The following is a 57,671-nucleotide window of genomic DNA, read 5'->3' on the forward strand; positions in this document are numbered from 1 at the left end:
TCAACATCCTGCTGACCGGCGCCACAGGCAGCGGCAAGAGCTGGCTCGCGTGCGCGATCGTCAAACAGGCATGCCGGAACTCCTACCGATCCCTGTACACGCGCATGCCCGACCTCGCCGAACAGCTCGACACCGCCACAGGCAAACCAGCCGGCGTGCGCAAACTCGTGCGCAAATACAGCACGTACACGCTGCTCGTATTGGACGAATGGCTCCTCGACAAACCCGACGAACGCATGCGCTCCTTCCTTCTGGAAATCATGGAACACCGCTACGACACCGTCAGCACCGTGTTCGTCACCCAGTACCCCGTCAAGGACTGGCACGAACGACTCGGCGGAGACGTGACCGCCGACGCGATCATGGACCGCATCGTCCACAACGGCATCACCATCAACACCGGCGAATACAACATGCGCCGACACCACGCACACCCAACCACAACCAACTAACCAACAACAATCAAAACCAGCCGGTGGCCCCCAACCAAACGGCCGCCGGCCCTCAACCCCAATACCCCTGGCCTCCACCGACAATAACCAATGGCCCCCACGCCAACAAATACTCAACTGTCACGATTCACCAATCTGAGTGGTCCGAGCAAAGAAACCTAAAACCTGATAATGGCCTGATTCCAATGATTTCGAGGTGAACCAAGATGACTGGCCCGAACCAGGAACCCCCGAATCCCAATAGGATGTCGCAGATTCAAATCCTGTCAGCCCGACAGAAACGGTGTAATTCCAATGTTTTTGAGACCGTGGGATTTCGTCTTCGCCGTTATCGGGTACATTGTTGGCCCGTCGTTCTGTTCAACGGTCGTAGTATTCGCGGTATCCATTGTTCCGGGTTGCGGTAGGGGTATCGTCATGACCGTTGGTCCTGTGCCGGATACAAGGTTTGGTGCGGGAGGGAGAAAGGAAGGATCGGCATATGGTCACGTCGCATCGCAGTCGGGTGGTGATCGCCGGCACGGGAAGCGTCGGCGCCGCGACCGCCGGTGCCATCGTGCTGCAGGGATTGTGCGACGAACTGGTGCTCATCAACCACAATCCCGACAAGGCGTCCGGACTGGCCATGGACCTCATGGACGGCTCCGACTACACGGGCCGGTTCGTTTCCATTCGCCGCGGCGACTGGGCCGACTGCCGCGACGCCGACATCGTGATCGTCACGGCCGGGCCGAAGCCAAAACCCGGCGAGACGCGGTTCCAGGAGCTCGGCGCGGCCATCGACATCGTTGATCCGATTCTGTGCGCCATCCGCGACTCCGGATTCGACGGCATCCTCATCATGGTCTCCAATCCGGTCGATGTGCTCAGCTGGTTCGCATGGAAGCGCACCGGACTGCCACGCGCGCAGGTCATCGGCTCCGGCACGGCGCTCGACACGTCCCGCATGAAGGCGATCATCGGTGACATCACCAGACTCGACCCGCGCATGGTGTCCGGCTATGTGATCGGCGAACACGGCGACTCCCAGTTCGTGCCATGGTCGACGGTGTCGTTCGTCGGCAAAAGCTTCACCCAATATCTGCAAGACAACCAGTCTCGTTATGCGGATATCACGCTGGACGGCATCGAGGAGTGGACGCGGCGGCGCGGCCTACTCATCAAGTCGCTGCGCGGCGGCACCAGTCAGGGCATCGCTGCTACCGTGGCCGGACTGGCGCGCACGATTCTGTGGGACGAGCGGCGCGTGGTTCCCGTTTCCACGCTGATCGACGGCGAATACGAATACGACGAGCACGACGTGTTCCTGAGCCTGCCGGTCGCGTTGAACGCCGACGGCGTGGGTGATTTCGTCGACCTGCATCTTGATGAGAGCGAGCTGTCCAAGTTCCATCGGTCCGCGCGTATCGTGCGGGAGCATTGCGCGATGATCGCCGACCGTCTGTAGGAGGCCGCTTGGCTGGGATGATGCTTGTGCGCATCCGCGCATACCGATCGGAGGACGCCGCCGCGACGATGGATGTATTCCGTCGCGCCGTCACCGGTACCGCATCGCATGATTACGACGACGAACAGATACGTGTGTGGGCCGGCCATACCGGCACGCCGGCGCAGTGGGATGCACGACGGTCGGCCGTGCATACATGGGTCGCGGAGACGGCGAATGACGGTCTGCCGGTCGTCGGCTTCATCGACGTCGACAACATCGGATACATCGACATGCTGTTCGTCGACCCGGCGGCCGCGCGTCGCGGCGTCGCCTCGCGGCTGCTCGATCATGCGGAACGGTACGCGGCGGCTAACGATATCGCGGAACTCTCCGTCCACGCCAGCATCACCGCACGGCCGTTCTTCCTACGTCACGGTTTTGACGAGATCGCCGTCCGGCATCCGCATATCGGCGACGTTTCATTCGTCAACTACCTCATGGCGAAGGATGTCCGGTTCCTGGGATTGCGCTCGGAAAATCCCGGGAACCAGACCATGTTCATATGAACATGCATATGCGCGCCATACTGCGGCTGACCCGTCGCCGTAATGTTCGCTGTTGTGTGGTTTGCCGGTTCCCTGGATGAAGCGGCCCAATCCCGGGAACCGGGCCCATACAGAAATCCTGTATTGCAGATTGCCATGACGCGGCATGCGGCAAACAATTGAGGTATTGCATCCGATGCGGGAAAGGAACGAACCATATCATGGGGTGGAAGGCTGATGATCATGAACGACGTCGACATGACGGCCGTGGCCGGCTGTCGCCGGTGATCATGACGATACTCGCCGTCGCGGTGCCGATACTGTTCATCGCCGGCGGACTGGGATTAGGCTACTGGTACACGCACCGTGCGGCCGACATGTCGCACATCGTCTATGAATATTCGCGGTCCGCGAAATTCAGCAAGGCACAGCTCGACGCGGCCGGCCGCAAGACCGCCGAGGTGTTCTCCGATTTCGGCGGCTGCACGATCGAACGCATCGCCTACGACGAGACACAAGCCGATAGGTTGCTTGATCTGGAGGATGAGTCCAAGGCCGAGTCGCCGTCCTACTGGTCGGCGATCTATGATGCCTATCACCGGTACGGACGCAGCCGCATCTTCATCGCCACCGTCGACCTCACCTGCGACGGCAGTGACGCGTCGCTCGTCTCCGGCGAACAGTCGATGACCGACTATCTGTATCTCAACGACGACGGCAGGACGTGGACTGAAATCGACCATGGCAACGGGTGACGGATCGACGTTCGTCTGGCGATTGACCGGCGGCACGGCATAATGGATGGCGGAAACCATCACGTCGTCGAGGAGGAACCATGGCCATTGAGAATGCCAAGGCGCTGATTATTGTGAACAACTGGGGCATCGAGGAGACGGAGCTGACCCGTCCGCTGCGCGATCTCAAGGCCGCGGGCGCCAAGGTGACGCTCGCGGCGACCGAACTGGAGCCGTGCGAGACCGTGCAGCACGACCGCTATGAGGGCGAGACGCTCACGCCGGACGCGAAGCTGTCCGACGTGCAGGCCGCCGACTATGACCTGCTCGTCGTGCCGGGCGGCACCTGCAACGTCGACCGTCTGCGCGTGAACGAGGACGCGATCACGCTCGCGCAGGAGTTCGCGCACGAAGGCAAGCCGATCGCCGCGATCTGCCACGGTGCATGGCTGCTCGTCAACGCCGGTCTGATGGACGGCAAGACCGCGTCCCCGTGCCGCTACATCGCCGCCGACATCGAAAACGCGGGCGGCCACTACGTCAACGAGGAAGTGACCGTCGACGACGCAAACGGCTGGCGGTTCATCACCTCGCGCACGCCCGCCGACCTCGACGCGTTCGTCGGCGCGATCAAGGACACGCTCGCCTGAGAGAATCCGATATCCCGTCAGGCAACGAAGCGCAGGTAGGTGCGGTCGTCGAAGGATTCCTGACCGGGAACGAAGCCTTTGGTGGTGCGGTAGTCGCGGATGAGCCGCGGGTCGTCGCGACGCAGACGGTTCAGTTCCCGCTCTGATTCGGCCATCGTCGGGCGCAGCAGGGGATAGCCGTCCGAGGCAAGCACCACCTCATCACCGGGATTGACGGGAACCATGCGAATCAGATACGTCGGATCGGTGAACCCGTCGAACACGAAATATCCATACTCGCCGCGACGGTTCGCGAACCGTGACTGCAAGCGCAGGAACGGCAGGATCATCTCGCGTGCGGGGTCGATGATGGCTGGCGGCAGATCCAACGACTTGACGTCACCGGTTTCGCTGGTCGTTGCGCTCGTGTCGGCTATCGATGTCGGGCCAGCCGTTGCGGTTGGAACAGGTGAGGTATGCGAAACGGCGTCATTCTCACTGTCATCCAACGCCAACGCCTGCGCGGCGAACGAGCGCAGTTCACCCAGCAGCTTGTCCACACGTTTCACGGTCGGCGTCTGCACGCCGTTGACCATGATCTGGCAGTCGCCGAACAGCCACGCCTCATGCCGGCGCGCACTGTAGATCACCGCATTCGCCTGTAACCGTTCCCACGGTTCACGTTCGAACAACGCCGTGTCGACAACGTCGTCGGCACAACCGCAGCGCGCATACTCCGCCCGCAACCGGCCATCCAACGACGACTGCACCTGCCGCATCGTCGCATCCGCAGGCAACGCGGCGATCGCCTCCAACAGCAGATCCTTCGCGACGACCCCGCCGCTTGGACGCCACGATCGCCGCACGCTCTTGCTCGTCACACCGTCCACCACGGCCGCAAAATCGTCCGTGACGACCAGACCGTCCTCATTCAACGACTGATCGGCTTTCTTACCCCGGCAGCACCGTTCGATCACACGCATGCCTCCACCATAGCGCGCGAAAGCGGACGTGCGGTCGCTGACTTTCGCTCGAACCGATACGATAAGCCCTATGACTGCAACGACATATCTCGATCCCTGGCCCGCGCCGACGGCGAGCGGGCCGCTCAACGCCACCGTCACCATTCCCGGCAGCAAATCGCTGTCCAACCGCTACCTCATTCTCGCTGCGCTCGGTTCCAAGCCGGTTACACTGGTCGGCCTGCTGCGTTCGCGCGACACCGAACTCATGATGGGCGCGCTCGCCGCGCTTGGCGTGCGCTGCGACGTCGACCCGGACGTCGAGACCACTGTCACCGTCACGCCGCCGGCTTCCGGCCGATTCCACGGTAACGTCGACGTGTACTGCGGACTGGCCGGCACAGTCATGCGTTTCGTGCCTGGACTCGCGCTGTTCGCCGACGGTCCGGTGCGGTTCGACGGCGACGAGCAGGCCTACGCGCGTCCGATGAAACCCGTGCTCGACGGACTCGAACAGCTCGGCGCGACGGTCGACTACCACGGCGAGGTCGGCTACCTGCCGTTCACTATCACGCCACCGGCCGCATCGCCGATCGTGCCGCTCGCCGGTGCCGACGCCGAAGCCGAAGTCGAAGTCGAACCTGCACATGTCGCGATCGACTCGTCCGGCTCGTCGCAGTTCATCTCCGGACTGCTGCTCATCGGCTCGCGTCTGCCCGGAGGCCTCACGCTCACGCACACCGGCGAGAAGACGCCAAGCCTGCCGCATATCCGCATGACCGTCGCCGACGTGAACGGGGCCGGCGGACACGCGCTCGCCGACGAGGACGCGCGCGTGTGGACGGTCAAACCGGGCGCGCTGCAGCTGCCCGAACGCGTGGTCGTCGAACCGGATCTGTCGAACGCCGCGCCGTTCCTCGGCGCCGCGCTGATCGCCGGCGGTACGGTGCGCGTGCCGCATTGGCCGGCCGAGACGACCCAGCCGGGCGGACTGCTGCCGGGATATCTTGAGCGCATGGGCGCGACGGTCACGTTCCCGGAACGTGACGGCATCCGCTATTGCGAGGTGACGGCGACCGCCGGTGCGATTCGAGGTCTGGGCGACTTTGATCTGACCGCGGCGGGGGAGATCGCACCGTCGCTGGCGGCGATCCTCGTGTTCGCCGACGCGCCGACGCGCATGATCGGCATCGGGCATTTGCGCGGGCATGAGACGAATCGTCTCGAGGCGTTGGTGCGTGAGATCCGACGCGTCGGGGGAGAGGCCCGTGAACTGCCGGACGGCATCGAGATCACGCCGGTGTCGCGAGCCGACCTGCACGGCGCGGTGATGGAATCGTACGCCGATCACCGCATGGCCACGTTCGCCGCGATGATCGGACTCGCGGTGTCGGGCGTGTCGGTCGTGAACGTCGCGACCACGCGCAAGACGCTGCCCGACTTCGTCGGCATGTGGACGGGCATGCTGGCATAGCGTAACGATACGTGAATATGAGAAAGCCCCAACGGCCAAACCGTTGGGGCTTTCCTCTATGTCAGCTGATCAGCAGATCGAACTGACGATGCTCACTTGGCGAACTTGTTGCCGTAGGTGTCCTCGCCGGCTTCCGCGATGGCGGCGGACTTGCGGGCGATGGCCAGCTCCTCGTTGGTCGGGATCACGGCGATGACTACGGACGAATCCGGGGTGGAGATGACGCGCGGCTCCTTGGAACGCTTCGCGTTCTTCTCCTCGTCGAGCTTGACGCCGAACGGGGCGAGCTTCTCGCACACCATCTTGCGCACGATGTCGTCGTTCTCGCCGACGCCGGCGGTGAAGGTGATCACGTCCACGCCGCCCATCTGCGCGGTGTAGTTGCCGATGTAGCCGACGATGCGGTGCACGTACACATCGAGCGCCAGCTTGGCGTCCTCGTTGCCCTCGGCCACCAGACGGTGCACCTCGCGCAGATCGCCGAAGCCGGTCATGCCCATCATGCCGGAACGCTTGTTGAACAGGGCGTCCAGCTCGTCCACGTTCATGTGGGCGTTGCGGATGAGGTGGAAGACGACGGCCGGGTCGATGTCGCCGGTGCGGCCGCCCATGACGAGGCCCTCGAGCGGGGTCAGGCCCATGGAGGTCTCGACCGGCTTGCCGGAGATCTCGGCGGAGGCGGAGGCGCCGTTGCCGATGTGCAGGACGATCTGCTTGAGGCCCTCGGCCGGCTTGCCGATAACGTCCGGCACCACGGAGGAGATGAACTCGTGGGAGGTGCCGTGGGCACCGTAGCGGCGGATGTGGTACTGGTCGGCGATCTCCTTGTTCAGCGCGTAGGTGCTGGACGCCTTCGGCAGCTGGAAGAAGAAGGAGGAATCGAACACGAAGATCTGCGGGACGTCCGGCAGCAGGGAGCGCATGACCTCGGCGCCCTTGGCCTCCGGGCCGTTGTGCAGCGGGGCGAGCACGGCGAGATCCTTGACCTGGTTGATGGTCTTGTCGTTGACCAGAGCCGGCTTCGGGAAGAGGGAGCCGCCCTGGACCACGCGGTGGCCGACGGCAACGATGCCCGCGTCGGCGAGCTTCGGGCCGTACTCCTCGAAGAAGCCGAGGACGCGCTTCAGGCCCTGCTCGTGATCGTGGATCGGCTCTTCGAGCTCGTGCTTTTCGCCGTTGTACTCGTGCTTGTAGTGGCCGTCGATCGGCTCGCCGATCTTCTCGACGAGGCCGGACGCAATGCCTTCGCCGGACTCGAGGTCAACCAGCTGGTACTTGATCGAGCTGGAACCGGAATTGATGACAAGGACGGTTTTCGCCATTGTGGGCATCCTCCATATTATTTGCCGTGCCGCGAGAACGCGGCTTTCCAAATCTTCAGATTACTCGCTGCTTGCTACAAACGACGCGATAGGCGCGATGACCGCGGTGGGCGAGATATCCGTGAACGACACGCTCCGGGCCGCTCGGCCAAGTCATACGGTCTTATAACGAATATCTCCGACCCACCGCTCGATTCGCTGTTGTGTTACGTTGCCGCAGCTACCGCATGGTGCTGCAGAACTGTTACTGCGCCTCGATGGCGGTCAGGGCGATCGTGTTGATGATGTCCTGCACGAGCGCGCCGCGAGACAGGTCGTTGACCGGCTTGTTCAGACCCTGCAGCACCGGGCCGATGGCCAGAGCGCCGGAGGAGCGCTGCACGGCCTTGTAGGCGATGTTGCCGGCGCACAAGTCGGGGAACACGAACACGTTCACATGGCCGGCCACGTCATTGCCCTTGGCCTTGGTGGCGGCCACGCTGGGCGACCATGCGGCGTCGAACTGGATGGAGCCGACGACCGGCAGGTCGGGGGCCTTCTCCTTGACGAGACGCGTCGCCTCCTCGACCACGTCCACGTCCGGGCCCTTGCCGGAGCCGAGCGTGGAGTAGGAGAGCATGCCGACCTTCGGTTCGATGCCAAACGCGCGCGCGGTGTCGGCGGACTGCAGCGCGATTTCGGCGAGCTGCTCGGCGTCCGGGTTGAGGTTGATGGCGCAGTCGGCGAACACGGCCACATGGTCCTTGAAGCACATGAGGAACGCGCCGGAGACGAGCTTCTGGCCGGGCTTGGTCTTGATGACCTGCAGGGCCGGGCGTACGGTGTTGGCGGTGGAGTTGATGGAACCGGAAACGAGGCCGTCGGCGTAGCCGAGCACGACGAGCATGGTGCCGAAGTAGCTGGCGTCGGTCAGCTGCTTGCGGGCCTGCTCCTCGGTCATGCCCTTCTTGGCGCGCAGCTCGCACAGCTTGGCGACCATGGGCTTGAGCACGTTCTCGTCGTCCTTGGCCTGGAAGCGCGCCCTGTCGAGATGCTTGAGCCCGAGCTCGGCGCCGCGGGCGAGGATCGCATCCTTGTCGCCGACGATGATGAGGTTCACGATCTCGCGTTCGAGCAGGTAGTCGGCCGCCTTGATGATGCGGTCCTCCTCGCCTTCGGGCAGCACGATCGTCTTCTTGTTGGCTTTCGCACGGCCGAGCAGGCTGTACTGGAACGCGTACGAAGTGACGGGGAATTCGACGTCCGTGTCGAGCGCGCGCAGCACCTCTTCGGTGGGCACGTTCGCCTGGAACGCGGCGAGTGCGGCGTCGGCCTGGGAGGCGTCCTCGAACGGGGTCTGGGGGATGGTCCACACGGGCAGACCGAAGTCGGCAAGCGTGTTCCTGACGGAGACGGAGTGGCGCGGCTCGCAGCCGGTCACGAAGATGCCGAGCACCTTGTTGCCGGCCTGCTCCATGCCTTCGATGGACAGCTGCACGGTTTCCTTGAGCTCGTCGGGCCAGCGGTCGATGGTGCACACGGCGAGGAACACGCCGGCCTGCAGGTCGGCGGCGATGTTCGCGTTGAATTCGTAGGTGGTGGGGTCGTTGACGTGCGACTTGTCGGTGCCGACGATGAGCGCCGCGTCGGCGCGGGACACGTTCATCGCGTCGTTGAACGCGGCCACGATGTCGCCGCGGGCCGCGGCCTTGTCGCGGCGGACCTGGTGGATGTCGAGGCCGGTGGACAGGGCCACGCCGAGGCCGGCGTTGGATGCGGCGAGCAGGACGGGCGTGAAGTGGTCGTGGTTGGAGACGGCGGGGCGGAACACGGCGGTCTTGTATTTGGTGGTCAGGGCCTTGAGCACGCCGTAGGCGACGACGTTGCGCCCGTTGGCTCCCTCGGGGCTGGCGATGTAGACGTTGGTAATGGTCACGATGTATCTCCTCGTTGATGGTTGCGTGTGACCGCTTTGTTCACACTCATCGCCCATTGTAGTGCGAGGATATTCGACCCAACCCGAGCTCGGTGATGTGACTTGCGTCACAGTGGTGCGCATGAGGCGGGTCGAACGGGATGCTGGCTTCCTGTCCGACCCGCCTCTCGGCTTGTGCTTGTTGCACGCTGCCGCCGTTTACGGCGTACTTGGGCTACTTGTGGTAGAGGCTTACGCGCTCGTATTTTGGCTCGCAGCACACGTTGATGCCGAGTTTGCGGTAGGTCGCCTCGTCGGTCGGGGAGACGATGACCGAGAAGAACGCGTCACAGCCGCGCAGTTGCTTGAGTCCGGCGATGACTTTTGCCGCGGTCGGGTCGGATGCGCTGGTGATCGACAGCGCGATCAGCGTTTCGTCCGAGTGCAGACGTCGGTTGGTGCTGTGCAGATGTTCGGTTTTGAGTGTGCAGATCGGTTCGATGTTCGCGTCGTCGATCACCGGCAGTTCCGCGTCCACGCCGGTCACGGCCTTGAGCGCGTTCATGAGCAGCGCGCTGGCGGCTCCCATGAGCACGCCGGTTTTGCCGGTGACCACCCGTCCGTCGGGCAGCACCATCGCGCCGGCCGGTGCTCTGGTGAGTTCCTCCTTGCGCAGCGCGGCCGCTCGTGCCGGCGACAGGTTCTCGTCCACGCCGGCACGCTGCATGATCGAACGCAGACGCTCGACCTGCTCCTCGCCGGTACTGGTGCGTTTAAGCTGTTCGGCGGCCGTGAAGTAGCGCCGTACGATCTCCATCTTCGCGGCGTCGCGGCATGCGTCGTCGTCCGAGATCGCGTAACCGGCCATATTCACGCCCATGTCGGTGGGGCTCTGATACGGGCTTTCGCCCATGATGCGTTCCATCATGGCCTTGAGCACGGGGAACGCCTCGACGTCGCGGTTGTAGTTGACGGTGGTTTCGCCGTGCGCTTCGAGATGGAACGGGTCGATGATGTTGGCGTCGTCGAGGTCGACGGTCGCTGCCTCGTACGCGATGTTGACCGGATGGTTGAGCGGCAGGTTCCAGATCGGGAACGTCTCGTATTTCGCGTAGCCGGCCTTGATGCCGCGCTGGTGCTCGTGATAGAGCTGCGACAGGCAGGTGGCGAGCTTGCCCGAGCCGGGGCCGGGCGCGGTGACGACGACGAGTGGACGGCTGGTTTCGACGTAGTCGTTGCGGCCGTATCCGTCGTCGGAGACGATGCGTTCGATGTCGTGCGGATAGCCGGGGATCGGATAGTGCAGATAGCAGGTGACGCCGAGCTGGGCGAGACGGCGGCGGTAGACGTCGGCGGCCGGCTGTCCCGCGTACTGCGTGAGCACGACGGAGCCGACGTGGAATCCGCGCGAGCGGAACACGTCGATCAGACGCAGCACGTCCTCATCGTACGTGATGCCGAGATCGCCGCGCATCTTCGCTTTTTCGATGTGGTTCGCGTTGATCGCGATGACGATTTCCACGTCCTGCCTCATGCTTTCGAGCATGCGGAACTTGGTGTCGGGCTGGAATCCGGGCAGTACGCGCGACGCATGATAGTCGTCGAACAACTTGCCGCCGAATTCGAGATACAGCTTGCCGCCGAACTGCGCGATGCGCTTCCTGATGTTGTCGGCCTGCAGCGCGATGTACTTGTCGTTGTCGAATCCCTGTCGCATGGGCGCCCATCCTTTTCGAACGTCGTCGTAAACGCAAGGATTATACCGGAAAACCAATCCCGCCGCGACATGCAAAAGCGGGTCGGAACCACGAGGATTCCGACCCGCTATATATTCCATCAGCCGATCCGACGATCAACTTCTGAAGAATTTCACTCCCATTCGATGGTTGCCGGGGGCTTGGAGGTGCAGTCGAGGACGACGCGGTTGATCTGGCGGCATTCGTTGGTGATGCGCGTGGAGATCGTGGCGAGCACGTCGTAGGGCAGACGCGACCAGTCGGCGGTCATGGCGTCTTCGGAGGAGACGGGGCGCAGGACGATGGGGGAGCCGTAGGTGCGCTCGTCGCCTTGGACGCCGACGGAGTGGACGTCGGCGAGGAGCACGACGGGGCACTGCCAGATGTCGCGGTCGAGGCCGGCCTTGGTAAGCTCCTCGCGGGCGATGGCGTCGGCTTCGCGCAGCAGGTCGAGGCGTTCCTTGGTGATTTCGCCGATGATGCGGATGCCGAGGCCCGGGCCGGGGAACGGCTGGCGCCAGACGATTTCGTCAGGCAGGCCGAGTTCGGTGCCGATGGCTCGCACTTCGTCCTTGAACAGGGTGCGCAGCGGTTCGACGAGCTGGAACTTGAGGTCCTTGGGCAGGCCGCCGACGTTGTGGTGGCTCTTGATGTTGGCCGCGCCGTCGCCGCCGCCGGATTCGACGACGTCCGGATACAGCGTGCCCTGCACGAGGAACTTGACTTCCTTGCCGCGCGCGCCGGCCTCTTCGAGGACCTGGCGCTGGGCCTTTTCGAAGGTGCGGATGAACTTTTCGCCGATGATCTTGCGCTTCTTCTCCGGCTCGGAGACGCCCTTGAGGGCGGTGAGGAAGTCGTCGGCTGCGTCGACGGTGATGAGGCGGATGCCGGTGGCGGCGACGAAGTCGTGCTTGACCTGCTCGACCTCGCCCTTGCGCAGCAGGCCGTGGTCGACGAACACGCAGGTGAGCTGGTCGCCGACGGCCTTGTGCACGAGGGCCGCGGCGACGGCGGAGTCGACGCCGCCGGACAGGCCGCAGATCACTTCGGCGTCGCCGACCTGTTCGCGGATTTTCTTGACCTGGTCCTCGATAATGCTGGAGGCGTCCCAGTCGTTGGGCAGGCCGGCACACTTATGGAGGAAGGTTTCGATGAGCTGCTGGCCCATCGGGGTGTGCTTGACCTCCGGATGCCACTGCACGCCGTAGAGCTTGCGGGATTCGTCCTGCATGGCGGCGACGGGCGCGCCTTCAGTGTGGGCGAGGACTTCGAAGCCGGCCGGCGCGGTCTTGACGGCGACGCCGTGGCTCATCCACGTGTTCTGCTCGGCCGGGGAGCCGGCGAGAATGCCGTACGCATGGTCGATGGTGGTTTCGGTCTTGCCGTATTCGCCAAGCGCGGCCTTGTCGACGTCCGCGCCGAGCGCGTAGGCCATGGCCTGGAAGCCGTAGCAGATGCCGAGCACGGGGACGCCGGCGTCGAACAGCTTGGTGTCGACGCGCGGGGCGCCGGGCTCGAAGACGGAGGCGGGGCCGCCGGACAGGATGATGGCCTTGGGATCCTTGGCGAGGATCTCGTCGGCCGGCATGGAGTGGGGCACGAGCTCGGAGTAGACTCCGGCCTCGCGCACGCGGCGCGCGATGAGCTGGGCGTACTGGGCTCCGAAATCAACGACAAGGACAGGACCTGTTGCCATGAATTCTCCCTTATATGCAATTGGGTGTTCCGGACGATTAACAGATCCATTGTGGCGGCGCAAGGCGACATTGGAGGCGTGTTGTCGTGCCGGGCCTCGGGCGGAGGAAAAGTAACATTCCGTTACGTTCGTTTTAACAACACGCCGCGTTCCTTTGACGGGAAACGAACGTGGCCTATATGCTTAAAACGTTGATTCGGCGCGGAAAATGGCCGTTTTCAGGTAACGTTTTGGTGAATTGCGTGTTCACAAAATCCCCATCGAAAGCAAACAAAACATTAGATTTTCATAACATTTTCGAACACACACGCAAAAAATCGGTCAAAAGTCGGGCATCAATCGTATGATGCCAAGTGATTGGGATTGAGCACGGCTGAATCGCAAGGCTCGGCACGGCCCATGACCTACCGATAATAACCAATCGCACAACACAGTGCAGGAGTACAGGAGTACATATGACGAGTCCTGTTATTGGCACCCCTTGGAAGAAGCTCAACGCTCCGGTTTCCGAGGAATCCCTCGAAGGCGTTGACAAGTACTGGCGTGCAGCCAACTACCTTTCCATCGGCCAGATCTATCTGCGTTCGAACCCGCTGATGAAGGCGCCGTTCACCCGCGAAGACGTCAAGCACCGTCTGGTCGGCCACTGGGGCACCACCCCGGGCCTGAACTTCCTCATCGGCCACATCAACCGCTTCATCGCTGATCACTCCCAGAACACCGTGATCATCATGGGCCCGGGCCATGGCGGCCCGGCCGGTACCTCCCAGTCCTACCTGGACGGCACCTACACCGAGACCTTCCCGAAGATCACCAAGGACGAAGCTGGCCTGCAGAAGTTCTTCCGTCAGTTCTCCTACCCGGGCGGCATCCCGTCCCACTTCGCTCCGGAGACCCCGGGCTCCATCCATGAGGGTGGCGAGCTGGGCTACGCCCTGTCCCACGCCTACGGCGCGATCATGAACAACCCGAGCCTGTTCGTCCCGGCCATCGTCGGCGACGGCGAGGCTGAGACCGGCCCGCTGGCCACCGGCTGGCAGTCCAACAAGCTCGTCAACCCGCGCACCGACGGTATCGTGCTGCCGATCCTGCACCTCAACGGCTACAAGATCGCCAACCCGACCATCCTGTCCCGCATCTCCGACGAAGAGCTCCACGAGTTCTTCCATGGCATGGGCTACGAGCCGTACGAGTTCGTCGCCGGCTTCGACGATGAGGACCACATGTCCATCCACCGTCGCTTCGCCGAGCTGTTCGAGAACGTCTGGGACGAGATCTGCGACATCAAGGCCGCCGCTCAGACCGACGACGTGCATCGTCCGTTCTACCCGATGATCATCTTCCGCACCCCGAAGGGCTGGACCTGCCCGAAGTTCATCGACGGCAAGAAGACCGAGGGCTCCTGGCGTTCGCACCAGGTTCCGCTGGCTTCCGCCCGCGACACCGAGGCCCACTTCGAGGTCCTCAAGAACTGGCTCGAGTCCTACAAGCCGGAGGAGCTGTTCGACGAGAAGGGCGCCATCCGTCCGGAAGTCACCGCCTTCATGCCGAAGGGCGAGCTGCGCATCGGCGCCAACCCGAACGCCAACGGCGGCCTGATCCGCGAGGACCTCAAGCTCCCGAAGCTCGAGGACTACGAGGTCAAGGAAGTCCAGGAGTACGGCCACGGCTGGGGCCAGCTCGAGGCCACCCGTCGTCTGGGCGTCTACACCCGCGACATCATCAAGCTGAACCCGGATTCGTTCCGTATCTTCGGACCGGACGAGACCGCGTCCAACCGTCTGCAGGCTGCGTACGACGTCACCAACAAGCAGTGGGACGCCGGCTACCTGTCCGAGCAGGTCGATGAGCACATGGCCGTCACCGGTCAGGTCACCGAGCAGCTCTCCGAGCACCAGATGGAAGGCTTCCTCGAGGCCTACCTGCTCACCGGCCGTCACGGCATCTGGAGCTCCTACGAGTCCTTCGTGCACGTGATCGACTCCATGCTCAACCAGCACGCGAAGTGGCTGGAGGCCACCGTCCGTGAGATCCCGTGGCGCAAGCCGATCTCCTCGATGAACCTCCTGGTCTCCTCGCACGTGTGGCGTCAGGATCACAACGGCTTCTCGCACCAGGATCCGGGCGTGACCTCCGTCCTGCTGAACAAGTGCTTCAACAACGACCACGTCATCGGCATCTACTTCCCGGTTGATTCCAACATGCTGCTGGCCGTCGCCGAGAAGTGCTACAAGTCCACCAACAAGATCAACGCGATCATCGCCGGCAAGCAGCCGGCCGCCACCTGGCTGACCCTCGACGAGGCCCGTGCCGAGCTCGAGAAGGGTGCCGCCGAGTGGAAGTGGGCTTCCAACGTCGAGTCCAACGACGAGGCCGACATCGTTCTGGCCGCCGCCGGTGACGTCCCGCAGCAGGAGCTCATGGCCGCCGCCGACAAGCTGGCCGCCCTGGGCATCAAGTTCAAGGTCGTCAACGTCGTGGATCTGCTCGCTCTGCAGTCCGCCAAGGAGAACGACGAGGCCCTGTCCGACGAGGAGTTCGCCGAGATCTTCACCGCCGACAAGCCGGTCCTCTTCGCGTACCACTCCTACGCCCGCGACGTGCGTGGCCTGATCTACGATCGCCCGAACCACGACAACTTCAACGTCCACGGCTACGAGGAGCAGGGCTCCACCACCACCCCGTACGACATGGTCCGCGTGAACAACATCGACCGCTATGAGCTGACCGCTGAGGCCCTGCGCATGGTTGACGCCGAGAAGTTCGCCGACAAGATCAACGAGCTCGAGGCCTTCCGTCAGGAAGCCTTCCAGTTCGCGGTCGACAACGGCTACGATCACCCGGACTACACCGACTGGGTGTACTCCGGCGTGAAGACCGACGTTCAGGGTGCCGTCACCGCCACCGCCGCCACCGCTGGCGACAACGAGTGACATTAGCCTGATCGCTAGGTCATAACGGCAGAAAATGCTCCCCGAGGAGAAATCCTCGGGGAGCATTTTGCATATCGGCGCATATGTCACGGGATGGAACGCCGCCGCGTTTGCGGCAGGGAGTAGAGCGCAACACGACACGGCATGAAAACTACGTAGCTACGTATCGTATACAATCGGAATGTTTGTAGTCTGCCCTCGAAGAAGAAGGAACTGATCCCCCGTGGATGTGTCCCTGTCCTATTTCATCCAACAGGTACTTTCCAATCCCGCATTACTCGTCACAACGTTGCTGACACTCGGCGTCATCTTCGTGAACGGATGGACCGACGCGCCCAACGCCATCGCCACCTGCGTGACCACGCGGTGCATGCGCGTGCGGTCGGCTGTCATCATGGCTGCGGTGCTCAATTTCCTCGGCGTGTTCATCATGACGCAGCTCAACGCGTCGGTCGCTTCCACCATCTCCAATATGGTCGACTTCGGCGGCGACACGCACGCGGCCCTCATTGCCCTGTGCGCGGCGTTGTTCTCCATCGTCATCTACAGTGTCGGCGCATCCATGCTCGGCATTCCCACGTCGGAAAGCCACAGCCTCATCGCCGGCCTGTCCGGTGCGGCTATCGCCATTCAGGGCGGCATGGGCGGCATCAACATGGGCGAATGGGTCAAAGTGCTCTACGGTCTCGTGGCCAGTTTGCTCATCGGATTCGGCATGGGCTGGATCGTGTGCAAGGCCGTCACGCTCATCTGCGCAAGCCTGGACCGCCGCCGCACCAACGGGTTCTTCACCTACGCGCAGATCGTCGGAGCCGCCGCCATGAGCTTCATGCACGGCGCGCAGGACGGGCAGAAATTCATCGGCGTGCTCTTCCTCGGCATGGCGTTTTGCAACGGACAGTCCAGCGTCGCGGGCGTCGTGATCCCCGTGTGGCTCATGATTCTGTGCAGCACCATCATGGGCGTCGGCACGTCCGTCGGCGGCGAGAAGATCATCAAATCCGTCGGACAGGATATGGTCCGACTCGAAAAATACCAAGGTTTCTCCGCCGACCTGTCGAGCGCGCTGTGTCTGCTGCTCATGACCGTGCTCGGCATTCCCGTCTCCACCACGCACACCAAAACCAGCGCCATCATGGGCGTCGGCGCTGTGCGGCGCCTCTCGGCCATCAATTTCGGCGTGGTGCGCGACATGATGCTCACCTGGGTGTTCACATTCCCCGGTTGCGGCATCATCAGCTTCATCATGGCCAAACTGTTCATGTTCGTGTTTTGACCGGACGCCGACCGGTACCGTTTGAGGAGGAAACCCCAATGGCAAGGAAAAACGATTCGTTCTATTTCGACGGCTTTAAGACCAGCGCCGCATGCGCCTGCAAGGCCGCGCACCTGCTGTCGGACGTGATGCACGACTATGATCCGGCGAAACTGCGCGAGCATATGGAAGCCATGCACGCGATCGAACAGTCGGCTGACGACGTGCGCCACCAGATGCTGGACGAGCTGGTGACCGCGTTCATCACCCCGTTCGACCGTGAGGACATCGCCGAGCTGAGCCACATTCTCGACAACGTCACCGACAGCATCGAAGGCGTGCTCGACCGCCTGTACTATGACAACGTGACCGTGATGCGCGAGGACGCGCTCGACATGGCCGACATGGTGGTGCGTGCTTGCGAGCGAATCGCGCAGCTCGTCGCCGAACTGCCGCAGTTCAAGCGGTCCAAGACGCTGCGCGAGCTGGTGTTCGACGTCAACACCATCGAAACCGACGCCGACCACGTGTTCATCGAGGCGATGCGCACACTGCACACCACGTGCGACGATCCGATGCAGGTGTTCGCATGGCACGACGTGTACCGTCACCTCGAGCAGTGCGCCGACGACTGCGAGCACGTCGCCGACACGGTCGACAGCATCGTCATGAAGAACAGCTGACGGGGGAGGCAAGCCGCCGCCCCGGCGTTACCGGACCGACACCACTCGATGAACAGTAGGCCAATTGCCTTCGGCTGAGCGGAGACGTCCCCTATCGTCGTAATCATGAAGTTGGGCAGGTTCGAACCGCCATCGGCGGCCCAGACGGTGCTGTGCCTCGTATGCGGTGTGGTCGTCGCGGGCGCGGACAACGCCGCGACCGTCGCGACACTCGGGCCGTTCGACGCCCGTTTCGTCGTCCGCGCGCTCGGCATTGGCCTGCTCCTCCTCGTCGTGTTCCTCATCGGCGAGCGCCTCATGAAGGCTCCGGGGAAGACACGCCGAGTCGACACCTTCCCCGTGTTAGAACGCTACCGGTCCCTGCCATTTGCCGGACGGCTCCTCGTTCCGTCCGCGGTCATGCTCGCATGCTGGACGCCAGTCATCGTCATCATGTACCCCGGAACCATCTGGTACGACACCGGCGACCAGATCGCCCAATGGTACGGCATCGAGGCGTACGGGCAGCCCGCCGGCTCGATCTCCTCCCATCACCCGCTGCTCGACACGATCGTGTTCGGCTCGCTCGCACGTCTCGGCGACGCGCTCGCCGGCGACTATCGGAGCGCATTGGCCGTCTACGCCGTCGTTCAGTGCGTCGTCATGTGCGTGGAACTGACCGGCGTGTGCCTGTATGTCGCGCGCGTCGGACGGGAAGGGGCCGCGCATATGGCCGCCGTCGCCCTGTTCGCCTTCTTCACGCTGTTCCCCGCCCTTGTGATCTTCATGATGTCGATCGTCAAGGATTCGCTGCATCTGCTGTTCCTCGTCCCGTGGCTGGTGTTGTTCGCCGAGACCGCCCGCACCCGTCTCGAGGCGCTGCATTCACCCCGTTTCGCCGTCGGATTCGTGGCCCTGTCCGTGCTAACCGCCCTGACGACGATGACCGGACTGTACGTGACGATCCTCTCCCTGTGCTGCCTGCCGCTGACACGGGCCGGCCGGGCGGATCGGCTGCGCGCACTCGCCGTCGCCTCCGTCACGGCGCTTATCACGATGATGGTCTTCCCGGCCGCCGTCCGTTCCGCTTTCGACGTGGAGTACGAGGATCAGAACCAGCTGCTGGTCGTGCCGATGCAGATGACCGCGCGGTACGCGCTCGATCATCCGGGCGACGTGACCGATACGGAGCGTGCTGCCATCGACCGGGTCAATCATGTGCCGTTCGAGGACATGGCTTTCCGTTACCACCCGTATCTGGCCGACCCGGTCATCCAGTACTCGCTGCGCGACCCTTCGGGCGTGGGGGAGTATCTCCGGGCGTGGGCCGTGATGGGCCTGCGCCATCCGGACTCGTATGCGAACGCGTTCGCCGCCCTCGAATCGGGATGGTTCTCGTTGCAGCGGACACCGATGAACGTCACTGACCGGGGAATCAGGCTTGATGAACTGCGCGGGATCGCAGGACAGGCGGCGGCCAACCGCATTCGGTTCCAGATCGCCGATGCGATCAGCCCTGCGTTCGCGCGCATGACCCGGTACCACGCGAACAACGCGAACAGCGCGAGCCGGTCGCGCGCCTACGCCCTGTGGGGGTTCTGGCAGTCGACGCCCGTGCTTCGGGTGCTCACGTTGACGGCCCTGTGGACATTCCTCCTGCCGGCGTTTCTTCTCTTCCGCCTGCTGCGGCCCCCATACGGTCGTATGCTTGCCCGCTGCGCGCTGCCGGCCGCGTATGCGGCGCCGCTTGTCTGGTCGCTGCTGTCGCTGCTTGCCAACGCGATCTCCGTCCCGCTCAAGCCCACGGCCAGCAGATACATGCTGTGGGCGCTCGTCGTTGTTCCGTTCATGCTCGCCCTGTGCGCGTCGGAACGGTCGGAAAGCACTTGCCAGATGAAAGGAAACAGCCGATGAACCGCGGACTTATCCTGAACCTCGTCAGCAACCTCGCGTTCTTCGTCAGCGGCTACGCGATCCACTACTTCCTCGGCGGGTTTGCCTCGCCTGCCGCCTACGGGGTGGTGGGCACCATCATCACCGTGCTCGACGTCGAATATCTGTTCGTATCCAACGGCGCGCGGCAGTCCCTGTCGCGCACCCTGTCATCCGGACGGTACGACCCGCGCGACGTGATTGTCAAGACCCTCGTCGTGCAGACGGCCATCGTCGCCGCGTTCGTGGCCGTCGACGTGCTCGGCGCCCCCGTGTTCGGTCAAGTGCTGAACGACCGGTCACTCGACCTGTACATGCGTCTGGCCGCGTTCCTCGTACCCGCCAACGGCCTGTACGTCGTGATGCTCGGCATCAACGACGGGCTGAAACGATTCGGCCACAGCGCGCTCCTGTCCACGCTGTACCCGCTCATCAAGCTCGGCACGATCCCGCTGATCATGATCATATTCCCCGACCGACCGGTCATCGGCGTGGAGGTCGGTTACTGCGCGGCGATGGTGCTTGTCATCCTTATCGGCGCGGCGATGCTCGCGCCGCATCTGATCGGCATGCGCCGGCGCGGAGGGGCTTCCAACGAGTCCCGATACCGCATCGGCTGGCGTGAGGCCGCGCACGGCACGATCTCGTTCTCCCTGTTCTTCATCATGGCTTCGCTCGTCTTGAGCGCCGACACGCTCGTCGTCAAAGCCAACCTGCCCGACGCGATGTCCGGTTTCTACACCGGGGCGATGAACTTCGGCAAAACCACGTACTACCTTCTGCAGGCGTTCGCCGTGATCATCCTGCCCGTCGTCTCCGGTCTCATCAGCGAGGGGCTGCGCGGGGAGGCGCTTGCCAAGGCCCGCGACCTCGTGCTGCTGGCCATCGTGTTCATCCTGCCGATGGCCGTGTCCATCTCGGCCACGAGCCCGAATCTCCTGTCGTCCTTCTACTCGCAGCCATTTTCCGTGGCCGCGCCGGCTTTGACGTGCCTTGCGCTTTCGAGCTTCTTTATGGGCGCCACGGTTGTGCTCAACATGGTGCTGAACGCCGAAAGGGACACGCGCTTCTCCGACATCCTCTCCTCCGTATCCCTGCCGGTTGTGGTCGTCGCGTTCGTCGTCGCCGCCCGTCTCGGGGGCATCACCGCCGTGGCCGCCACGAGCATGGGCGCGACGTTCCTGACGATGCTCGTCTCCTACCTTGAGGTGCGCCGCCGGTTCGGTGACGTCATGTCACGCGCTGCGTGGATCGTCGTCGGCGTCAACGTCGTCCTGTGGGCTGTGATGGCGGCGCTTGACTCGGTGCTTCCCGTCCGCAACTTCATCGTGCTCGTGCTCATTTATGCGTTCGCATACGCGGCCTATCTGGCGGTGCTCGCTGGGATGGGTGTGCTCTCTGCGGCGTGGGTCAAGGCGTTCGCCGCGGGATTGGGCCGCGGCGGTGCGACCGGCGGTCCCGCGGGAGTCGGCGCGCGGACGGCACCTGCCACCGCCGGCGTGAATGGGAGTGCCAGGTGATGCGGGGAATCCGGATGCCCCGGACGACAGGGACGAGTGCTGTGCCGGCCTTCATCGCAATCCTTGTGATCGCCCTCCTCGAATTGTTCGTCTTCAACCTGCCGTTCTGGCAGACGGTCGGATCCCGTCCCGAACAGGCTCACGACGACGGCGTCGGTTCGGGCCTCACCGTCGAATCGGACGGTTCCGCCGTCGTCACCGATCCTGACAACGCGTGGCGTGATCTGTCCGCCGACCAGTCGATCGAATACCTGTACATGGGCCACTCGGACACCGAACATCCGCGTCAGGACGACGCCGTACGCTGGCGGATCTCCACTGCGAAGAATACCGACGGCGGCTGGTACAACGCCAACGCTGACGTCGGCTACTCGCCCTCCTCCGAAGCCTCCCGCTACTCCCGCGTCGGCGGCCGCGCCACCCGCGTGCGCATACGCTACCAAATGGACAAGGGCGCGGTCATCCCGTACAACACGGTGACCGTGAACCCGCACGTGCCGATGCGGTTCAGCCCCTTGCGACTCGCGCTCGAAATCATCGTCGCCCTGCTCGTCATCCTGTTCAGGCCCTCATCGCGCCTCTACCGGATACGCTTGGCACGAACCCGAGCCTGTCTTGTCCCGCTCGCCCTGTGCGCCGCGTTCGCATGTCTCGTGCCGCTCGGCCTGTTCGCCATGGCCGCACCGCAGGACAACCCCGAACCGGTCTACTGGGACTTCTACGCCACATGGCAGGCCACCGATCAGTACCAGCGGCTCGCCGACGCGATCCTCCACGGCCGCGCATGGCTCGACTATCCGGTCAACGACGCGTTCGCGGCCATGGCCAACCCGTACGACACGCGCTCACGCACCCAGCTTGCCCTGAACCACCCCGACGTGCCCATCTATTTCGACGTCGCCTTCCATGGTGGACGCTACTACAGCTATTTCGGAGTGCTGCCGGCGCTCCTCCTGTTCGCCCCGTTTAAAGCCGTGACCGGTATGCCGTTGCCCACCAACGCCAGCATCGCCGTTGTCGCCCTGCTGGCCAGCGCCGCATGTACCCTGCTTGCCGTCCAGATCGCCCGGCTGATCGGTCGTCGCCGTCCCGTTTCGCTCGGCGCGACCATGCTCGCCATAATCGCGTTCATGCTCGGCAACGGCATCGCCATGCTCATCCAACTCGGCCTGTTCTACCAGATCCCGCAGGAGCTGGCGGTCGCGTGCGCGGCCGGCGGTCTTGCCGCATGGATTCAGGCGAAACTGCGCGGTCTTGATTCGGGCGATCCCGACAAGCGGTTCCTCGCCCTTGGCTCGCTGCTCATGGCATTGACGATCGCGAGCCGGCCGCATGTAGTCGTCGCCTCGCTGATCGCCATACCCCTGTTCGCCGACGAGATCCGCGGCCTATGGTGCGACGGGCTGGACGGCCGCCGCGGACTCCTGCGCGAGACGGCAGTCTGGGCGTGCGCGCTCATCCCGTATGCGATCGTGTTCCTGCCCCAGTTTGCGTACAACATGGCCCGCTTCGGCTCGCCCATGGACTTCGGCGCCACCTACAACCTCACCGGCTACGACATGACGCATTTCCACGCGCCGCTGACCCAATATCCGGCGTTCTTCTTCCACTACCTTCTCCAACCGCCGAACCTGACCGCCCACTTCCCGTTCGTCGGACAGGACGGGATACCGCTGACCACATGGCGATCCGAACATCCGCATTTCGGAGGATGGTTCATGACCGACGCGCCGTTCGCGTTCATCCTGTTCGCGCTCGCCGTCTGGCGTCCGCTCATGGCGCGAGCGAAGGCCACGGGGCTCGTAGCCGGGGCGCTCGTGTGCGCGGGGCTCGCTTTCCTTGTCGACGCGCGCATCACCGGCGTCGACTACCGCTATGAGATCGACTTCGCGTGGATGATCATGATCGCCGTGGTCGCGGTGCTGTATGCGCTCGACGCAGGGTTCGGCGCGGTCACCGTCAACGACGTCGCGGAGGAGAAAGAGACCGGTGCGTGCGCGAATATGACCGGGCACGCGCTCCCGTTCGACGCCCGTTCGGCGTTGCGGCGGCTCGTGTTCGGCTGGTTTACGACGGGGGTCGTCGCCGCGTTCCTGTTCTTGTTCTTCAAGCAGTTCGCGCCCGGCATGAACATGCCCGTGCGCATCTGGTGGGATGTCGCCTCCTGGTTCCTGTTCATGTGAGAAGACTCGCGCCTCACGTCGCATCGATGTGCGAGACAGGCGGCACCGAAGAGGGGCGTGAGCTTGGCGGATGTGTCGTGTCGTATCCGACCGTGGAACCGACGAGGATGCGCGCCGCGAACCGCATCTGCTGCTGATCGGCGGAAACCGCGTGAGCGGCACGGTTCTGACGGTTGGTCTACCGGTGTACGTTGATCCACAGGATCGCGAGCTGCGTGCGGTTCGTCAGTCCCATTTTGTCGAGGATGCCGCTGATGCGGTTGCGCACCGTGCCCTCGCTCAAGAACAGTTTGGCAGCGATGTCGCGATTGTCGAGTCCCTCGGCGACCAGCGCGGTGATGTCGCGGTCACGTTCCGGCAGCGCTTCGAGCGCGGCCCGGTCGGCGGCGTGATCCTGCCCTTGGGCGACTGCGGATGCGATACCGGATGCCGTACCGGTCCGATCGGCCGCATCGGTTGCGTTGGCCGACGGTCCGTCGCCCGACAGCTTGCCCAGCACCTCCGCGCCGAGCACGATCTGCCCGGCCATCACTGCCTGCAACGCCGGGCCGACCGACGCGACGTCCTGTTTGATGAGATATCCGCGCGCTCCGAGCGACACGGCCTGCGTGATATACGACCTGTCAGCGAACGTGGTCAGGAACAGGATCTTCGCGCCCGGATCCTTGGCGAGAATCTCGCGGGCCGCCGTCAGACCGTCCTTACCGGGCATCTGCACGTCGATGAGCAGCACGTCCGGCCGGCTTGACGGCGACCGGAAATACTCCGTCACCGCCGCGTTTCCGTCATTCGCCGTCCACAGCACGTCCGCCGTGCCCGTTGCCGTCAGAATCGTCGCCAACGACTGGCATACGATCGGATCGTCGTCTGCAATCGCCGTTCTCATCGTCGCTCCCTGTCTATCGGTTGACCGGCGGAACGGGTCCGTTGCCGGTCATGATCGTCCGCCACGATCATGGTATGTCCACTGGCGTTTGGGAATCGTGACGAACACGCGCCAGCCGCCGCCGTACGGGCCGCATGACGACGTGCCGCCGAGCGTGCGCACGCGGCGTTCGATGTCGGCCAATCCCATGCCGCGCAACGATTCGGCATCGGCGGAACCCGCCGCATGAGACGCGTCGGTCGCCGGCTTGGCTGGCCCCGGATCCTGCACGACCAGCTGCCAGAGCGCTGGGAAATCACGCAGCGTCACGCTTGCCGAGCGCGCGTCGCTGTGCCGGGCCACGTTCGACAATGATTCGCGGATCACCGTCGCGAAACAGCGTGTCACCGGCGCCGGCGCATCCTTGATTTCGTTCGACAGCGTCACCGTGAAGCCTGGCGACGCATCGCCGAACGTGTGCGCCGCGTCCTCGATCTGCGCGGCGAAATCTGTGCCGTCGTCCTCGAGATCATGCACGGATCGGCGCACCATCGTCATCGCCTCGTTCAGCGTGCCGTTCAACGCGTCGAACCCCTGCGCGGCGACCGGGTCATTCGTTGCGTCGGCCACGGCCTTGCCGGCCTGCGACTGCATGATCGCACGCGTGAGCAGGTGGCCGACATTGTCGTGGATGTCGCGGGCGATGCGTGTGCGCTCGTTGAGCGTGGCCGTGCGAATCGACTGCGTGCGCTCCTCGGCGACGTCGGCCATGCGTCGACAGTTGACGCGGCCGCTGTCGCGGGCCAGATCCTGCGTATGCCTCAGTGATCGGCGCAAACGCGTGACGGTTTCGCGTGACCGGCCGAGCATCATGCCGATGACGGCGAGCAATCCGGTGAGCATCATGATCGTACGGTCGGTTGCGACCGACGCCCGCACAAACGCGACGACGATCGGCACGAACGGCAGACAACGGACCAGCCGATCGGCACGAGCGTCGTGTAACATCGCCGGAAGACGCGGCGCATCATAGGCGACGGCCGGCAGAAAAGCGCACCAACGTGGCATCAGCAGGGCCGCCGCCAGGAACAGGCAGGACGGCACGGCGGCCAAAACCGGGGGAGTGCGCCGCGACATCAACCATTCAGACAGACAGGACAACGAGACCGCGACCAGCAAACCGATCAGCGACAGGGAATCAAAGCCGGACAGCACCGCCACGGCCGTTCCGCAGGCCACGAGCAGGGCTTTCTCCAGCAAGATGAGCATGCGGCTCATCGTAGCCGGTTCCCGGGATGCGGCGGCACAATCCCGGGAACCGGCAAGCGAACATATCCGAACGTTGTGCACACTGCAAATGGCGTCATTCCAACGATTGCGAGCACAACCGAACATGCGCCGGTTCCCGGGAAATTCCGCCGACAATCCCGGGAACCAGGACCACCGCAAATCCATGACAAATGTCACGGGCAACCGGCCAAGTCGTGACGGATGGCTGTGGCGCGGCCATGCCCCGACGCGAGAAGATGAAAACACCCCAAGGAAAGGAGCGGACATGACCGACAACAACCAGACACCGGCCGTCCACGTCAGCCAACTGGTCAAACGATACGGCGACATGGTCGCGCTCGACTACTTCGACCTCGATGTGAACCAAGGCGAGATCTTCGGCCTGCTCGGCCCCAACGGCTCCGGCAAGACCACCGCCATCAACTGCATCCTCGCGCTGCTCACCTACGACGCCGGCACGATCCGCGTGTTCGGCCAGCCGATGACGCCGACCAGCTACGCGCTCAAACGCCGCATCGGCATCGTGCCGCAGAACGTCGCCGTGTTCAACGAACTGACCGTCACCGAAAACATCGACTACTTCTGCTCGTTGTACGTGCCGAAGAAAGCCGACCGCGCCCCGCTCGTCGAAGAGGCGATCGACTTCGCCGGACTTCAGGACTTCCGCAAGTTCCGCCCCGGCAAACTCTCCGGCGGCCTCCTCAGACGACTCAACATCGCATGCGGCATCGCGCACAAGCCCGACCTGATCTTCTTCGACGAGCCGACTGTGGCCGTCGACCCGCAAAGCCGCAACGCCATCCTCGAAGGCATTCAGAAGCTCAACCAAGCCGGTGCGACCGTGATCTACACGAGTCACTACATGGAGGAGGTCGAACAGATCTGCGACCGCATCCTCATCATGGACCACGGCCGTCACCTCGCGCTCGGCACAGCCGACGAGCTGAAGTCCATGATCGACACGGGGGAGCGGATCACCATCGAGACGTTCGATCTGACCGACGACGCGCTCACGGCCGTACGCGCGCTCCCGTTCGTGATCGAAGCGACCTACGACGGGCACGAACTGGCCGTGCGATGCCGGCGCGGCGACCACAACCTCGTCGACCTGATCGGCGTGCTGCGCGGCGCGGGCGCGAACATCGGCCACCTGACCAGCCGGCCGCCAAGCCTCAACGACGTGTTCCTTGAACTGACCGGCAAGGCGCTGCGGGACTGACGGGAAGCAATCCCGCATCCTCCAACAAGGAAAGGAGAACGCCATGTGGAGCACCTTCATCGTCTCCCTGAAATCGAACCTGCGCAACAAGAGCGCCCTGTTCTGGCTCATCGTGTTCCCGATCGCACTGTCGACCATGTTCAACGGCGTGTTCGGCGGACTCGACAAGGCCATGAGCATCACGCCGGTGCCCGTCGCCGTGGTCCAAGACACGAACTGGACGAACGCGGTCGGCGCGGACACGCTCATCACCGCGCTGTCCGGCAGCCAGAACGACAGTGGTCAGGCCAGCGGCAGCAGCCAATCCGATAGCCAGAACGACGACAAGAGCGACAGCAACGCGGACACGGTCATCGGCGACATCAACATCGGCGTACGACTGCTGGACGTCACCAAGGTCGATTCCACCGCACAGGCCCGTGACCTGCTGACCCAAGGCAAGACGGACGGCATCATCGCCGCGGACGGCGACGGCCGCATCGCGCTCACGCTCGGCTCCGACACCGTCGCCACCGCCAACAACGGCACGCAGGACGTGGGACTCGACGTCTCCCTCGCCGCGCTCGACAACGTGATCGACCAATACAACCGCACCAGCGCGACCGTGAAAACCGCATTGAAGGACAATCCGACCGCCGCCCTCACACGCACGTTCTGGAACGGCATCGGCTCGGCCACGAACGGCACGAAGGAAATCACGCTCACCAACTTCAAGCCCGACGTGATGGCCAGGTACTATTACGCGCTCATGGGCATGGCCTGTCTGCTCGCCATGTCGTACATGATCCACACCGTCACCACCGCCCAGGCGAACCTCTCCGCACTCGGTATCCGCCGCACCGTCGCGCCGCTCGGCCGCGCCAAACAGCTCCTCGCCGGGTTCCTCGCCGGGTGGCTGTGCTCTTGCGTGTGCCTGCTCGTCGCGCTCGCCTACATCCGATACGTGTGCGGCATTAAGGTCGGCGGTCGTGAACCGTTGGCCGTGCTCGCCGTGCTCGTCGCCTCGTTCATGACCTGTTCGTTCGGCACGATGATCGGTGCGATCCCCAAGCTCACGGACGGCGTCAAGCAGAGCATATCCACCGCGATCGCCTGCGGACTGTCGCTGTTCAGCGGCCTGTACGGCGGGTTCGCGATGGAATTGAGCGACCTGATCTCGCGCAAGGCCCCGCTGCTCGCCGCCATCAACCCTACCCAACAGGTCACCAACCTGTTCTACTCGCTCATGTATTACGACAGCACCCAGCCGTTCATCCGCACCTGCGTCATCCTGCTCGCGATGAGCGCGGTGTTCCTCACGGCCGGCGTGATCATGCTCAGGAGGCAACGCTATGAACACCTGTAAGGCCACCGTGCGCGTCCTGCTCGCGCACCGCACGTACATCATCATCTATCTCGTGCTCATGGGCATCATGATGTTCACGCTCAGCTGGTCGCAGATCACCGCCGCCAACCGGCCGGTGGCCGACACGTACGAGCCGGCCAAGGTCAACGTCGCCGTCGTCGACCGGGACGACAACAGCGGCGGCATCGCCGGAGCCTTACGCGACTATCTGTCCGAATCCGCCACGCTGATCGATCTGAAGGACGACTCCGAATCGCTGCAGCAGGCCGTCGCCTCGAATTGGACCGATCTCATCGTCATCATCCCGGACGGCTATGCCGACCGGTTCCTTGCGGCCGCGCGTTCCGGCGGCGACATGCCGCAGGTCGAGACGGTCACGAGCTACACGTCGGGAGCCGGCACGATCGGTGGCATGAACGTGAACGGATTCCTCTCGCTCGTCCGCATCGCATTGATCGGCGGGCACGCGCACATCGACCAGGCCGCGTTGAAGGACTGGTACGTGAAGATGAGCGGGGGAGCCGCCGGCGCCGGGACATCCGCAGGTCCGAACACCGGGGCGGACGGTGACTGGTCGAAGATCGCGGTCGATCCGTCCGCGTTCGACATCGAGTCGCTGCCGGAAGGCACGATGACCGATCTGACGATGGACGATGTGAGGAATGCCGCCGACAGTGCCGCGAAGACGGCGCATGACGCGGACGTCAACCGTCCGGTCGCCGTGGAGAAGGCCACGTCGAAGGACAAGCGAGATGCCGGCACGGTGAATCCGGTCGCATCGGGATTCGGCGACACGATGAAAACCGCGGTGTATCCGCTGTTCCTGACATTGAGCGTGTGCGTGAGTCTCGTGTCGCGCGTATTCGGCGCGGGGGAGCTGCGGCGCAGGCTTGCGGCGTCCCCGGTGGCGGCGTCGATCGGATTGAAACGCATGGGTGTGCTCTGCGTCTTCGCGCTGTTGATCTGCGTGGCCTACCTCATCGCCGCATTGGGGCTGACGGCCGCGGCCGGAGCCGATCCGACCGTGTTGCCGACGACGGGTGTGGCGATGACGTTTGGTTCGGCCTGCATGTTCAGCCTCATGTGCGTGGCCTGCGGGTTCATGCTTGGCGAGTTCGGCGCCTCCGATACGGCCACCAACGGATTCGCCAACGTGTTCGGCCTGCTCATCATGTTCACCTCGGGCATCGCGTTCCCCGTGAGCATGATGCCCGACGCGATCGTTCCGCTCGTCACGCTGACGCCTAGCTGGTGGTACACGTCGTCGATCGACGCGGCGCTTGGCGTCGGCACGGGCGGGGCGGACGTCGCCGGCTGGCTGAGCGGGTCGGGCATCGTCGCGCTGTATGCGGTGACGTTCGTGTGCATCGGACTTGCGGTCGGACGGGTGCGCAGGATGCGTCCCACGGATGCGGCCGCCGCGACGACGCAGCTCGCGGAGGCGTGAATCCGCGGAACCGCCGGTCATGGGGTCATGAGTTGTGGCCGATGTTCAGCCGGTAGCGTTGGGCCGGATCCTCCTGGAATCGTACCGGGATGACCCGGCCTTCGCGCAGCAGCTCGCGTAGGCCGGCGGTGGCGGCGAGCGGCGTGAGCTGCAGTTCGCGCATGATCTCCTTGGCGCTCATCGCGGAATGACGTTCCAACACAGTGGTGATCGCCTTGGAAATATCGCCGGGCGAGCCGAGCCGCGCGGTGCGCTGCTTGGTGATCGTCATGGTGAACGTGTTGATCGTGTTCACCGTGGTCGCCGGCTCGATGCCGGCTTCGCGCAATGCGGCGGCGATGCGCTGGTAGCCGTCGCCTCCCTCCGGGTTCACGTATCCGCCGCCCGGATACGGGGTCGATTCGAGCAGCGTGAACAGGAACTGGTTGCGGGTCGATTGGAACGGCGTGCCGGACACCGGATGCGGGTCGGTGAGCACGTCGTGCGTGACGGTGCCGTACAGGCCGCCCGGATTGGCGATTTCGATACGGTCGGTGAACACGCTGACATGCACCTGCGTACCGCGCGCGTCAGGGGAGTAGTCGCGGTGGGTAAGCGCGTTCGCGATCGCCTCGCGCAGCACGACGGGCGGATAGTCCGGCTTTTTGGCGCCGATCCAGTGCATCAGCGATTCGACCGCGTCGTCGATCATCACCGGGATCGGCCCGACGATCGACTTGGAGGCGACCAGCCGTTCGTCGCCCCGGAACACGTCGTCCCTGCCGGTGCCGGGGAACACGGCGATCGACATGCCCAGACGCGGATAATACTTCTGCGGATAGCGTCCCAGCGCCAGCAGTCCGGCCAACGTCGGCCGCAGGACGCCGCCGACCGTCGCGGCGTCCGAATCGTCGTGCCGCAACACCTGCAGATCGATCAGCGTATCCGTGTCGGTGCGATCAGCGAACACATGCGGATGCTGTTCGCGTACGCGTGCCAGCAGACCGGATACCAACGCCGGGTCAAGATCGTCGATCGTGGCGTGCGCGACGATGTCCAGATCGTAGGTCGGCTGCAGATGCTCCTCGATGAGCCGGTCGACCTCGTACGAGTTCATATGCCGGTCGCCGTCGCCGGTGCGGATGTACGAGCCGTTGTACGGTCCCTGTTCGGTCAGGAAGCACGGCTTGTCTCGTGGCAGCATCTCGTCCACGCGGGCGAACACAAGGTTCGTGCCCTCGAACGGGCACGTCACGATCGTCGGCCGCACCACCGGCGTCATCTTCTCGCACGCCTGGCTGAGCGATTCCTGCATGGCGCGCGCGTTGAATCCCTCGACCGGCGTGAACCCGGCTTTTTCCGACAATCCCAGGATGATCCAGCCGCCCGAACCGTTCGAGAACGCGGACAATGTGTCGGTGATGGTCGACGAGATGCGGCGCTTGCACTCCTTGACTTCGCATTGCTGCGTGTCGTTGCCGATCAGACGCATCAGCTCGATCAGTTCGGTCATCTTCGCGGTGTAGTCGTCGGTCATGGCCAGCCTCCTTGACACCATTGTGCCGCAGCGCGGGCCGCCGTACCGCCGATTCATGGAGAATTCACGTATAGGAAAGGCTTCCCGCCGGGATTGGAGGGAAGCCTGTGAAATGTATGGATACGCGTGTGCTTCATCGGGCTTGATGTGATGAGTTTGACTACCCCTCAGTCACTGCGTGACAGCTCCCCTGACAAGGGGAGCCAAGAATTAAGACCGAGCACTGGGCATACGCGGCGTGCCATGCTTACTGTTCCTTTACTGTTCCTCGCCGCGAGCGGAGAGACCGTGCTGTTTATTCCTCGCTCTTCGCCGCGAGGAAGTGCTCCTCGCTCGGCAGGACGGCGTTGAGGATGACGGCGACGACGAAGGCGACGGCGATGCAGTTCGAGGCGAAGATCTGCTGGAACAGGGCCGGGAACTGGCTGAAGATGTCGCTCACCTGCGTGAAACCGATGCCGATCGTCAGGCTCAGCGCGGCGATGGTGATGTTGCGCTGCGAGAAGCCCGCCTCGGCGATCATCTGGAAACCGGAGAGGATGATGTTGCCGAACATCATGATCGTGCAGCCGCCGAGCACGGCCTGCGGCAGCGAGTTGAACACCTCGGCGATAGCCGGCACGAAGCTTGCCACCACCAGAATCAGGCCGCCGGAGAGGATCACCTTGCGGTTGACGACCTTGGTCATGGCCACCAGTCCGATGTTCTGCGCGAACGAGGTCAGCGGCAGGCAGCCGAACAGGCCGGACACGGAGGAGATCAGGCCATCGCCGGCGATCGCGCCGGCGGTCTCGCGCTCGGTGGGCTGACGGTTCAGACCGACCTTGGTCAGCGCGGCCGTGTCGCCCAGCACCTCGACCGAGGAGACGACGTACAGCAGGCCGAGCGAAATGATCGAACCCCAGTCGAACGTCGGCTTGAACGGCATGAACTGCGGCAGGGAGACGATGGCGAGGTTCTGGAAACCGGAGAAGTCGACCTTGCCCATGCAGATCGCGACCACATAGCCCACGACGAGGCCGAACAGCACGGACAGCTGCTTGGCGGTGCCCTTCATGAGCAGCTGGAACGCCAGGCAGGCCACGAGCGAAATCAGGCCGAGCGTCAGGTTCTGCCACGAACCGAAGTCCTTCGCGCCGGAGCCGCCGCCAAAGCTCGTCGCGCCCACGTTGAGCAGCGAGAAGCCGATCGACGTGACGACGATCGCGGAGACGATCGGCGGCACGAACCGGCGCCAATACTTGGCCGTCAGACCCAGCACGAGCTCGAGCAGACCGCCGACGATCACCGCGCCGACGACCGCGCCGTAACCCTTGTCCGCGGCGATCGCGCACGCGGCCGCCACATACGTGAACGAAATGCCGGTGACCATCGGGAGCCTCGAGCCGATCAGCCATGCGCCGTACAGCTGCAGGCAGGTGCCGAGGCCTGCGACCAGCAGGCCGGCCTGGATGATCGCCGCGGACTGGGCGGCGTCCATCTTCGCGGCGGAGGCGACGATGAAGATCGGGGCGAGGTTTGCCACGAACATGGCCATGACGTGCTGCAGGCCGAACGGGATGCCCTTCCAGAACGGGACAGGCGCGTCGAGGCTGCTCAGCGCCTCGAACGAGACGGCCTCGGATTGCTTCTTCTCAGACAATGGGTTTCCTCTCTTCTTGCTCTCTGGGAAATCAGTGACGGAATTCGATGTCGCCGGTGGTGGGATCCATCGATTCGACGATCGCGAGCGAATCCACGTCGTAGCCTTCCTCGCGCAGCTGGTCGCCGCCGCCCTGGAAGCCCTTCTCTACGGCGATGCCGATGCCCTCGACGGTCGCGCCCGCATGCTTGCAGATGTCGATCAGGCCGTGCAGCGCCTTGCCGTTCGCGAGGAAATCGTCGATGAGCAGCACATGGTCTTCGGGGCCGAGGTACTTGCGGGAGACGATCACCGGGAATTCGCGCTGCTTGGTGAACGAGTATACGGTCGTCACGTACTGGTCGCCGTCGAGGTTGATCGACTGGGCCTTCTTGGCGAACACGACCGGCACGTTGCCGAAATGACGGGCCGCGACGCACGCCATGCCGATGCCGGACGCCTCGATGGTGAGGATCTTGTTGATGTTTTTGCCGGCGAAATGCTCGGCCCACGCGGCTCCCATGGCATCGTAGAGCGCCACGTCGCACTGGTGGTTCAGGAAGGCGTCGACCTTGAGCACGTTACCTTCCTTGACGGTTCCTTCCTTGCGGATGCGTTCCTCGAGTTCCTTCATACAACCCCTTTTGCGTTGCGATCGGCCAATGATGACGAACGGCCAGTTTACGCCGTACAGATGACCTCGAACCGGTTGGAACGGCCGCCGCGCAAGACCGGCCGGCATGTGTCTCGGGGTGTCGTAGTATTGCGGGGTGATGGAAACAGAACAGCAGGAAACAGTGCGGCCGCAGGGGCAGCCGCAGACCCCGGCCCGTGTGCGGTACCGCAGCATGGACGGCATTAAAGGACTCGCCCTCATCGGCATTATTTGGTATCACCTTTCGCCACTTTCGCTGCACGGCGGATTCGTGGGCGTAGACATGTTCTTTACGGTATCCGGCTTTCTGCTGGGCTTAAGCCTGCTGCGCGAATGCGTCACCCGAGGCGCCGTCGACGTGAAGCGCTTCTATCTGCGCCGCATTGTGCGCCTGTGGCCGGCCATGGTGTTCATGGTCACCGCAACCGTTTCTCTCGACTACCTGTTCGATCGCGACGCGTTGGTGGGAGTCGCCGGCAAAAGCATTGCGGCCGTCACCTTTACGTCGAACTGGTACGAGATCTTCACCGGAGGCAGCTATTTCGCGTCCACGTCGCCTCAGCCGCTGCGCCACCTATGGTTCGTGGCGCTGCTCGCACAGGTGACGATCGTGCTGCCGTGGCTGGTGATGCTGGTGCGCAAGACCGTTCCCGAACGATTCCGCATCGCCGTGCCGCTCGGCCTCGCCGCGGTGTCCGCACTGCTCATGTGGGTGCTGTACCGGCCCGACGTGGATCCGACCCGTGTGTACTTCGGCACCGACACGCACTGCTTCGGCATCATGCTCGGCTTGGCACTGGCCTGGCTGGTGACCGAATCCCAGCGCCACGAATGGCCCATTCCGGATTTGGCTCGTCAAGTCGCCCCGTGGCTGGCCACCGTCGCGCTGGTGTGGCTAATCGTGCTGATGATGCGTGTCGATCAGGACGCGTCCGCGTTCCGCGGCGGCCTGCTGACCGCGGCCGTGCTGTCCGTGGTGCTGCTGGCGGGCAGCATCACCTCCGGATCATGGATGGAAAACCTGTTCGTCTGGCGCCCGCTGGCGCTGCTCGGACGCTACTCGTACGGCATCTACCTGTGGCATTGGCCGCTGTTCCTGATGTATCAGTCGCTGCTGCCCGGCTGGCGAGGCCGCGGCATGTGGCTGATCCGCCTGCTCGCGCTCGTGTCGGCGGGATTGATGACCGCCGTGTCGTGGTGGCTGGTCGAACGTCCGCTCGCTCTGCTCATCGACCCGTCCAAGAAGACGGACGGCGACTCTCGCAAGCTGTTTGGCGCGGACCCGTCCGTGATGCGCATCGTCGTCGCCGTGCCGCTGACGATCGCGCTCGTTGTCGGCTGCGTGTTCGGCTATCGTAACGCGCCAGCCAAGTCCAGCGTGCAGCAGATGCTCGAAGCCAACCAAAGCGTGCTCGACCAGCAGGCGCACAAGCGCGCGTCCGACGCCAAGGCGGCCGCCGAAGCGAAACGCCGTGCCGCCGAAGAGGCGAAACGTCGCGCGCAGGCCCAGGCCGAGGCGGAGAAAACGCTCAAGGGTGATCAGATCACCGTGGTCGGCGATTCGGTGACCGTCGGCTCGTCCCCGGCGCTCAACGACCTGCTGCCCGGCATCGTGATCGATGCGAAGGTATCGCGCTTCGTGCGCGACGCGCCCGGCATCGTCTCCAACCTCAAGGCGCAAGGACAGCTGCGCAAGTACGTCGTCGTCTCGCTCAACACGAACGGCAATGTCACCACGCAGGACTACGAGGACATCGCGGCCGCGGCGGGCGATGGCCACGTGCTTGTCATTGTCAACGGCTACGGCGACCGCACATGGATCCCCACGGCGAACCAGGCCGCCGTCGACTACGTGCGCGCGCATCCGGCGACCGCAACCATCGCCGACTGGAACAGCGCGATCGGCGCGCACACCGACATGCTCACCAGCGACGGCATCCATCCGGAGCCGGAAGGACAGAAACTGTACGCGCAAACCGTCAAGGACGCGATCGTCGGCTGGATCGCCGACCACGCCGACTGATCGGCCGCGGGAGTCGGCATGATCGACGTCGCTGACCGCGACATATGGTAGACAAGTAAGGCCGCGGACGGACCCGCGGCCAAAACACAGCAGACAAGGGGAGCAGCGTGCAGCAGGATCCGGACCTCATCGCAAGAACCGCGAACGAACTCGTAGGCGACCTCAACCCGCAGCAGGCCGAAGCCGTCCAATACCGCGGCCCGGCCCTGCTCATCGGCGCGGGCGCCGGATCGGGCAAGACGCGCGTGCTCACGCGGCGCATCGCCTACATCCTCAGCCAATTCGGCGCATGGCCCAGCCAGATCCTCGCCATCACGTTCACCAACAAGGCCGCCGCCGAAATGCGCGAACGCCTCGCCGCGCTCATTGGACCCGTCGCCGAACGCATGTGGGTGTCGACCTTCCATTCCGCCTGCGTGCGCATCCTGCGCCGTGACGGCAAGTCCATCGGACTCGACTCCGGTTTCTCGATCTACGACACGGCCGACTGCGAGCGGCTCGTCAAGCTCATCGCCGCCGACCTCAACATCGACGTCAAACGCTACACGCCGCGCGCCATCCTCTCGCGCATCTCCGACTACAAGAACAACCTCGAAAGCTGGCAGGACAAGCTGCGCGAGCAGGCGCCCGACTACCGGCCCGGCCAGCGCGGCTACCAAATCGGCAACCCGGGCAACGCGGAGGCGCTGTACGCGGTCGTCTACGCCGAATACCAGCATCGCCTCGCCGCGGCGAACGCCGTCGACTTCGACGATTTGATCGGACGCACGGTCGAACTCTTGCGCCGCGATCCGGCCGTCGCAGACTACTACCGGCACAAGTTCCGCTACATTCTCGTCGACGAGTATCAGGACACCAACCATGCGCAGTACGTGCTCATCCGCGAGCTTGCCGGCGTGGACGCGGCCAAGGGCATGCCGGCTCTGGCGAACATGCCGTACGCCGGACGCGAGGGACAGGCGTGGATCACCGTCGTCGGCGACTCCGACCAGTCGATCTACGCGTTCCGTGGCGCCGACATCCGCAACATCCAGGATTTCGAGCAGGACTTCCCCAACGCGAAGACCATCATGCTCGAACAGAACTACCGTTCCACGCAGACCATCCTCGACGCAGCGAACGCGGTCATCGCCCACAACGAGGGACGCAAACCGAAGAAACTGTGGACCGCACTCGGCAAGGGCGAGCCGATCGTCGGCTACGCGGCCGACAACGCGCAGCAGGAAGCCGCGTGGATCGCCGGCGAAATCGCGCGCCTGCACGGCGAGGAGAACATCGCCTACTCCGACATGGCGATCATGTACCGCGCCAATGCGCAGTCGCGCTCGCTCGAGGAGGCGCTCATCAACGCGGGCCTGCCGTACCAGCTCGTCGGCGGCACTCGCTTCTACGAACGGCGCGAAATCAAGGATGCGATCGCCTACCTGCAGGGCATCGTCAACCCGGCCGACGACGTGAACATGCGGCGTATCCTCAACGTGCCCAAGCGCGGTCTCGGCGCACGGGCCGAGGCGATCGTCGCCGGATATGCCGAAACGAACACGATCCCGTTCTACGCGGCCATCGAACGGCTCGACTCGATCGAAGGCGTGCCCACGCGCACCGCCAACCAGTTGCGCGCCTTCCGCGACCTCATGGACGGGCTGCGCAAGTTCGCCGCCGACCCGGCCAACCGACCGAGCGACATCGTGGCGGAAGTGCTCTCCAAGTCTGGACTGCTCGACGAACTCAAAAAGTCCGAGGACCCGCAGGACGCCTCGCGTGTGGAGAACCTGTCGCAGCTGCAGTCCGTGGCCGCCGAATTCGAGCAGAACACGCCCGACGCGACGCTCGCCGGCTTCCTCGAAACCACGGCGCTCGTGGCGGATTCCGACCAGCTGCCGGGGGAGGGCGAGGACTCCGGCAAGGTGACGCTCATGACCCTGCACACCGCCAAGGGCCTCGAATATCCGGTCGTGTTTTTGACCGGCATGGAACAGGGCACGTTCCCGCATTCGCGCGCCATGGAGGACGCGAGCGAACTGTCCGAGGAACGCCGTCTCGCTTATGTGGGCATCACGCGCGCCAAGCGGCGGCTGTACGTGACGCGCGCGGCCGTGCGAGCCCAATGGGGACAGGCCAACGAGATGATGCCCAGCCAGTTCCTTGACGAGATTCCCGACGGGCTGATCGACTGGAAGCGCCGCGAAGCCGGCGTCGAGCGCATGCGCGCGAACTGGTCGAACGGCGGGTTCGACGACGACGAGTTCGGCGGATGGGGAGACGACGACTTCGGCGGCACCGACATTCGGCGGTTCGACGTACGGTTCGGAGTCGCGCGGGGGATCGGCATACGGTTCCGCGTACGGATCGTATGGTTCGACGTACGGCGGCTCGTCATACGGCTCCTCCTACGGTTCGTCCGAATCGTCCTCCGGTTCGTCGTACGGGTCGGGCGCGCGTCGGTTCGGTGCAGGCGCCGGCTCGCGCTCGCGTGGAGGTTCCGGGACCGGCTCCCGGTCCGGTTCGGCCGGTCGCTCCGGATACGGCTCGTCATACGGCAGTTCGTCGTACGGGTCGAGCTCGTCGTCGCGCAGCGGACGCGTCACCACGCGCCGTGTCGCGCCGAAAACACCGGCTCGTCGTCCGCCGCAGGCACGGGCGCGCCGCGCGACAACGGTCTGAACATCGCCGACTTCCACGTCGGCGACCGCATTACGCACGACATGTACGGCCTCGGAACCATCGTCGACACGCTCGACAAGGGTGCCAAGTCGGTCATCACCGTCGACTTCGGGTCGGCGGGCACCAAGCGGCTCATGCTTAGCCGTGCTCCGATCGAAAAGCTCTAGCGAGCTTTTCTCCGGAGCCTTCGCGGGAGAGGTAGCAGAAAAGCGGGGAAAGTCAAGTCTTGTTTTTCGGGTTTGCCACTGGCATAATCTGCACAGTTCACGGGAAACCAAAGTCACGAGAGGAAGACATGACCCGCAAACTGTTCGCCACCCTGCCCGCCATCGTGCTCGGCGCGCTCATCGCCGTTGCCCCGCAGACCTTTGCCTATGTGTGCAAGGTCGAAGACGGCATGAAGATGGCCTGCCACTACACCGCGCAGGCCGCGCTCGGCATTGGCGTCGTCATCGCGCTGCTTGGCGTGATCGGCCTGTTCGTCGAGCCGAAGGTCCGTGCCGGCCTCAACATCGCCGTCGTGCTGAACGCTCTGCTTGTCATCGCCGTGCCGACTGTGCTCATCGGCGTGTGCAAGGGCGCGATGATGCATTGCCACATGGTCACCCTGCCGACGCTCATCGTGCTCGGCGTGCTTGCCGTCATCTTCGCGGCGATCGCCGTGCGGATGGACCTGACCGGCGCGAAGACCGCAGGACGCTGAGGATTGCGGCCATGCCCCACATCACCCTCGGCAGCCTGCCGTTCGAAAATCTGAAACGCAAGCCGTTCCGCACGGCCGCGCTCGTCATCGTCGTCACCATGCTCACCGTCGCGTTCTACGGCGGCGCATTGCTTGCCACGAACCTCAAGGCCGGACTCAACAGCATGCAGGAGCGCATGGGCGCCGACCTCATGGTCGTGCCGCAGAACACCGGCACCAAAGCGGAGGCGCTGCTCACCAGCGGCAGCTCGAGCACGTTCTACTTCACCAACGACATCGAACAGGCCGTCGCCAAGGCGGACGGTGTGAGCCAGGTCACCGCGCAGACGTACATTTCCTCGCTCGCCGCTGCCTGCTGCGACGAAAAGGTGCAGATCATCGGCTTCGATCCGGCCACCGACTTCGTGATCGAACCATGGATCACTTCGCAGTACGAGCGCACGCTCAAGGATGGCGAAGTCGTCGCCGGCGCGAACATCAACGTGTCAGCCAACGGTACGATCAAGCTGTACAACCACGAATTCCCCGTCGCCGCACAGCTCGCCTCCACCGGCACGAGCCTCGACAATTCGGTGTTCGTCAACGAATCCACCATCCCCGCGGTCGTCTCCTACTCTGCGAAAACCGGCCATGCGGCAATCCCGGCCGAATACGCCGACAAGGCCATCTCCGCGGTGCTGGTCAAGACCGGCGACGCGGACACGAAAACCGTCGCCGCGAACATCGCCGACACGGTTAAGGCCGACGGCGTCACCGGACTCGGCTACGTCTACCCGGGTGGCGTGACGGCCTCCACCAAGGCCAGCCTCGACGCGATCATCGGCTACGCTGGCCTGTTCCTCGCCGTGTTCTGGATCATGGGTCTGATCGTCCTGCTCGCCGTGTTCGCCTCGTCGATGAACGAACGCAAGCGCGAATTCGCCGCCTACCGCATCATGGGCGCGACGCGCGGCATGCTGGTCGGCGTCATCGTGCGCGAGTCGGCGACGGTCGGCCTGATCGGCGGGTTGATCGGCATCGGCTCCGCGTCGCTCGCGATCCTACCGTTCAACACGCTGATCGGCGCGCGCCTGCAACTGCCGTACCTGCAGTCCGGCGCGTTCACCGTGCTCGCGCTGATCGCCGCCGGACTTGCGTTCGCCGTGGCCACCGGCCTGATCGCATCGGTCGCGGCGGCCGTACGACTGTCTGCACCGGAAACGTACCTGACGCTGCGCGAGGGGGAGTGACGATGCCCGTGCTCGACATCCGCTCGCTGACCCGCGAATTCACGCGCCGCGGCAAGCCGTTCGCCGCCGTCGACCACGTCGACCTGAGCATCGACGCCGGCGAGTTCGTCGCGATCGTCGGCAGGTCCGGCAACGGCAAGACCACGCTGCTCAACCTGATCACCGGACTGCTCCGGCCCACATCCGGCACGGTGACGGTCGACGGGCTCGACGTCGCCTCGCTCGACGACCGCACGGCGTCCGCGATGCGCAACCGCACGATCGGATTCGTCACCCAGTCGGCCACGCTGCTGGGCAACCTGACCGTGCTCGACAACGTGATTCTGCCGGCTGTCATGACAAACGACGGTCATGGTACGGCCGCGCGAAACGGCGACGCCGCGACGGCTCCGGCCAAGACCGCCGACCCGGACATGCCGGACGTGATCGCACCCGGTCATGACGATGACGGCGACGATCCGCTTGCCCACCGAGCCCACGCGTTGCTTGCGTCGCTGCAGGTCGACGACCTGGCTGGATGCTATCCGAAGGAACTGTCCGGCGGCGAAATGCGACGCGTGTCGATCGCCCGGGCGCTGATAAACCGGCCGAAGCTGCTCATCGCCGACGAACCGACCGGCGATCTCGACGCGGACAGCACGGCCGTCGTCATGCGGCTGCTGCGCCGGACCGCCGACGACGGCACGGCGGTGCTTATGGTCACGCACGATCCGGACGCGCTCGCGTACGTCGACCGCACGCTGCGCATGGATCGGGGACAGTTAGCTGCAGCGTGACCTCCACCGTGCGTGAACCGCACGAACACGCGCTGTCCGCACCCCATGTGTATAGTTGACGATTGGTGTGCGCCGCGAGGCTGCACCGTCTGGAGCCTTGGCCCATCAGCGGGTCGGCGACCGGGAATCGCATGGTTCCCCGCCGTTCGCGCTCGTCGCGGAAAGCGCTGGAGAGGCTGGCTCAGCGCGTCGATCGCAAGGTCGTCGCGTTTCCGTTCAGACAACGACAGAACAACAAAAGGAATAAACCAATGACGAACGTTCAGCGTTCCCGCCGTCAGGTGCGCCTTTCCCGCGCCCTCGGCATTGCACTGACCCCGAAGGCTCAGCGCATCTTCGAAAAGCGTCCGTACGCTCCGGGCGAGCACGGCCGCACCCGTCGCCGTACCGAGTCCGATTACGCGGTCCGTCTGCGCGAGAAGCAGCGTCTGCGCGCCCAGTACGGCGTGTCTGAGAAGCAGCTCCGCCGCGCCTACGAGGAGGCCACCCGCACCGCCGGCCAGACCGGCAACGCCATGCTGACCGACCTCGAGACCCGTCTGGACAACCTGGTCCTGCGTGCTGGCATTGCCCGCACCACCGCCCAGGCCCGTCAGTTCGTGGTGCACCGTCACATCCTCGTCGACGGCAACATCGTGGACCGCCCGTCCTACCGCGTCAAGCCGGGCCAGACCATCCAGGTGAAGGCCAAGAGCCAGACCATGGTTCCGTTCCAGATCGCCGCCGAAGGCGTGCACCGTGACGTGCTGCCGGCGGTTCCGGGCTACCTCGACGTGAACCTCGCCTCCCTGAAGGCGACCCTCACCCGCAAGCCGGAGGTCGAAGAGATCCCGGTGCAGGTCAACATCCAGTACGTCGTCGAGTTCTACGCTCGCTGATCTGGATTCTCTACCAACTGTAAGAATTTACAGCTTAAGGACATACATACGCGCGAACGCCCCGTGGCCCAAGGCCCGGGGCGTTCGTGTATTCCGGCTATATTGAAAACCATGATTCTGCATCTGCATCTGGTCCGCCATGGGCAGACCACGTTCAACCGATACAACCGACTGCAGGGCTGGTGCAATTCGCCGCTGACCGAATCAGGCCTCGCCGACGCCGACAAGGCCGGGCGCAAGCTCGCCGGATACGATTTCGCCGCCGCCTACTGCTCGGACACCACGCGTGCCGAGATCACCGCCGCACGCATCCTCGACATCAACGAGGCCGCTGGACATGCCCGCCCGCGACTGGTCGCCGACATGCACTTCCGCGAACAGTGCTACGGCTACTTCGAAGGCCAGGACATGTCACTCGCATGGACGGCCGCCGGCGGCCCCCACGGCGCGAAGAACTACAACGACATCGTCTCCAAATTCGGCCTCGCCGCCACGCGCGACTTCCTCAAGGAAGCCGACCCGTTCCACGATGCGGAATCCGACGAGGAATACTGGACCCGAGTGGAAGGCGCGTTCGCGCTGATCGCCGCCAATCCCGAGCTCAAGGACGGCGACGACGTGCTGCAGATCTCGCACGGCAACACGCTGCTCAGCCTTGCCCACCGCTTCGGCGGCGACGGGCTTGACCTGAGCGAACGGCCGGCCAACGGATCGGTCACCGACATCGACTTCGACACCGACAAGCCGTTCGCCGAAGCGCTCACGATCACGCGATACAACCAGTGAACGTTTGCTGCGCGGTTGCGCGCGTCGCGTCCGTTGGCTAGTGTTGTGCGGGTATTGTGTGCACGGGTAACGCCGTGATGCAGGAAAGAGGTTCTGATGGGTGTTGGAGAAATCGCCGGCCTGATCGCCGCGATCGCGTTCGCCGTGCTCGCGGGGTTCATGATCTACCCGCTGATCCGCCTCGGCAAGCTGTTCGACCAGATCGCCGAAACGGTCAGGGAATCCGGCGAACACGCGATTCCGGCGCTCGACGAGGGCGTGACCACCGTCAAGCAGGTCAACAAGTCGCTCGAGGACGTCAATCGCATCTCCGCCGCAGCCTCCGCCACCGCCAACAACGTCGGCGCGCTCACGGATCTGTACGGTTCGTTCCTTGGCAAGCCCATCATCAAAATCGCCTCGGCCACGTACGCGCTCAAGTCAACGGCCCAGTCCTTCCTTGCGAAGCAGGGCGTCGGCGGCGCGAACGGCAACGCGACCAAGGGGGAGTGATGTTCAAACGAATCTTCTGGCTTGGCCTCGGCTTCGCGGCCGGCGTGATTGCCGTCTCCAAGGCGACCGCCTACGTGAAGGCCAACACGCCCGACGCCATGCGCCAGTTCGTGCTCGGCCCCGACCAGGATCACGTGACCATGCGCACCCTCGAAGGGCTCGTCAACGAATTCAACGCGACGCGTCGAGCCCGCGAGGCTGAGCTCAACAGGACCTACGTCGAGCGCGCGGGCCGGTAGCCGCGCGGCCGACCGTCCACTTTCCGCAACAGCATCTATCGGACGGCAAACCACAACCATCCGGACGGCGCCTTCACGCCGCCCAAATACAAGGAGTCCAATCACACTTATGCGCACTTCAGAAATCGCGAAGCGCTATCTTGACTATTTCGGCAAGCACGACCACCTCATCGTGCCTTCGGCGTCCCTGATCTCGCCGAACCCGACGACGCTGTTCACCATCGCCGGCATGGTGCCGTTCATCCCGTACCTCATGGGCGAGCAGACCCCGCCGAAGCACCGCATGGCCTCCAACCAGAAGTGCGTGCGCACGCTCGACATCGACGAGGTCGGCAAGACCACCCGCCACGGCACCTTCTTCCAGATGCTCGGCAACTTCTCCTTCGGCGACTACTTCAAGGAAGAGGCCATCCACTATGCGTGGGAGCTGCTGACCACCCCGCAGGAGCAGGGCGGCTACGGCTTCGACCCGGAGAAGCTGTGGATGACCACCTTCACCGACGACGAGGAAGCCCGCTCCCTGTGGAAGAACGAGGGCGTTGACCCCGAGCACATCCAGATCATGGGCATGGAGGACAACTTCTGGACCACCGGCGGCCCCGGCCCCGGCGGCCCGTGCTCCGAGATCTACGTCGACCGCGGCCCCGAATACGGCGTCGAAGGCGGCCCGATCGTCGATGAGAACCGCTACATCGAGATCTGGGACCTCGTGTTCGAGAACTACGAGGTCGACAACGTCAAGTCCAAGACCGACCTGCACATCGTCGGCGAGCTCGAGAACAAGAACATCGACACCGGCGCCGGCCTCGAGCGCCTCGCCTACCTGATGCAGGGCAAGCAGAACATCTATGAGACCGATGAGGTTTTCCCGGTCATCGAGGCCGCCGAACGCCTGTCGGGCCGCAAGTACGGCGAGGACGAGAAGGCCGACGTGAAGTTCCGCGTCGTGGCCGACCACGTGCGCTCCGCCCTCATGATCATGTCCGACGGCGTGCGCCCGTCCAACGTCGGCCGCGGCTACGTGCTACGCCGCCTGCTGCGCCGCACCATCCAGGCCATGCGCGTGCTCGGCGTGACCGATCCGGTCATCCCGGAGCTGCTGCCCGTGTCCAAGGATGCGATGGTCGCCTCCTACCCGGAGCTCAACGATACGTTCCACGACGTGTCCGAAGCGGCCTACGGCGAGGAGGACGCGTTCCGCCGCACGCTCGACAACGGCATCCAGATCCTCGACGTGGCCGTGGCCAACGCGAAGAAGAACGCCGATCCGACCGTTTCCGGCGACGACGCGTTCACGCTGCACGACACCTACGGTTTCCCGATCGAGCTCACCCTCGAAATGGCCGCCGACCAGGGCGTCAAGGTCGACGAGGCCAAGTTCCGCGAGCTCATGAGCGAGCAGAAGTCCCGTGCCCGCGCCGACGCGCTCAAGAAGCGCCACAACGTGGACCTGTCCGTCTACGACGACTTCAAGAAGACGCTCGCCAAGCCGATCGACTTCCTCGGCTACACCGATTTCTCCGCCCGCGGCACCGTCATCGGCATCATGCAGGAAGGCAAGGGCTCCGTCCCGGCTGTCACCGCCCCGGCGAACATCGAGGTCATCCTCGACCGCACCCCGTTCTACGCGGAGGCCGGCGGCCAGCTCGCCGACCAGGGCGAGATCCTGTCCGACGACGGCGCGGTGCTCGAAGTCGACGACGTGCAGAAGCCGATCAAGGACCTCATCGTCCACCAGTGCCGCCTGACCGAAGGCACCCTCGTGGTCGGCTCGCCGGTTAACGCGAGCATCGATCTCGACCGCCGCGGCGCCATCGCCCGTTCGCACACCGCCACGCACATGGTGCACAAGGCGCTGCGCGAGGAGCTCGGCCCGCAGGCCACCCAGCGCGGCTCCGAGGACGCCCCGAACCGTCTGCGCTTCGACTTCCAGTGGTCCAAGGCCCCGTCCAAGACCGTGATGAACGCCGTCGAGGCCCGCGTCAACGAGAAGCTGCGCGACAACCTCGCCGTCACCACCAAGGAAATGAAGTTCGACGACGCGATCGCGCTCGGCGCCATGCACCTGTTCGGCGAGAAGTACGGCGACATCGTGCGCGTCGTGTCCATCGGCGAGGACGGCTGGAGCCGCGAGCTGTGCGGCGGCACCCACGTCGACCACGTCGGCAAGATCGGCATGGTCAACATCATGTCCGAAGCGTCCATCGGCTCCGGCGTGCGCCGTGTCGATGCGCTCGTCGGTGCAGGCGCGTACGACTTCAACGCACGTGAGCACGCGCTGGTCTCCCAGCTGAGCGACAAGCTCAACGCCCGTCCGGACGAGCTCGCCGAGCGCGTGAACACGCTGCTCGCCAAGCTCAAGGAATCCGATCGCCGTCTCGCGGCCATGTACGAAAGCCAGCTGGCCGCCGCCATGCCGGCGCTCGTGGCCGAAACGCGCGAGTCGTCCGCTCCGGTCAAGGTCGCCGCGAAGAATGTCGGCCACTTCGGTTCGTTCGATGCGCTGCGCAAGACCGTACTCGACGTGCGCGGCCAGCTCGGCGACGAGGCCCCGGTTGTCGTGGCCCTCGCCGGCGTGTCCGAAGACGACAAGCCGATGGTCGCCGTGGCCACCAACGAGGCCGCCCGCAAGGCCGGCATCAAGGCCGGCGATCTCGTGCGTGGTGCATCCAAGATCCTCGGCGGCGGTGGCGGCGGCAAGCCGGACTTCGCCCAGGGCGGCGGCGCCGACGCGTCGAAGATCGACGAGGCGATCGCTGCGCTGAAGAACGAGGCGCTGAAGGGCTGAGTCGCCTGGTGGTATGGCTCGGCGTTGATTTGGGTGATGCCCGGGTCGGACTCGCGTTGTCCGACCCGGAGCTCACCTTCGCGCACCCTGCGGGCAATGTCAGGGTGTTCGGAGATTCATTCCAGGCATTGGACGACGTCATCGGCGTCATAGAAGACGAATCGGTGGAACGCGTCGTGGTGGGATTGCCGCTGCAGCTTGACGGCACCGAAGGCAAAAGCGCAAAAAAAGCGCGCCGGTGGGCTGCGAACCTCGCCAAACGAATGCAAGACTACATCGATGCGGGGGAGTGCGCCGTCGCGCACGTTCCTGACATCATCCTGCTGGACGAGCGGCTGACCACGGTCAGCGCGCACAGGCAGCTGCACGAGGCTCAAGTCTCCGGCCGCAAGCACCGTCCAGTGGTCGACCAGCAGTCGGCGGTGGTGATACTGCAATCGGCGTTGGACGCGAACGAGTAGACGGAAGACGGGGAGAGAACCATTGGGTGAGGATCTCGAGCATTTTTTCTCTGATGAGGGAGCCGGAGACGACACGCATGGCGACTTGTTCGCCTTGCCTCCGCAGCCTCCGGCGTCCCGCAGCGAAATGCGGCGCAAACGTGAACGCATTCGCCGTCGCAGGATGATCACCGCCGTCGCGGCTATTGTCGTGGTCGCGCTGATCGTCGTCCTCGGCGTCATCGGCATGGGCAAGCTCAAGGCATGGCGCGACGCGCGAGGAGGCGACACAACCGCGGCCGTGCAAGACTACAGCGGACCGGGCGACAAGGACGTGACGTTTACCGTTTCGACCGGCCAGGGCGCCGGCGAGGTGGCCGAAAACCTCGTCAAGGCGGACATCGTCAAGTCCGCGGCGGCATTCACCAATGCGGTCGCGACCGCCGACGCCACGCTGTATCCGGGATCGTTCGCGCTCAAAACGCATATGAAGGCGTCCGACGTAGTCGCGATTCTGTCCGATCAAAGCAAGGCCGGCGGCTTCCTGGAAGTCAAGCCGGGCGACCGGGTGAGCGCCGTGCTCGCCTCGCTATCCGCAATGGACGGCGTTGACGCATCCGCATACAAGACGATACTTGAAGGCGACGGTTCGGGCATTCTGCCCGCCGAAGCCTCGGGCAGCTTTGAAGGGTGGCTCGAGCCGGGCGCGTACGACGTCGCCGACCGCTCCGCCTCGGACGTCGTCAAGGCCATGGTGGACGCGCGCATCGCCAAGCTCGACAAGCTGGGTGCGCCGAGCGGCGAGGAACGCGAGCGGATCATCAAGATCGCGTCCATCGCCGAGGCCGAGGTCAACCGCGAGGAGTACTACGGCAAGGTCGCGCGCGTCATCGAGAACCGTCTGGCGAAGAACATGAACCTCGGCATGGACACGTCGCTCGCGTATGGACTCGGCATCACGGCCAACGAGATCACCGACGCGGACATCGCCGACGCCTCCAATCCGTACAATCTGCACCAGAACGCCGGACTGCCGCCCACGCCGATCAGCAATCCGGGCGACAGCGCCATCGCCGCGGCCATCAGCCCCGAACAAGGCGACTGGCTGTACTTCGTGACCGTCAACCTGTCGACCGGGGAGACGAAGTTCGTCAACACGGAAGCCGAGTTCTGGAAGATCCGCGACGAATATAAGAACAACAACGAGAACGCGAACTAGCGTTCACCGGGCCGGCCGGCGCCTCTACGCGCCGACCGGCCCGCATGCTTCAGAGCACGAATCCGAACAGCATGGCCGCAAGACCCGCGACCACGATCACCGGAGCGAACGGCACTCTGCCGGCGTACGGTGTATCGGATTGCGGGTCGAAGCGTATCCAGACCGCCATCCAGACCAGTCCCAGCAGTCCCATCGCCAACCACCAGACGATCATCGCGTCCAAACCGAACAAGCCGACAGCGAGTCCGGTCATCAGCGTGCACGTCACGTCGCCGAATCCCAGCGCTCCCGGCTTCGCCAGCGCGAGCAGACACTGCAGCACCGCAGCAACCATCGCGAACAGCACGGCTTGCGGCACAACGAACAGCGAGTTGACCGCCAAACCGTAGACGACGTCGGCGATCAGCTGCGCCAGACAGCCCGCAGCGATCCACGCGCGCGGCACGCGGCGGCGGCGCACGTCTTCGGCACTGACCGCCAGTCCACAGAGCAGACTCGGCAACATCGCAAGGTAAGGCATACCGCTACAATAGCCCGCAGTTGACGACGACAAGCAAAAGGAGAGTACGGTATGTTGCGCTGGCAGACGGCGGGCGAATCGCACGGCGAAGCATTGGTGGCGATGATCGAAGGGCTTCCCGCGGGCGTCGAGATCCGCACAGACGACGTCGTGTCCGCTTTGGCGAGGCGCCGCCTTGGCTACGGTCGCGGCGCGCGCATGAAGTTTGAACAAGACAAGGTGCGTTTGCTCACCGGCGTGCGACACGGCAGCACGCTCGGCTCGCCGGTCGCCATCGAAATCGCGAACACCGAATGGCCCAAGTGGACCGAAGTGATGAGCGCCGACCCGCTCGACCATGATCTGCCGCGCGAAGGACGCAACGCACCGTTGAGCCGCCCGCGCCCGGGACACGCCGACCTGACCGGCATGCGCAAGTACGGTTTCGACGACGCCCGTCCGGTACTCGAACGCTCCAGTGCGCGCGAAACCGCGTCCCGCGTCGCGCTCGGCGCGGTCGCTGCCAAGTTCCTCGAACAGGCCGCGGGCATTCGCACCGTCGCGCACGTACTGTCCATCGGCGGCGCCGGCGTGGACGAAACCGCCGCGGACCGTGTACTGCCGACCCCCGACGACGTGGCCGCGCTCGATGCGTCCCCGGTGCGCACGCTCGACAAGGCCGCCGAGGAACGCATGGTCAAGCGCATCGACGAGATCAAGGCTAACGCCGACACAGTCGGCGGTGTGATCGAAGTGATCGCGTACGGCGTGCCTGCAGGCCTCGGCACGTACGTCGAATCCGACCGACGGCTCGATGCCGCGCTGGCGTCCGCCGTCATGGGCATCCAGGCCATCAAGGGAGTGGAAATCGGCGACGGATTCCTCGAAGCGGTGCGACCGGGTTCCGCCGCGCACGACGAAATGGTGCCCGGCGATAACGGACATATCACGCGACTGACCAACCGCGCCGGCGGTATCGAAGGCGGCATGTCCAATGGCGAGCCGATTCGCGTGCGCGCCGCCATGAAGCCGATCCCGTCGATCCCGCGCGCGCTGCGCACCGTCGACGTGGCCAACGGCGACGCCGCGCAGGCCATCAACCAGCGTTCCGATTCGACCGCCGTGCCGGCCGCGTCCGTCGTGGCCGAGGCGATGGTGCGCCTGACGCTCGCGAAGTTCGTGCTGGAGAAGTTCGGCGGCGACAGCGTGGCTGAAACGCGCCGCAACATGGAAAGCTACCTCGCCTCGTGGCCGGAGCACATGCGATGAGCGATGCCGGCATGCAGCATCCCGTGGCTGTCATCATCGGCATGATGGGCGCGGGCAAGACCCGCGTTGGCCGCGAGGTCTCGCAGATGATGGGACTGCCGTTTAAGGACGCCGACATTGAAATCGAGCGCGAAGTCGGCATGACCATCCCCGAATACTTCTCGCGATACGGCGAACCGGCATTCCGCAAGGTGGAAAGCGACCTGATCCGCCGCACGCTGGACGAGTTCGGCGGCCTATTCGCGCTCGGCGGAGGCGCTCCCATGACGCCCGCTACGCAGGACGCGCTGGCTGACTACATCGACGGGGGAGGCCGGGTGATCTACCTGCAGGCTGACCCCAAGGAGGCCATGGAACGCGCCAACCGTGGTGGCGGGCGCCCTATGCTCGACGGCGGTGACGCCAACGCGCGCTGGATGCGTCTGTACGAGCAGCGCGACCCGGTGTTCGACCGGATTGCCAACGTGCACGTGCGCACCCACGGTTCCACGCCGCAAATGGCCGCAAGAAAGGTGATGAACATGATCGAAGAACGCGTCGTGCACGTCGGGGTCGTCTCGGCGGACGACTACAACGTGCGCATCGGCGAAGGCGCGATGAATCATCTCGCCCCCGTGCTCGGCGACAAGCCGGCGCGCATCGCGCTGATCCACACCCAGCCCGTGCAGCGGCACTCCGACCGCGCCCGCGCCCTGCTGCGTCAGGCCGGCTACGAGGTTTCCGACATCGTGATCCCGGACGCGGAGGCGGGCAAAACCGTCACCGTGGCGAACGGCGTGTGGGAGCGGCTCGGTGCCGAAGGCTTCACCCGTTCCGACGCGGTGGTGGGCGTGGGCGGCGGCGCGGCCACCGATCTGGCCGGATTCGTCGCGGCAACGTGGATGCGCGGCATCCGCTACGTGAACTGCCCGACCTCGCTGCTCGCCATGGTCGACGCTTCCACCGGCGGCAAGACCGGCACCAACACCGCGGCCGGCAAGAACCTCGTCGGCTCGTTCTACACGCCCGCCGGCGTGCTTGCCGACATGACCACGCTCGCTTCGCTGCCCAACGACATCTTCGTCGAGGGCCTCGGCGAGGTCGCCAAATCCGGTTTCATCTCGGACCCGGAGATCTTGCGCATTCTTGAAGAACATGCGGACGAGTTGCGAGGCTTCGACGGTGCGACCTTCCTCGGCACACCGCTCGAGGATGTGGTCGCCGAACTCATCGAACGCACGGTGCGCGTCAAGGCGAAGCACGTGTCCGCCGACCTCAAGGAGGCCGGCTTGCGCGAATTCCTCAACTACGGGCACACGATGGGCCACGCGATCGAAAAGATGGAGCACTTCCGCTGGCGGCACGGCAATGCGGTCGCCGTCGGCATGGTGTACGCGGCCGAACTGGCGTGCCTGCTCGGCCACATCGACCGCGATCTGGTTGACTACCACCGCTCCCTGCTCGCCTCGCTCGGACTGCCGACCTCATGGAACGGCGGCTCGTTCGAAGACGTGCTCGCGATCATGCACCGCGACAAGAAGGCGCGCGGCAACAAGCTGCGCTTCGTCGTGCTCGACGGTGGTCCCGGCCGCATGATGCACCTTGACGATCCGCCGGCGGACGCGGTCGAAGAGGCGTTCCACCGCATCCAGCACTGACCCGACGCCCGTCCCGCGGCGGCAATCCCAGCCGAATGCGCGGGGCGGGCTCCGTTTCGCCATCATTTTGCCAAAAAGGAGCAACCATGACCAAAGTGATCGTCGTCAACGGGCCGAACCTGGGCCGTCTCGGCGTACGCCAGCCCGACGTGTACGGCCGTCAGGACCTTGAGGAACTACGCCGCCTGTGCATCGGGTGGGGTGCCGAACTCGGCCTCGACGTCGAAGTGCGCCAGACCGACGACGAAGCTGAAATCATCCACTGGATGCATCAGGCCGCCGACGAGAAAACGCCCGTGGTGATGAACCCGGCCGCGTTCACGCACTACAGCTATGGGCTTGCGGATGCCGCCCACATGGTCGGCGACGCCGGCCTGCCGCTCATGGAGGTGCACATCTCCAATCCGTCCGCGCGCGACGAGTTCCGCAAGCGTTCCGTCATCAGCCCCGTCGCCACCGGCACCATCACCGGACTCGGCTTCTTCGGCTACAAGCTCGCGCTTGAAGCCGTCGCGCACATCCTCAGCGAGCAGGGCAAGTGACGTGACGATGTGACGTCGGACGTCGAGGCGTCTTTGCGTCTTTCTATTTTCGGGCCCGTCCGTTCCAAGCAACGGACGGGCCCATCGCGTAAACACGCCCGGTCACATACGGATGATAGGATGAAATTCCATGGTTAGAAGACAACATGGCAATTCCCAAGAACACGTCACCAAGCATATCTTCGTCACCGGCGGCGTGGTTTCCTCACTCGGCAAGGGTCTGACCGCATCTTCGCTCGGCCGCCTTCTGCGCAGCCGCGGCATCCACGTTCTTCAGCAGAAGCTCGATCCGTACATCAACGTGGACCCGGGCACGATGAACCCGTTCCAGCACGGCGAGGTCTACGTGACCGAGGACGGCGCCGAAACCGATCTCGATATCGGCCACTACGAGCGTTTCCTCGATGTCTTCCTCTCCCAGAAGGCTAACGTCACCACCGGTCAGATCTACCAGGAGGTGCTGCGTAAGGAGCGCGCCGGCGAATACCTCGGCCAGTGCGTGCAGGTCATCCCGCACATCACCAACGAGATCAAGTCCCGCATGCGCGCGCAGGCGAGCGACGACGTCGACGTGATTATCACCGAAATCGGCGGCACCGTCGGCGACATCGAATCGCAGCCGTTCCTTGAGGCCGCCCGCGAGGTGCGCCGCGACCTCGGCGCGGAGAACTGCATGTTCGTGCACGTCTCCCTCGTGCCGTATATCTCCGCCGCTCACGAGCTCAAGACCAAGCCGACCCAGCATTCCGTCATGATGCTGCGCCAGCTCGGCATCACCCCGGACGCGCTCGTGCTGCGCTCCGACCGTCCGCTCAACAAGTCCATCAAGGACAAGATCTCCCTGATGTGCGACGTGGACGAGGAGGGCGTGGTCAACTGCGTGGACGCGCCGAGCATCTACGACGTGCCGAAGATCCTGTTCAACGAGGGCCTCGACGCGTACGTCGTGCGCGAGCTCGGACTGCCGTTCCACGACGTCGACTGGGATGAGTGGGCCGACCTGCTCGAACGCGTGCATCATCCGAAGCACGAGGTCAACGTCGCGATCGTCGGCAAGTACATCGACCTGCCGGACGCGTACCTGTCCGTCACCGAGGCCATCAAGGCCGGCGGCTTCGCCAACTGGGCCAAGGTCAACGTCAAGTGGGTCGCCGCCGACAAGTGCGAGACCGAGGAGGGCGCGGCAGCCGCGCTCGACCAGGTCGATGGCATCGTCATCCCGGGCGGCTTCGGCATCCGCGGCATCGACGGCAAGATCGGCGCGCTCAAGTACGCGCGCGAAAACAAGCTGCCGGCGCTCGGCCTGTGCCTTGGCCTGCAGTCTATGGTCATCGAATACGCGCGCCACGTGCTCGGCATCGAGGACGCGAACTCCACCGAGTTCGAGCCGGATTGCGCCAACCCGGTCATCGCCACGATGGAGGAGCAGAAGGACATCGTCGCCGGCCACGGCGACATGGGCCACACCATGCGTCTTGGCTCCTACCCGGCTGAACTCGAGGAAGGTTCACTGGTCGCCGAACTGTACGGCACCACGCATGTGACCGAACGTCACCGCCACCGCTACGAGGTGAACGTGGCGTACAAGGATCGTCTGCGCGAGGCCGGCCTGCGCATCTCCGGCCAAAGCCCGGACGGCGAGCTCACTGAGTTCGTCGAGCTGCCGCAGGACGTGCACCCGTTCTACGTGGCCACGCAGGCGCACCCGGAGTTCAAGTCTCGCCCGACCAAGCCGCATCCGCTGTTCGCGGGCCTCGTCAAGGCCGCGCTCGACCACCAGGCCGAACGCCAGCGCTGAACGAGCTCGCCGGCGAACGTAATATACGTGATATATAGGTGATATAGATCACGCTCAGCCGATAACGAATCATGCCCATGGATTCCTTGGAATTCATGGGCATGATGCATAATGAGGGGAACGCGCGCCAGCGCGGGCAATTGGTAGTGGCACACAAGAGAATGAACAAGAGTTCGCATGAGCAACAATAACGGACAGTTCAACAACGGGTTTCCCCAGCGCGGAAGCAACGCGGCCGGATCAATGGCATTCGCCGCGGACGGCGAACAGACCGCGGTGCTGCGGCCCATCAGCTTGGACTCGTTCGCCGCTCCGATGTCGGCCGACGAGATCAAAAGCATCGAACGCATGCCCAAGCGCCATCTGGTGTGGCCATGGGTGCTGGCCGCCGTCGTCGCGATCCTTGCCGCCTTCGCGGGCGGCGCATACTGGTTCTTCCAGTCGCATGTCCTGCCCGGCGTGACCTTATGGGGCAATTCGGTCGCCGGCCAGTCGCAGGAACAGATCGCGGACGACATCGACCAGGCCGTGGCCAAGTCGGCCGTGACCGTTTCGTACAACGGCAACACCGCCAAGATCACGCTCAAGGATCTCGGTCTGAGCGTCGACTCGCAGGCCATCGCCAACGAGGTGCTCAACGCCAAACGCGACGGCGCATGGTGGCAGCGCTACGCCTTCTGGATCACCAGCGACGTGACCACCGAACCGGCCAACCCGGCTGCGGCCGACTCCACCGAACTCAACAGCCGCCTGTCCATCAGCGAGGTCAAGCCCGTGGATGCGCAGGTCACGCTTAACGAAGACAAAACCGGATTCGAGACGGTCGCCGGACAGCAGGGCCAGGGCGCCGACCCTGAGCCGGTCGCCAAGGCCGCGGTCGCGCTTGTCGAAACGCTCGGCGCAAACGAGTCGAAGACCATGAATGTGGAACTCAAATCCACTGATCCGGCCGTCACCGACAAGATCGCCGAACAGGCCAAGGCCACGCTCGACAAGCTCGTCAAGAATCCCGTGACGCTCAAGATCGGCGACCACGCCATCGCGGCCCTCGATGCCAACGCGTTGGCCGCGGCGTCCACCGTCAACGCCAACGAGAACGCCAAGCTCACCGCCGGCGAAACGCGCAGCGGATATGTCGTGTTCAGCGCGGACAAGCTGCAGCAGTACTACGAGAACAATATCAAGCCGACCTTCAACACCAAGCGCGAAGACCGCGAAGTCATCGTCAACAACAACGACGAAGAAATCAAGGTGCTCAAGGAAGGCCATGACGGCATCTCTATCGCCGACGGGGCCGACGTGAACATCGGCACGGACGGCGCGACGCTGCTCGCCAACGGCGGCGGTTCTCTCGACGTGCAGGGCAGCATCGACGCGATGCAGACCAAGAAGACCAAGCGCCACGTCGTTGTCGACCTGTCCGACAACAAGGTGTACGCCTACGAGAACGGCAAGCTGATCCGCACGATGAGCATGTCCGCCGGCCAGGGCAACGACCGCAAGACCGGCGAATGCACCGGCCAGGACCTGTGCACGCCGACCGGCGACTTCACTATCTGGCTCAAGTACGAGTCGCAGGATATGAGCGGCAACCTCACCTTGTCCGACGGTTCCAAGGAAACCTGGGACGTCAAGGGTGTGGGATACGTCAACTACTTCTCCCACACCGGTTGCGCGATCCACCGCATCGCCACGAAGACCGCGATGAACGACGCGCAGGTTGCCGCGCTCGGCAACACGTCCCATGGTTGCGTCGGCATCGGCTGGGATCAGGCCGAATGGTTCTACAACTGGGCCGTGTACGGCACGAGCGTGCACGTGCAGGTGTGATACGGCACGTCCGTCACGTGCGCATCACACGCGCATGACGCAGGATGATCGACGGGGCGGGCAGGTCGCGCAAAGGACCTGCCCGCCCCGTTTTGTTGTTCCGACGGTTTGTTCCCGGCTGGGATGTGCGAGCAACATCACGTCCGCGTTCGGCCAAATCCGGGCGGCCGGCTAGTGTTTCGTACCAGGTTCTGTTAGGTTTACGTAGGAACTTTGTGAAGTCGATTGGAGGGAAGCGTACGGTGAGCGAAAACCAAGCGCCAAACGCCGCGGCTGACGTGGAGATGAGCCAGTATGTGGCCGATCGTGCCCGCGTCAACGAGGAGAAGATCAAACAGGATGACGAGATCATCCAGCAGTTCGGCGACTACAGCTACGGCTGGCACGACTCCGACGCGGCCGGCGAGGCCGCGAAGCGAGGCATCGACGAGAACGTCGTGCGCGCCATCAGCGCCGACAAGGGTGAGCCGCAGTGGATGCTCGACATGCGATTGCGCGGATTCAAGGCGTTCCTTGACAAGCCAATGCCTGACTGGGGTGTCGACCTGAGCGGCTTCAACGCCGACGATTTCAAGTACTACGTCAAGCCGATCGACAAGCAGGCCAAGACGTGGGAGGAACTGCCCGACGACATCCGCTCCACCTACGACCGCCTCGGCATCCCCGAAGCCGAAAAGAAGCGCCTCGTCTCCGGCGTCGCCGCACAGTACGAGTCCGAGGTCATCTACAACTCCATCCAGGAGGACCTCAAGAAGCAGGGTGTGATCTTCGTCGACACCGACACCGCCGTGCGCGAATACCCCGACCTGGTGCGCAAGTACTTCGGCACCGTCGTCTCCCCGGAGGACAACAAGTTCGGCGCGCTCAACACCGCCGCATGGTCCGGCGGCTCGTTCGTGTACGTTCCCAAGGGCGTGCACGTCGACATCCCGCTGCAGGCGTACTTCCGCATCAACACGCCGGCCATGGGCCAGTTCGAGCGCACGCTCATCATCGCGGACGAAGGCTCCTACGTGCACTACGTCGAAGGCTGCACTGCACCGATCTGGTCCGAGGATTCGCTGCACGCGGCCATCGTCGAGATCATCGTCGAAAAGCATGCGCGCGTGCGCTACACCACCGTGCAGAACTGGTCGAACAACGTGTACAACCTCGTCACCCAGCGCGCCTACGTGCGCGAGGGCGGCACGATGGAATGGGTCGACGGCAACATCGGCTCCAAAGCCACCATGAAGTACCCGGCCTGCATCCTCGCCGAACCGTACGCCACTGCGTCCACGATGTCGCTCGGCTTCGCCGGCAAGGGCCAGTACCAGGACACCGGCGCGAAGATGATCCACCTCGCCCCGCACACCAAGTCCACGATCGTCGCCAAGTCGATCTCGCGCGGTGGCGGCCGATCCGCTTACCGCGGCCTCGTCAAGATCGTCGACGGCGCGTACGGCTCGTCGAATTCGACCGTGTGCGACGCGTTGCTCGTCGACGACTTCAGCCGCTCCGACACGTACCCGCATGTGGACGTGCGCGAGGACGACGTGACCATGGCGCACGAGGCGACCGTCTCCAAGGTCTCCGAAGACCAGCTGTTCTACCTGATGAGCCGCGGTCTCGAGGAGAAGGAAGCCATGGGCATGATCGTGCGCGGCTTCGTCGAGCCGATCAGCCGCGAGCTGCCGATGGAGTACGCGCTCGAACTGAACCGTTTGGTCGAACTGCAGATGGAAGGATCGGTGGGCTGATTCCCATGGCATCGAATACTGCTGAACTCAACATTCCCGTCGCGGATCCGAACGACCCGTACGCGATCCCGGCGGCCATGCCGTCGAGCGCCGACAAGGAACCGCGTTCGTTCGACGTGGCCGACTTCCCGACGCCGACCCGCAAACAGGAGGACTGGCGGTACACGCCGCTCGACCGCATCGGGGAATTCTTCGACGTGTTCAAGCCGAGCGGCGAAACCACGCTGGTCATCTCCAACGTCGACGGTACGCCGGTCGATCCGAAGCACGTCACCGTCAGCCAGAAAAAGCTCGGGCAGGGCGTCTCCGGTACCGTGTCCAAGCCCAGTGACCGTGCGGCGGCCGTCGAATGGAACTCCGGCCACACGGCGACCATCATCGAACTGAGCGGCGAACTCGGCCAGCCTGTGCTCGTGCGCGTGCTTGGCGGCGGCGAGGATCTCGACGCGCTGCACCTCGTCATCGCGGCGGCCGACGGCACGCACGGCGACGTGGTTGTCGAGCACAACGGCACCGCGCGCCTCGCCGAAGGCGTCGAAATCACCACCGGCAAGGACTCGCACCTGTCTGCCACGTTCATCCAGGAATGGGACAAGGGTTCTAAGCACGTCGGCAACCACCGCATCCACGTGGGCGAAAACGCCTCGTTGCGCCACTCCGTCGTCACGCTCGGCGGCGACGTCGTGCGCATCCGCATGGACCAGGACTTCGGCGGCCCGCAGGGCGACCTCAACATGCTCGGCATCTACTTCGTCGACCCGGGCGAGCACATCGAACACCGCACGATGGTGGTGCACAACCATC

Annotated in this window: 44 protein-coding genes and 1 pseudogene (1 of these 45 running past the window's edge); 34 read left to right on the top strand and 11 right to left on the bottom strand. The window is 64.3% G+C overall.

All coding sequences use genetic code 11. The features are described 5' to 3' along the window. The 5 genes from BBIA_RS05930 to BBIA_RS05950 all read left to right on the top strand — a co-directional run. Positions 1-452, top strand: a 452-nt coding sequence (locus BBIA_RS05930; protein ID WP_035138138.1) for an ATP-binding protein, incomplete at its 5' end; no start/stop codon positions are given. A gap of 481 nt (positions 453-933) precedes the next feature. Then, positions 934-1,899 carry an L-lactate dehydrogenase gene (locus tag BBIA_RS05935; RefSeq protein ID WP_033495636.1) on the top strand — a complete coding sequence of 322 codons (966 nt, stop codon included), beginning with the start codon at positions 934-936 and terminating at the stop codon, positions 1,897-1,899. 17 nt (positions 1,900-1,916) lie between these two features. Next, positions 1,917-2,447 carry a GNAT family N-acetyltransferase gene (locus tag BBIA_RS05940; protein ID WP_051923849.1) on the top strand — a complete coding sequence of 177 codons (531 nt, stop codon included), beginning with the start codon at positions 1,917-1,919 and terminating at the stop codon, positions 2,445-2,447. Between the two features lie 200 nt (positions 2,448-2,647). Further along, positions 2,648-3,181 (top strand): hypothetical protein, encoded by a 534-nt coding sequence (locus BBIA_RS05945; RefSeq protein WP_033495635.1) that lies wholly within the window; start codon positions 2,648-2,650, stop codon positions 3,179-3,181. 80 nt (positions 3,182-3,261) lie between these two features. Further along, a complete protein-coding gene (locus tag BBIA_RS05950) occupies positions 3,262-3,810 on the top strand; it encodes a type 1 glutamine amidotransferase domain-containing protein (protein WP_033495633.1) in 549 nt (182 codons plus the stop codon). A 17-nt stretch (positions 3,811-3,827) separates the two neighbouring features. Here the strand turns inward: BBIA_RS05950 and BBIA_RS14865 are convergent, their stop codons facing one another. Further along, complete coding sequence (locus BBIA_RS14865) at positions 3,828-4,772, bottom strand: hypothetical protein (protein WP_033495630.1); 945 nt, start codon at positions 4,770-4,772, stop codon at positions 3,828-3,830. A 70-nt stretch (positions 4,773-4,842) separates the two neighbouring features. On the opposite strand from BBIA_RS14865, the gene aroA reads away from it, so the two are divergent. Further along, positions 4,843-6,225 (top strand): 3-phosphoshikimate 1-carboxyvinyltransferase, encoded by a 1,383-nt coding sequence (gene aroA, locus BBIA_RS05960; RefSeq protein WP_033495628.1) that lies wholly within the window; start codon positions 4,843-4,845, stop codon positions 6,223-6,225. A 92-nt stretch (positions 6,226-6,317) separates the two neighbouring features. Here aroA and BBIA_RS05965 read toward each other — a convergent pair whose 3' ends face one another. The 4 genes from BBIA_RS05965 to guaA form a co-directional block, all read right to left on the bottom strand. Beyond that, positions 6,318-7,547 (bottom strand): acetate/propionate family kinase, encoded by a 1,230-nt coding sequence (locus BBIA_RS05965; RefSeq protein ID WP_033495626.1) that lies wholly within the window; start codon positions 7,545-7,547, stop codon positions 6,318-6,320. 244 nt (positions 7,548-7,791) lie between these two features. Continuing rightward, on the bottom strand, positions 7,792-9,462 hold the full coding sequence (pta, locus tag BBIA_RS05970; protein WP_033495624.1) for a phosphate acetyltransferase: 1,671 nt from the start codon (positions 9,460-9,462) through the stop codon (positions 7,792-7,794). Between the two features lie 214 nt (positions 9,463-9,676). Beyond that, positions 9,677-11,158: a DUF1846 domain-containing protein gene (locus tag BBIA_RS05975; RefSeq protein ID WP_033495622.1), complete on the bottom strand. Its 1,482-nt coding sequence runs from the start codon at positions 11,156-11,158 to the stop codon at positions 9,677-9,679. Positions 11,159-11,310: 152 nt separating this feature from the next. Next, on the bottom strand, positions 11,311-12,873 hold the full coding sequence (guaA, locus tag BBIA_RS05980) for a glutamine-hydrolyzing GMP synthase (RefSeq protein WP_033495620.1): 1,563 nt from the start codon (positions 12,871-12,873) through the stop codon (positions 11,311-11,313). A gap of 455 nt (positions 12,874-13,328) precedes the next feature. Between guaA and BBIA_RS05985 the strand changes: the two genes are divergently transcribed. The 6 genes from BBIA_RS05985 (at position 13,329) to BBIA_RS06010 (ending at position 23,358) form a co-directional block, all read left to right on the top strand. Next, positions 13,329-15,806, top strand: a complete 2,478-nt coding sequence (locus BBIA_RS05985; RefSeq protein WP_033495618.1) for a phosphoketolase — start codon at positions 13,329-13,331, stop codon at positions 15,804-15,806. Between the two features lie 223 nt (positions 15,807-16,029). Next, complete coding sequence (locus BBIA_RS05990) at positions 16,030-17,082, top strand: inorganic phosphate transporter (RefSeq protein WP_033495616.1); 1,053 nt, start codon at positions 16,030-16,032, stop codon at positions 17,080-17,082. A 38-nt stretch (positions 17,083-17,120) separates the two neighbouring features. Further along, positions 17,121-17,744, top strand: coding sequence for a DUF47 domain-containing protein (locus BBIA_RS05995; protein WP_033495614.1), 624 nt, complete (start codon positions 17,121-17,123; stop codon positions 17,742-17,744). Positions 17,745-17,849: 105 nt separating this feature from the next. Continuing rightward, entirely contained in the window at positions 17,850-19,637 is a 1,788-nt protein-coding gene (locus tag BBIA_RS06000; RefSeq protein ID WP_033495612.1) for a DUF6020 family protein, read from the top strand. Further along, positions 19,634-21,175, top strand: coding sequence for a lipopolysaccharide biosynthesis protein (locus BBIA_RS06005; RefSeq protein ID WP_033495610.1), 1,542 nt, complete (start codon positions 19,634-19,636; stop codon positions 21,173-21,175). The genes BBIA_RS06000 and BBIA_RS06005 overlap by 4 nt, the downstream gene beginning before the upstream one ends. 41 nt (positions 21,176-21,216) lie before the next feature. After that, a complete protein-coding gene (locus tag BBIA_RS06010) occupies positions 21,217-23,358 on the top strand; it encodes a hypothetical protein (protein ID WP_033495608.1) in 2,142 nt (713 codons plus the stop codon). 178 nt (positions 23,359-23,536) lie between these two features. On the opposite strand, the gene BBIA_RS06015 is transcribed toward BBIA_RS06010, so the two are convergent. Together BBIA_RS06015 and BBIA_RS06020 are read right to left on the bottom strand one after the other, a co-directional pair. Beyond that, positions 23,537-24,244 carry a response regulator transcription factor gene (locus BBIA_RS06015; RefSeq protein WP_033495606.1) on the bottom strand — a complete coding sequence of 236 codons (708 nt, stop codon included), beginning with the start codon at positions 24,242-24,244 and terminating at the stop codon, positions 23,537-23,539. Positions 24,245-24,292: 48 nt separating this feature from the next. Further along, complete coding sequence (locus BBIA_RS06020) at positions 24,293-25,492, bottom strand: sensor histidine kinase (protein ID WP_033495604.1); 1,200 nt, start codon at positions 25,490-25,492, stop codon at positions 24,293-24,295. 286 nt (positions 25,493-25,778) lie between these two features. On the opposite strand from BBIA_RS06020, the gene BBIA_RS06025 reads away from it, so the two are divergent. Genes BBIA_RS06025 through BBIA_RS06035 form a run of 3 tightly spaced genes read left to right on the top strand, consistent with a single transcriptional unit; the run spans position 25,779 to position 29,524 of the window. Beyond that, complete coding sequence (locus BBIA_RS06025; protein ID WP_033495603.1) at positions 25,779-26,732, top strand: ABC transporter ATP-binding protein; 954 nt, start codon at positions 25,779-25,781, stop codon at positions 26,730-26,732. Between the two features lie 43 nt (positions 26,733-26,775). Further along, the gene (locus tag BBIA_RS06030) at positions 26,776-28,077 is read left to right on the top strand and encodes an ABC transporter permease (RefSeq protein WP_033495601.1); all 1,302 of its coding nucleotides are present in this window, start codon (positions 26,776-26,778) and stop codon (positions 28,075-28,077) included. Beyond that, complete coding sequence (locus BBIA_RS06035; RefSeq protein ID WP_033495599.1) at positions 28,064-29,524, top strand: ABC transporter permease; 1,461 nt, start codon at positions 28,064-28,066, stop codon at positions 29,522-29,524. Before BBIA_RS06030 ends, BBIA_RS06035 begins: the two co-directional genes overlap by 14 nt. A 25-nt stretch (positions 29,525-29,549) precedes the next feature. Here the strand turns inward: BBIA_RS06035 and BBIA_RS06040 are convergent, their stop codons facing one another. The 3 genes from BBIA_RS06040 to BBIA_RS06050 form a co-directional block, all read right to left on the bottom strand. Beyond that, on the bottom strand, positions 29,550-31,040 hold the full coding sequence (locus BBIA_RS06040) for an ATP-binding protein (RefSeq protein ID WP_033495597.1): 1,491 nt from the start codon (positions 31,038-31,040) through the stop codon (positions 29,550-29,552). A 295-nt stretch (positions 31,041-31,335) separates the two neighbouring features. After that, complete coding sequence (locus tag BBIA_RS06045; RefSeq protein ID WP_033495595.1) at positions 31,336-32,682, bottom strand: nucleobase:cation symporter-2 family protein; 1,347 nt, start codon at positions 32,680-32,682, stop codon at positions 31,336-31,338. 31 nt (positions 32,683-32,713) lie between these two features. Next, entirely contained in the window at positions 32,714-33,295 is a 582-nt protein-coding gene (locus BBIA_RS06050) for a xanthine phosphoribosyltransferase (protein ID WP_033495593.1), read from the bottom strand. A 139-nt stretch (positions 33,296-33,434) separates the two neighbouring features. Here BBIA_RS06050 and BBIA_RS06055 point away from each other — a divergent pair, with 139 nt between their 5' ends. From BBIA_RS06055 to mltG, 12 genes and pseudogenes are all read left to right on the top strand, one after another. Beyond that, on the top strand, positions 33,435-35,339 hold the full coding sequence (locus BBIA_RS06055; protein WP_081892113.1) for an acyltransferase family protein: 1,905 nt from the start codon (positions 33,435-33,437) through the stop codon (positions 35,337-35,339). A 107-nt stretch (positions 35,340-35,446) separates the two neighbouring features. Next, positions 35,447-38,170 (top strand): annotated as a pseudogene (locus BBIA_RS06060) (ATP-dependent helicase). Positions 38,171-38,298: 128 nt separating this feature from the next. Then, entirely contained in the window at positions 38,299-38,706 is a 408-nt protein-coding gene (locus BBIA_RS06065; protein WP_033495590.1) for a DUF4418 family protein, read from the top strand. A gap of 11 nt (positions 38,707-38,717) precedes the next feature. Beyond that, positions 38,718-39,935 carry an FtsX-like permease family protein gene (locus tag BBIA_RS06070; RefSeq protein WP_033495588.1) on the top strand — a complete coding sequence of 406 codons (1,218 nt, stop codon included), beginning with the start codon at positions 38,718-38,720 and terminating at the stop codon, positions 39,933-39,935. Positions 39,936-39,937: 2 nt separating this feature from the next. Continuing rightward, complete coding sequence (locus BBIA_RS06075; protein ID WP_033495586.1) at positions 39,938-40,711, top strand: ABC transporter ATP-binding protein; 774 nt, start codon at positions 39,938-39,940, stop codon at positions 40,709-40,711. Between the two features lie 251 nt (positions 40,712-40,962). Then, entirely contained in the window at positions 40,963-41,589 is a 627-nt protein-coding gene (rpsD, locus tag BBIA_RS06080; protein ID WP_033495585.1) for a 30S ribosomal protein S4, read from the top strand. A gap of 111 nt (positions 41,590-41,700) precedes the next feature. Beyond that, a complete protein-coding gene (locus BBIA_RS06085) occupies positions 41,701-42,375 on the top strand; it encodes a histidine phosphatase family protein (protein ID WP_033495583.1) in 675 nt (224 codons plus the stop codon). A 96-nt stretch (positions 42,376-42,471) separates the two neighbouring features. Continuing rightward, on the top strand, positions 42,472-42,867 hold the full coding sequence (locus BBIA_RS06090; protein ID WP_033495581.1) for a DUF948 domain-containing protein: 396 nt from the start codon (positions 42,472-42,474) through the stop codon (positions 42,865-42,867). Next, a complete protein-coding gene (locus BBIA_RS06095; protein WP_033495579.1) occupies positions 42,867-43,106 on the top strand; it encodes a hypothetical protein in 240 nt (79 codons plus the stop codon). The genes BBIA_RS06090 and BBIA_RS06095 overlap by 1 nt, the downstream gene beginning before the upstream one ends. 109 nt (positions 43,107-43,215) lie before the next feature. Further along, complete coding sequence (alaS, locus tag BBIA_RS06100) at positions 43,216-45,894, top strand: alanine--tRNA ligase (protein ID WP_033495577.1); 2,679 nt, start codon at positions 43,216-43,218, stop codon at positions 45,892-45,894. An 8-nt stretch (positions 45,895-45,902) separates the two neighbouring features. Then, positions 45,903-46,355, top strand: a complete 453-nt coding sequence (ruvX, locus tag BBIA_RS06105; protein WP_033495575.1) for a Holliday junction resolvase RuvX — start codon at positions 45,903-45,905, stop codon at positions 46,353-46,355. 22 nt (positions 46,356-46,377) lie between these two features. Beyond that, positions 46,378-47,553, top strand: a complete 1,176-nt coding sequence (gene mltG, locus BBIA_RS06110; RefSeq protein ID WP_033495573.1) for an endolytic transglycosylase MltG — start codon at positions 46,378-46,380, stop codon at positions 47,551-47,553. 49 nt (positions 47,554-47,602) lie between these two features. On the opposite strand, the gene BBIA_RS06115 is transcribed toward mltG, so the two are convergent. Then, on the bottom strand, positions 47,603-48,073 hold the full coding sequence (locus BBIA_RS06115; RefSeq protein WP_033495571.1) for a prepilin peptidase: 471 nt from the start codon (positions 48,071-48,073) through the stop codon (positions 47,603-47,605). Between the two features lie 51 nt (positions 48,074-48,124). Here BBIA_RS06115 and aroC point away from each other — a divergent pair, with 51 nt between their 5' ends. The 7 genes from aroC to sufD form a co-directional block, all read left to right on the top strand. Continuing rightward, positions 48,125-49,321: a chorismate synthase gene (gene aroC, locus BBIA_RS06120; protein WP_033495569.1), complete on the top strand. Its 1,197-nt coding sequence runs from the start codon at positions 48,125-48,127 to the stop codon at positions 49,319-49,321. 11 nt (positions 49,322-49,332) lie between these two features. Then, positions 49,333-50,958 carry a bifunctional shikimate kinase/3-dehydroquinate synthase gene (locus tag BBIA_RS06125; RefSeq protein WP_033495643.1) on the top strand — a complete coding sequence of 542 codons (1,626 nt, stop codon included), beginning with the start codon at positions 49,333-49,335 and terminating at the stop codon, positions 50,956-50,958. Positions 50,959-51,044: 86 nt separating this feature from the next. Beyond that, positions 51,045-51,500, top strand: coding sequence for a type II 3-dehydroquinate dehydratase (locus BBIA_RS06130; protein ID WP_033495567.1), 456 nt, complete (start codon positions 51,045-51,047; stop codon positions 51,498-51,500). Positions 51,501-51,630: 130 nt separating this feature from the next. After that, complete coding sequence (locus BBIA_RS06135; RefSeq protein ID WP_033495565.1) at positions 51,631-53,298, top strand: CTP synthase; 1,668 nt, start codon at positions 51,631-51,633, stop codon at positions 53,296-53,298. Positions 53,299-53,475: 177 nt separating this feature from the next. Then, positions 53,476-55,128 (top strand): L,D-transpeptidase, encoded by a 1,653-nt coding sequence (locus tag BBIA_RS06140; protein WP_033495563.1) that lies wholly within the window; start codon positions 53,476-53,478, stop codon positions 55,126-55,128. Positions 55,129-55,412: 284 nt separating this feature from the next. Then, positions 55,413-56,867, top strand: a complete 1,455-nt coding sequence (gene sufB / locus BBIA_RS06145) for a Fe-S cluster assembly protein SufB (RefSeq protein ID WP_051923850.1) — start codon at positions 55,413-55,415, stop codon at positions 56,865-56,867. A gap of 5 nt (positions 56,868-56,872) precedes the next feature. Next, positions 56,873-57,671: the 5' portion of a Fe-S cluster assembly protein SufD gene (sufD, locus tag BBIA_RS06150; protein WP_033495560.1), read on the top strand. Its footprint extends 431 nt past the window's final position; the window shows 799 of its 1,230 coding nt (coding positions 1-799); its start codon is at positions 56,873-56,875; its stop codon lies off the right edge, out of view.

The sequence above is a fragment of the Bifidobacterium biavatii DSM 23969 genome (assembly GCF_000741165.1).
Lineage (GTDB): Bacteria > Actinomycetota > Actinomycetes > Actinomycetales > Bifidobacteriaceae > Bifidobacterium > Bifidobacterium biavatii.

Coding starts and splice junctions, on each gene's coding strand:
- BBIA_RS05975 (WP_033495622.1), bottom strand. CDS start 11,158: ATGCGACAGGGATTCGACAACGACAAGTACATCGCGCTGCAGGCCGAC.
- BBIA_RS06025 (WP_033495603.1), top strand. CDS start 25,779: ATGACCGACAACAACCAGACACCGGCCGTCCACGTCAGCCAACTGGTC.
- sufB (WP_051923850.1), top strand. CDS start 55,413: ATGAGCCAGTATGTGGCCGATCGTGCCCGCGTCAACGAGGAGAAGATC.
- BBIA_RS06030 (WP_033495601.1), top strand. CDS start 26,776: ATGTGGAGCACCTTCATCGTCTCCCTGAAATCGAACCTGCGCAACAAG.
- aroA (WP_033495628.1), top strand. CDS start 4,843: ATGACTGCAACGACATATCTCGATCCCTGGCCCGCGCCGACGGCGAGC.
- BBIA_RS06125 (WP_033495643.1), top strand. CDS start 49,333: ATGCAGCATCCCGTGGCTGTCATCATCGGCATGATGGGCGCGGGCAAG.
- BBIA_RS06115 (WP_033495571.1), bottom strand. CDS start 48,073: ATGCCTTACCTTGCGATGTTGCCGAGTCTGCTCTGTGGACTGGCGGTC.
- BBIA_RS06015 (WP_033495606.1), bottom strand. CDS start 24,244: ATGAGAACGGCGATTGCAGACGACGATCCGATCGTATGCCAGTCGTTG.
- BBIA_RS06075 (WP_033495586.1), top strand. CDS start 39,938: ATGCCCGTGCTCGACATCCGCTCGCTGACCCGCGAATTCACGCGCCGC.
- alaS (WP_033495577.1), top strand. CDS start 43,216: ATGCGCACTTCAGAAATCGCGAAGCGCTATCTTGACTATTTCGGCAAG.
- BBIA_RS14865 (WP_033495630.1), bottom strand. CDS start 4,772: ATGCGTGTGATCGAACGGTGCTGCCGGGGTAAGAAAGCCGATCAGTCG.
- BBIA_RS06090 (WP_033495581.1), top strand. CDS start 42,472: ATGGGTGTTGGAGAAATCGCCGGCCTGATCGCCGCGATCGCGTTCGCC.
- BBIA_RS05950 (WP_033495633.1), top strand. CDS start 3,262: ATGGCCATTGAGAATGCCAAGGCGCTGATTATTGTGAACAACTGGGGC.
- BBIA_RS06040 (WP_033495597.1), bottom strand. CDS start 31,040: ATGACCGACGACTACACCGCGAAGATGACCGAACTGATCGAGCTGATG.
- BBIA_RS06035 (WP_033495599.1), top strand. CDS start 28,064: ATGAACACCTGTAAGGCCACCGTGCGCGTCCTGCTCGCGCACCGCACG.
- BBIA_RS05995 (WP_033495614.1), top strand. CDS start 17,121: ATGGCAAGGAAAAACGATTCGTTCTATTTCGACGGCTTTAAGACCAGC.
- BBIA_RS06020 (WP_033495604.1), bottom strand. CDS start 25,492: ATGCTCATCTTGCTGGAGAAAGCCCTGCTCGTGGCCTGCGGAACGGCC.
- BBIA_RS05940 (WP_051923849.1), top strand. CDS start 1,917: ATGATGCTTGTGCGCATCCGCGCATACCGATCGGAGGACGCCGCCGCG.
- BBIA_RS06005 (WP_033495610.1), top strand. CDS start 19,634: ATGAACCGCGGACTTATCCTGAACCTCGTCAGCAACCTCGCGTTCTTC.
- guaA (WP_033495620.1), bottom strand. CDS start 12,873: ATGGCAACAGGTCCTGTCCTTGTCGTTGATTTCGGAGCCCAGTACGCC.
- BBIA_RS06095 (WP_033495579.1), top strand. CDS start 42,867: ATGTTCAAACGAATCTTCTGGCTTGGCCTCGGCTTCGCGGCCGGCGTG.
- aroC (WP_033495569.1), top strand. CDS start 48,125: ATGTTGCGCTGGCAGACGGCGGGCGAATCGCACGGCGAAGCATTGGTG.
- BBIA_RS06000 (WP_033495612.1), top strand. CDS start 17,850: ATGAAGTTGGGCAGGTTCGAACCGCCATCGGCGGCCCAGACGGTGCTG.
- BBIA_RS05935 (WP_033495636.1), top strand. CDS start 934: ATGGTCACGTCGCATCGCAGTCGGGTGGTGATCGCCGGCACGGGAAGC.
- BBIA_RS06135 (WP_033495565.1), top strand. CDS start 51,631: ATGGTTAGAAGACAACATGGCAATTCCCAAGAACACGTCACCAAGCAT.
- BBIA_RS05985 (WP_033495618.1), top strand. CDS start 13,329: ATGACGAGTCCTGTTATTGGCACCCCTTGGAAGAAGCTCAACGCTCCG.
- BBIA_RS05945 (WP_033495635.1), top strand. CDS start 2,648: ATGGGGTGGAAGGCTGATGATCATGAACGACGTCGACATGACGGCCGT.
- BBIA_RS06085 (WP_033495583.1), top strand. CDS start 41,701: ATGATTCTGCATCTGCATCTGGTCCGCCATGGGCAGACCACGTTCAAC.
- BBIA_RS06055 (WP_081892113.1), top strand. CDS start 33,435: ATGGAAACAGAACAGCAGGAAACAGTGCGGCCGCAGGGGCAGCCGCAG.
- BBIA_RS06070 (WP_033495588.1), top strand. CDS start 38,718: ATGCCCCACATCACCCTCGGCAGCCTGCCGTTCGAAAATCTGAAACGC.
- BBIA_RS06140 (WP_033495563.1), top strand. CDS start 53,476: ATGAGCAACAATAACGGACAGTTCAACAACGGGTTTCCCCAGCGCGGA.
- BBIA_RS06065 (WP_033495590.1), top strand. CDS start 38,299: ATGACCCGCAAACTGTTCGCCACCCTGCCCGCCATCGTGCTCGGCGCG.
- BBIA_RS05965 (WP_033495626.1), bottom strand. CDS start 7,547: ATGGCGAAAACCGTCCTTGTCATCAATTCCGGTTCCAGCTCGATCAAG.
- BBIA_RS06050 (WP_033495593.1), bottom strand. CDS start 33,295: ATGAAGGAACTCGAGGAACGCATCCGCAAGGAAGGAACCGTCAAGGAA.
- rpsD (WP_033495585.1), top strand. CDS start 40,963: ATGACGAACGTTCAGCGTTCCCGCCGTCAGGTGCGCCTTTCCCGCGCC.
- BBIA_RS06130 (WP_033495567.1), top strand. CDS start 51,045: ATGACCAAAGTGATCGTCGTCAACGGGCCGAACCTGGGCCGTCTCGGC.